Below are 57,671 nucleotides of genomic sequence, written 5' to 3' on the forward strand. Positions count from 1 at the left end.
AACAGAATCCAGCATATCTTTGATGCCGCTAAGGAAAGCCATCGAAAAGTTGCCGTAGTAGGCAAAAGCCTGGAGCGAATTTATCATATTGCTTTAGATTTGGGCTATTTGGATGTTGCGGATGATTTAATTATTTCCATTGATGAATTAAAGAATTATCAGGATCGCCAAATCGTTGTTCTAATGACTGGTAGTCAAGGTGAACCAATTGAAGCGTTGCAAAAAATGGCTAAGCAGTCACATAAGTTGGTGAATATCCAGCAAGGTGATACAGTTCTGATCGCGGCCTCGCCGCTCCGGGGAAGTGAAGTATTTTTATTTAAAACCGTTGACATGCTTTTCCGCGCAGGAGCCAATGTCGTGTCCGGAAAGCGTACGATCCATGTTTCCAGTCATGGAAGCCAAGAAGAATTAAAGTTTATGATTAATTTGATGCAGCCAAAATTCTTTATTCCTGTCCATGGTGAATACCGAATGCTGAAGGCACACCGGAAAATTGCCATTGAATGCGGCATACCAGATGAAAAGATCTGTATTCCTGACCGTGGTGATGTTGTGGAGTGGAAAGATAACAGATTTTCCATTACCGGAAAAGTTCCTTCTGGCAATACCCTGATTGATGGGATTGGAGTTGGCGATGTTGGCAATATCGTCTTGCGTGACCGTAAACTATTGTCCCAGGATGGAATCCTCATCGTTGTTGTTACCCTTACAAAACAAGAGAAGAAGATTGCTGCAGGTCCAGAAATTATCTCGAGGGGCTTTGTCTATGTCCGGGAATCGGAAAAATTAATGGATGACTCAACAAAGCTGGTTCGGGAGATTGTTGAACGAAATATCGCCAAAGAAACATTTGATTGGGCCAGTTTAAAACAGGAAATCAGGGATGGTTTAAATCGTTTCTTATTCGAAAAAACAAAGCGCAGACCAATGGTCCTGCCTATTATCATGGAAGTGTAATATAAAGGCACCGGCACGCCCGGTGTCTTTTTGTATGAAAATATCAAGCATGATTTCCCGTTGCATGTAAATACTAGAGTATATCATGTTTGAAAGGGAGTATCAGAATGGATCGGGATTTATATAGAAATCAATCCAATGACCAAGGAGGCGGTGAACCCCAAAAAGAAGAAAAGCCGGCCTCCACTTTAATAGAAAAGATCCAACAGCTTGGACAGACCAATGTACCGCAGCTTTCACCGGATTCCAAAATCCATTGTTTAACGATTATCGGCCAAATTGAGGGACATCTTGCCTTGCCGCCGCAAAATAAAACGACAAAATATGAACATCTTATTCCCCAGTTGGTAGCAATTGAGCAAAATCCTAACATAGAGGGCTTGCTGATTATTTTAAATACTGTCGGCGGTGATGTGGAGGCAGGTCTGGCGATATCCGAGATGCTTGCCACACTATCAAAACCAACAGTTTCGATTGTTTTAGGCGGAGGACATTCGATTGGCGTACCAATCGCTGTATCCTGTGATTATTCGTTCATTGCCGAAACAGCGACCATGACAATTCACCCAATCAGGCTTACAGGCTTGGTAATCGGAGTGCCGCAAACATTTGAATACATGGATAAAATGCAAGAACGAGTCGTTAATTTCGTGACTAAGCATTCCAAAATTCAGGAGGAAACGTTTAAAGATCTCATGTTTGCAAAAGGAAATTTAACCAGGGATATCGGCACAAATGTCATCGGGGCTGATGCAGTTAAAGTCGGGCTCATTGATGAAATAGGCGGTCTTGGCCAGGCCATGAAAAAGTTAAATGAACTGATAGAATTGAAACGGGACAATAAAGAGGGGTTGATCCAATGATCCTTTACACGATGATGCCGCAAGAATTAATCTTCCCCCACGAATCAGAAGCTGCTGCCAACCAACAGATGGTTTCCTATCAGGGTGTTCCCCTTATGGTGGAAGCTGTCGATGGGCAGTATGCCCAAGTGATCCGGATTTTAAGCAGTGACCCACAGCATTTTTTAAATGAGCAAATCTGCCCGGGTACGAAAATTTCTTTTGCAAATCTGAATGGATATCAGGAAATCTAGTAAAAGACTATGGTATAATGAGGGAAACGTGACAAGAGCAGCCAGTTAATAGGGCTGCTTTTCTGCCTTTTTGGATGGGCACTATTGAAAATGATAGCAATCAAAATGATGAATGACCAAGGTGATTAAATGGCTAAAAAAAAGAAACGACAACCTAAGCGAAGGGATACACAGCTAAAAAGAACCGTTAAATATGAGCTATCTGCTTTATTGATACTTGCAATTGCGATTATCTCAATAGCCAAGCTTGGGGCTGTTGGGAGGGCTACCGTTCTTTTCTTCCGTTTTTGGATGGGTGAATGGTACATGCTCAGTTTGCTGGGCCTTGTCCTGTTAAGTATTTATTTGATGTGGAAAAGGGAAATACCATTTTTCTTTCATATTAAATTAGTGGGCAGCTATTTTATTGTCTCAGCCATCCTATTATTAAGCCATGTAACTCTGTTTCACTTATTAACAAACGAAGGAAAATTTGAGAATCCCAGTGTAATCGGGAATACATGGGAATTGTTTATGATGGAATTGCGTGGTGAAACGAGTACGACCGACCTTGGTGGCGGGATTCTTGGCGCTGTTCTTTATGCGTTATTTCATTATTTGTTTGCGGAAACCGGGACGAAGATTATCGCATTCATTTTTATCCTGGTCGGGTTTATTTTGTTAACGGGAAAATCCTTCGGCGATTTTGTCGGAAAGATCATCCTTGCGATTTTTGGTTTTTCGAAAAATCAATGGGCCGCCTTTAAGAGCGATGTGACCCAATGGAAGCAAAAACAGCAGGATCGCAAGAATGAACGCAGTACCAGGAGCCAGCAAGGACAGGAAAATCAGCAGACTGAAGTTCCGCCCATTATTAATGCCGGGCAGATACCTCCTGTAGACGACCCGAACATTCCGGAGCCGATTATCTCTAGTTTTGCTGATCGAGCCTATTTGGAAGAAACGCCGAAGGATAAACCAAGTAAGGAACAAACGCGATCAAGGCGAAGCAAAAAAGTAGAGGAAGAAGAGGATCAGACACCGCCAATCACCTTTACAGAAGTAGAGGTGGAAAATGTCGATTATCAACTGCCATCGCTCAGGCTTTTGAAAATGCCTAAGAAAACAGACCAAAGCGGCGAATTTGAACTGATCAATAAGAATGCCGCTAAACTTGAACGAACATTCCAAAGCTTTGGTGTAAAGGCCAGGGTAACCCAAGTCCATTTGGGGCCTGCCGTTACAAAATATGAAGTTCATCCCGATGTGGGTGTAAAAGTAAGTAAAATCGTCAGTTTGAGTGATGATATTGCACTAGCGCTTGCCGCTAAAGGGATTCGAATTGAAGCTCCGATTCCCGGAAAGTCTGCTATCGGGATTGAAGTGCCAAATTCGGAAGTGGCAATGGTTTCCCTGCGCGAGGTGTTGGAAGCAACGCAGAATAATAAACCGGATGCCAAGCTTATGATTGGGCTTGGCAGAGATATTACCGGGGAGGCTGTAATGGCCGAATTAAACAAAATGCCACACTTGCTTGTAGCCGGGGCAACGGGAAGCGGAAAAAGTGTTTGTATAAACGGGATTATCACGAGTCTGCTAATGCGGGCAAAGCCGCATGAAGTGAAATTAATGATGATTGACCCTAAAATGGTAGAGTTGAATGTTTACAATGGCATTCCACATTTACTCGCTCCGGTTGTGACGGATGCCAAAAAAGCTTCACAGGCTTTGAAAAAGGTTGTCAGTGAGATGGAGCGGAGATATGAGCTGTTTTCCCACACAGGAACGCGTAATATTGAAGTCTACAATGACCATGTAAGGACCCATAACCTTGAGGGAAATGATAAACAGCCGCTCCTGCCATATATTGTGGTTATTGTAGACGAGCTGGCAGACTTAATGATGGTGGCATCATCAGATGTGGAAGATTCAATTACCCGGCTTGCGCAAATGGCGCGCGCTGCTGGTATCCATTTAATCATTGCCACGCAGCGTCCTTCTGTAGATGTCATTACCGGGGTCATAAAAGCAAATATCCCATCACGAATAGCTTTTGCTGTTTCAAGTGCGACTGACTCAAGAACAATCCTCGATATGGGTGGAGCAGAAAAGTTACTTGGCAGAGGGGACATGCTGTTTATGCCGGTGGGGGCTACGAAACCTGTCCGGGTCCAAGGTGCCTTCCTTTCAGATGAAGAGGTTGAAGATACTGTTTCCTATGTTATTTCTCAGCAGAAGGCACAGTATCAAGAGGAAATGATTCCGGATGACGTTCCTGAGGCGGTCGGTGAGGTCGATGATGAATTATATGATGAGGCAGTTCAGCTTGTCGTTGACATGCAAACTGCATCCGTTTCAATGCTGCAGCGCCGCTTTCGGATTGGATATACCAGAGCGGCCCGACTGATAGATGAAATGGAAGTTCGGGGTGTAGTTGGTCCATATGAGGGCAGTAAGCCGCGTGCAGTATTAATAACAAAACAAGATGAAGAAATAAGTTCATAAATGAGAAAAAAACAGGGAGAAATGGCCCTGTTTTTTTCCTGTTTTTGACTAGTAAAAAAATGACATATTTTATTATAACAGAAAATTTGATATGTTAAGGAATAAATTTGACCCATTCATAATCTTTACGCCTTTTTTCGACAAAATCATGAAATTCTATTTTATTTTAACAAGAAACATGATAATATAATTTCGATTAGTAGGAATGATATCAGAGGTCTGATGTCTTAGGAAAAAGGCTGGGGGAAAGCAGCATGTCCATAAAGTCAGATAACCGGCATTTGTATTTGCAGGTGATTGATCGCCTAAAGCAGGATATTGAAAATGGGGTATATAAAGAAAAAGAAAAGTTACCTTCAGAATTCGATCTTGCCAAACAGCTTGGAGTGAGCAGGGCAACGCTTCGAGAAGCTTTACGCATACTTGAAGAGGAAAACGTTATCATTAGGCGCCATGGTGTTGGCACCTTTGTAAACGCAAAGCCATTGTTTACTTCGGGTATTGAACAGCTTAATAGTGTTACTCACATGATTAAGCAGGCTGGAATGAAGCCAGGAACCATTTTCTTAAGATCATCGAAACAAGACCCTACCGAAGAGGATATCCGCCGTTTCTCATGTTCTGCTGATGAGGAGATTGTCGTGATTGAAAGGGTAAGGACCGCAAATGGCGAACCTGTTGTCTATTGTATAGATAAAGTGCCAGCACATATATTGCCGGAAACCTTCTCCCATGAAGAAGAATCAATCTTCAACATTTTGGACGGGGAGGCAAACCGAAGAATTACATACGCGGTTGCGCAAATCGAGCCAATTGGCTATCACGAAAAAATTTCTCCCATTTTGGAATGCGACCCCGAAACTGCACTGTTGGTACTAAAACAGATGCATTTCGATGAAATGGATGAACCGGTTCTATTCTCGGTAAACTATTTTAAAGCGGATAAGTTCAGCTTTCATGTGCTGCGAAAACGTGTTTAATTTAAAACAGTTATGAACGCATGAGCTGTCCCGATAAAATTCATACCTACTATGTCAAAAAACCAATATAGGGGGTCAATGACTTGAAAAAGCGTAAGTTTGGTTTAATCGCGTCGTTAGTTTTAGCAGCAGGCACAATGTTAGCTGCATGTGGCGGCGGTGATGATGAAGGTACTGGCGGTAAGGATAACGGCGACAAAAAATCTATTAAGGTTGGTATGGTTACCGACTCCGGTACAATTGATGATAAATCCTTTAACCAAGGTACATGGGAAGGGATTCTTAAGGCGAAAGATGACCTTGGCATTCAAACAAAGTATCTTAAACCAACTGGAACAACAGAAGCTGATTACCTCAAAGAAATTGGCAACTTATACGATGCCGGTTACAAGTTCATCGTGACACCTGGTTTCAAATTTGAAACTGCTGTTTACCAAGCACAAGATAAATATAAAGATGCCAAATTTGTCATCCTTGATGGTACTGCCCATAAAGGTGATGGCAAAGCCGCTCTTAAGGATAACACTGTCTCCATCTTTTTCGCTGAACAAGAAGCTGGATTCGCTGCTGGCGTAGCAGCTGCTCTTGAGTTGAAAGAAGGAGAAGCAGGATTTATCGGCGGTATGGAAATCCCTCCTGTTCAAAAGTTCAACTGGGGCTGGCAACAAGGTATTAAATACGCAAACGAAAATTTAGGTACGAAAATTACCCTTAAAGCGGAAAACGTAATTTATCAAGGATCTTTTGATAACGTTGCTGCTGGCCAGCAAATTGCTGCTCAAATGTTCGACCGTGGTGTAGACGTAATCCACGCTGCAGCTGGCGGTGTTGGTGTTGGAGCAATCAATGAAGCAAAAACTCGTGCGAAATCCGGGGAAAAGGTTTGGATCGTCGGTGTTGACGTTGACCAGTTTGATGATGGTAAATACGATGGCGATAAATCAATTATTTTAACTTCTGCAATGAAGAAAATTGATCATGCATCTTATGACATGATTCAGCGTGAGTTAGATGGAAAATTCCCAGGCGGAGAAACATTAACCTTTGATGCGAAGGTTGACGGGGTTGGAATTCCTGAGAAAAACCCTAACTTGAGCGATGATACAGTTGCAAAAGTAAAAGAAGTATTTGACAAGATTAAATCCGGTGATATCAAAGTCTCTGCTGAACAAGGGGATTTATTCAAGTAATAAGAGTCATAAAAGAGACGGCTTGTTCCGTCTCTTTTATGTATTACCGTTCAGCTTAATAACCATATTAAAACAGAACACATTGGCTCAAGATCTTGAAGTTTTTTAAAAGAATCTTTTAGTTCTGGTGCAGCAATAGGGTGAACCCCTATTTTTGTAAGAAACCTGAGTCTAATATAAAGGTGAGTGCTATTATGAGTTATGTTGTTGAAATGCTGAATATCAGGAAGGAATTCCCAGGTATTGTAGCAAATGATAATATCACACTGACATTGAAAAAAGGAGAAATTCATGCATTATTAGGTGAAAATGGTGCCGGGAAATCAACTTTAATGGGTGTCTTATTTGGAATGTATCAGCCAGAACGAGGAGAGATTAAGGTTCGGGGGAAAGAAGTTCGTATCACAAATCCCAATGTTGCAAATGATCTTGGCATTGGAATGGTCCATCAGCATTTTAAACTGGTTGAAAATTTTACGGTTACAGAAAATATTATTCTTGGCAATGAACCCTTAAAAGGGGGCGTCCTCGATATTGCCAAAGCTTCGAAAAGAATTGAAGAATTATCAAAGCATTATGGTTTAAATGTTGACCCGCATGCAAAGATTGAAGATATTTCTGTAGGTATGCAGCAAAGGGTAGAAATCATGAAAATGCTTTATCGTGAAGCAGAGGTTCTTATATTTGATGAACCAACAGCCGTTTTAACACCGGCTGAAATAGACGAATTGATGAAGATCATGCGTAACCTGATCAACGAAGGTAAATCTATTATTATCATTACTCATAAATTAAGAGAGATAAAAGCGGTAGCCGATCGTTGCACCGTTATTAGACGTGGTAAGGGAATTGGAACCGTTAATGTGGCAGAAGCAAGTGAAGAAAGTCTTGCTGAGATGATGGTCGGCCGCCATGTTAACTTCGAAGTGAATAAGAAAGAAAGTACGCCTGGAGATGTTGTACTTAAAATAGATGATATTTCTGTAAAAAACAACCGAAAAGTCTTGGGATTAAAAAATTTCTCGCTTGAAGTAAGAAAAGGGGAAATTGTCGGGATTGCCGGAGTTGAAGGAAATGGACAGTCAGAACTAGTGGAAGCGATTACCGGGCTCCGCAAGGCTGAATCCGGAACAATATTTTTAAATGGCGAAGAAATTACGAATATTCCGATCCGCAAAAGAATCGAAAAAGGCATTAGCCATATTCCTGAAGACAGACATAGACGTGGTCTCGTACTCGATTATACAATGGAATCCAACATGGTTTTGGAAGTTTATAATAAACCTCCATTTGCCAAGCGTGGGTTGCTAAATAGGTCTGCCATCCGGGAATATGCAAAAAAAATCATTGAAAATTTTGATGTCCGCTCCGGAGAAGGTGCAGCATCGGTTGCTAGAACTTTATCAGGGGGAAATCAGCAAAAAGCGATTATTGGGCGCGAATTGGAGTTAAACCCTGACCTCTTGATTGCCGTTCAACCAACTCGTGGATTGGATGTCGGATCTATTGAATATATTCATAAACGGTTGATAGAACATCGTGATAAAGGAAAGGCTGTCCTTCTAGTATCTTTGGAGTTGGACGAAGTCTTGCAGCTTTCGGACAGGATTGCCATCGTTAACAATGGAGAATTAATTGGCATTGTTAATGCTTCGGAAACGAATGAGAACGAAGTAGGCTTGATGATGGCTGGAGTAAATAAGGAGAGAAGCGTATGAGACAAACCATCGTATCTATTATAGCAATTATTTTGGGTCTGGTTGCTGGTGGACTCTTGATGCTCTTTATTGGGGCCAATCCAATCGAAGGGTATACCTACTTATTCCAAGGTGCGTTAAGAAATATTGAACGGATTGGTAACACTTTGGCGACCGCCACTCCCTTAATTTTTGCAGGTCTGTCTGTTGCCTTTGCTTTCCGAACAGGCCTATTTAATATCGGCGGGTCCGGGCAGATGCTAGTCGGTGGATTATGTGCCACTGCAGTAGCCTTAACTTTTGATCTATCAAGACCGGTTTTGATTCTTGCGATGGTTCTGGCTGGTATTCTGGGTGGAGCCTTATGGGCATTGATTCCTGGGGTATTAAAAGCAAAGTTCAATGTGCATGAAGTTGTTTCAACTATCATGATGAACTGGATTGCCTATTGGACAATTTATTATGTGGTACCGGGTTATTTTAAGGGTGAATTCCTTGAAACTGAATCCCGGAAATTGGAAGAGGCACAAACCTTGAGGGTTCCTTTTCTAACAGACATGTTTCAGGGGTCCTATATCAATTTGGGGATTTTCTTTGCAATCATTGCCGTTCTAATCATTGCTTTTATTATTGATAAAACAACATTGGGCTTTGAATTAAAGGCTGTTGGCTTCAACCGCCATGCTGCGGAATATGCAGGTATGCAAGTTAATCGAAATATTATTTTATCCATGCTCATTTCAGGTGCACTTGCCGGCCTTGGTGGTGTGGCACTATATACGGGAAATGCTTCAAGTATCCAAATCGGTATTCTGCCATCTCAGGGATATGATGGAATTGCCGTCGCATTATTGGGCGCAAACAATCCAATCGGTGCCTTTTTTGCCGCAATTCTTTTTGGTATTTTATATTCCGGGACAGGTTTTATGAATGCAATGATCGAAATCCCGCCAGAACTTGCCAATACAATTATTGCTATTATTATCTATTTTGCTGCCACGAGTGTACTAATTGAACGCTTATTAAATAAATTCAGCAAGCGCCGTTCCAATAGGCAGGAAACGAATGGATCCGTTGGTAAGAAGGGAGTATCATAAAATGTGGACGATAATTGAACAAATATTTCCTTATGCTATAGTTTTCACGATTCCACTTCTTATAACGGCTCTTGGTGGTCTGTTTAGTGAACGAAGCGGGGTTGTAAATATCGGGCTGGAAGGTTTAATGGTCATGGGGGCATTTGCTAGTGCCCTTACAGTAAACTACTTGCAGGATATCTGGACGAATACCACCCTTGTTCTTTGGGTGGGAGTATTGGCGGCAGCAGTAATTGGAATGTTATTTTCCTTATTGCATGCCTTTGCGAGTATCAATTTAAGTGCGGACCAGGTAATTAGTGGTACCGCCATTAACATGATTGCAACGGCTTTGACTGTGTTCTTGGCAAGAAATATTACCGGGAGTGGAAACATTAGAATCACCAACGGATTTTCGCCATCCAATGTTCCACTACTTTCTGATATTCCCGTCATTGGCGATTTGTTTTTTACTAAGACATATCCAACAACATGGTTTATTTTATTGATTCTTTTCGTTAGTACGTTTATTCTTAATAAAACGAAATTTGGTCTGCGCTTAAAATCATGTGGAGAATTTCCACAGGCTTCTGAAGCTGCCGGAATAAACGTATACAGAATCCGTTATGCCGGGGTAATGATTTCCGGTGCTTTCTCTGGACTTGGCGGTGCAGCAATTATCCTTACGTATGCAGGGGAATTTACCGGTTCTGTTGCCGGACTAGGCTTTTTGGCGTTAGCTTCCTTAATCTTTGGACAGTGGCGCCCAATGGGTGTGTTAGCAGCTACCTTGTTTTTCGGTTTTGCAAGTACGATTGCAAACGTTTCGCAAGTTATACCCGAACTTCAAGTTTTTCCGCCTATCGTTTTAAAAATCTTTCCATATGTGGTGACGTTGATTGCTTTGGTTGCTTTCTCAAAATCATCTCGAGCACCAAAAGCAGCTGGGGAACCGTTTGATTCATCTAAACGATAATAAAAGTAATGAAAGGAGCTCTTGGTTTTAAACCAAGAGTTCCTTTTTTGTCGCACGGGAAATTATGGTCTGGTTATAGGAATAAGTTTTGGCGCAGGTAAAAAATATAAACAAAAGGTGTTTACTTATGCAAGTAACTAGGTTACTATTAGTAAGTGTTTGATTGGAAACTGCCAGAGGAAACATAATAGAAATGCGGGCAATAAGCTTTTTTGATTGAGATAGAGAATCTATCTTTTTCTCTTGTAGGAAGAATCTATATTCAACATTTTGGATATGGGGACCAATCAATTTCACAAATTCAAATCTATTTTTTGGAGGCACAACACCATGAAATTACGTAAGTTTGGCTTTATGATGTCGTTGGTTTTAGCTGCGGGTACATTGTTAGCAGCATGCGGCGGCACTGAAAAAGGCGGCGAGGACGGCGGTAAAAAGGCACTAAAAGTAGGTATGTCTACTGATGCAGGAACAATTGATGATAAATCCTTTAACCAAGGTGCTTGGGAAGGTATTCTGCAAGCTAAAAAAGAATTAGGTATCCAGGAAAAGTATCTAAAGCCGTCTGGGGAGACAGAAGCGGAATATATGAAAGAAATCGGCAATTTATACGATGCTGGTTATAAATTCATCGTAACTCCCGGATTTAAATTTGAAACTGCTATATACAAAGCACAAGATAAATATAAAGATGCGAAGTTTGTCATCCTTGATGGTAACCCGCACAAAGGTGACTTTAAACCAGTTGTTAAGGATAACACAGTTGCCATCTTTTTTGCTGAACAGGAGTCTGGCTTCTTGGCCGGTGTAGCAACTGCGGCTCAATTAAAAGAAGGTGAAGCCGGATTTATTGGTGGTATGGAAATCCCGGCAGTACAAAAGTTTAACTGGGGCTTCCAGCAGGGTGTAAAATACGCCAATGAAAATTTTGGCACAAAACTTAGCATTAAGAAAGAAAACGTAATTTATCAAGGGTCATTTACTGATGTGGCTGCCGGCGGACAAATTGCAGCTCAAATGTTTGATCGTGGTGTAAATGTCATCTTTACTGCTGCTGGCGGTGTAGGTGTAGGTGTAATAAAAGAGGCAAAAAACCGCGCGAAAGCAGGCAAACAAGCTTGGGTTGTTGGAGTTGATAATGACCAATATGAAGATGGCGTTTATGAAGGAAATAAATCAGTTATCTTGACCTCGGCAATGAAGAAAATCAATCATGCTACTTTTGATGTCATTCAGAAACAACTAGAGGGTAAATTTCCTGGCGGCCAAACATTAATTTTTGATGCTAAAAACGATGGCGTTGGAATACCAGATAAAAACCCTAACTTGAGCGATGATGCTTTGGCAAAGGTTAAAGAGGTATCTGAAAAGATTAAATCTGGCGAGATTAAGGTTTCTGCGGAACAAGGGGATTTAATAAAGTAAACAGTCCTAAATGTATCAGATCATTTATCCTTACGGTTATTTTAAATGGCAGTATTCCATGCAACATAATAAAGCAAATGTAGAACTCTTAGTTTTGTGCTAAGAGTTCTTTTTATTTAGGCTTGAATTAAACAGTCATGTAAAATAATACTAGTAAGTATAGCTTTTATTAACAAGGAAAAAATATAAAGAAAAATGTTTACATATTATTAAGTTAGGAAGAAGACTGTTAAGGAGGAAGGCAAATGGGCGATATCACTGAAAAGATAACAGAAATGCAGGGGTATAAACTCCATGTAATCGAAACAGATAAATATAAAACAAATACCATTGTTTGGCGAATGAAAGCACCGTTAACCAAGGAGGATGTGACGAAAAGGGCACTGCTTCCGCAAGTACTTCAATCGAGTTCAGCCAATTATCCAACCACCACTAAATTACGCTCCTACCTCGATGACTTGTATGGGGCGACACTTTATGTGGATTTGGCCAAAAAAGGTGAATACCATATCGTAAGCTTCTTAATTGAAATTTCAAATGAGAAATTCCTGACTGACCCGACACCGCTGCTGAAAAAAGGCTTTGAATTACTTGCGGAAATTTTACTGAATCCTAATGGCAGCGGGGACTCGTTTGACCCAGAAACGGTTGAAAAAGAAAAGCGCACGCAAAAGCAGCGAATTCAATCGGTCTATGATGATAAAATGCGCTACTCCAATGTTCGCCTGATTGAAGAAATGTGCAAAGGGGAGCCGTATGCGCTTCAGGTTCATGGTGACGCTCAGGAGGTGGATGCCATCTCTCCTGAAGACCTATACCAATATTACAAAATAGCCCTCGCTGAGGATGAAATGAACCTTTATGTGATTGGCGATGTAAAAGAGGCGGAAGTAAAAACGTTTGCCCAGGAGTTGCTCACATTTGAAATCCGGTCACCAAAGCAGGCTGATGTACAACAAGTTTCTCCGAAACCGGAAACCAATGAGGTAAAGGAGAAGGAAGATGTTAAACAAGGCAAGCTGAACATTGGCTATCGGACAAATATATCCTACGGTGATTCCGATTACTTTTCTTTGCAGGTGTTTAATGGAATCTTTGGCGGCTTTGCTCATTCCAAGCTGTTTATCAATGTCCGTGAGAAGGCGAGCCTGGCTTATTACGCAGCAAGCCGGATTGAAAGTCATAAGGGTTTGCTGATGGTCATGTCGGGGATTGATAATAAAAATTATGATCAAGCCGTAAAAATTATCCATGAGCAAATGGAAGCAATGCGTAAAGGTGATTTTACTGAAGAGGAACTTAAGCAGACGAAGGCAGTCATCCGAAATCAAATCCTTGAAACGATTGATACGTCTAGAGGATTGCTTGAGCTGTTATATCATAATGTGGTTGCCAAAACAAACATTGGAATCGATACCTGGCTGACAGAAATGGAAAAAGTGACAAAAGACGAAATTATCGCTGTTGGCAATAAAATAACACTGGATACAATTTATTTCTTAATGGGAATGGAGGCAGGGCAATAATGGAGAAAATTGCGTTTGATCAGCTTAAAGAAAAGCTTTTTCATGAAAAATTGGCAAATGGTCTAAATGTCTATATTTTACCAAAACCAGGCTTTAACAAGACCTATGCTACTTTCACAACGAAATATGGGTCGGTTGACAATACGTTTGTTCCATTGGGAAAAAACGATTTTGTTACGGTCCCTGACGGAATTGCCCACTTTTTAGAGCATAAGCTATTCGAAAAAGAGGATGGGGATGTGTTTCAACAGTTCTCGAAGCAAGGCGCGTCAGCCAATGCCTTTACATCCTTTACGCGAACAGCTTACTTGTTCTCCAGTACTTCGGATGTGGAGAAAAATTTAGAAACGCTGATTGACTTTGTTCAATCCCCCTATTTTTCCGAGAAAACTGTGGAAAAAGAAAAAGGAATCATTGGGCAAGAGATCACCATGTATGATGATAATCCGGACTGGCGGCTATACTTTGGAATCATCCAAAATCTTTACAAAAATCATCCTGTTCGTATTGACATTGCCGGAACCATCGAATCCATTTCCCATATCACAAAAGATTTGCTTTATGAATGCTATAACACCTTTTACCATCCAAGCAATATGCTGCTGTTTATTGTCGGTCCAGTCGATCCGGAAAAAATTATGAATCAAGTGAAGGAAAACCAAGCCAAAAAGGATTACAAGGCTATGCCAGAAATTGATCGGTATTTCGAAGAGGAACCAGTTCAGGCGGCAGAGAAAAAACAAGTGTTGCAAATGAATGTCCAAACCTCCAAATGCTTGGTAGGGATTAAAGCGCTCCATGTCGACCAAACTGGCGAAACCCTGCTAAAGAACGAATTAACAATGAATGTACTGCTTGATTTGCTATTTGGCAAAAGCTCAGAAAATTACGATCAGTTATACAATGACGGATTGGTGGACGAAACCTTTTCCTTTGACTATACTCAGGAACAGGGCTTTGGTTTTGCGATGATTGGCGGGGATACGAGCGACCCTGACCAACTTGCACAGCGCCTGCAGGAAATGCTGATGGGGGCAAAGAATGGGAGTGCCTTCACAGAAGTGCAATTGGAAAGAGCCAAGAAGAAAAAAATTGGCGCATTTTTACGGGCAATAAATTCCCCGGAATACATCGCCAATCAGTTTACCCGCTATTCTTTCAACGATATGAATTTGTTTGATGTTGTACCAACCTTGGAAAAAATTACGCTTCAGGATGTTCAATCACTGGCCTCGGAAGTGATTGCAGACGAAAGAATTTCCGTTTGTCAGGTAATTCCTAAAACGAAATAGGTTTAAGCGCCGTTGATTCGGCGCTTTTTCTAGGTAAATGAAATAGAGAGAGTGACATTCATGAAAAAGTATGTATTAATCACGGGAGCAAGTGGAGGAATCGGAAAAGCGATCTCTTTCCAGTTGGCGGCGAAAGGATACAATCTTTACCTGCACTACAATCAGCAGGAACAAAAAATCAGAGAATTATTGGAAGAACTATCAGCCTTCGGCGGTGAATATATACCCATCCATGCGGATTTAGCCGCGCCAGAGGGCTTTAAACAGATTACTTCGCAAGTGTTTTCGCTCGATGCCATTATCCACTGCGGTGGTATGAGCCATTATGGATTGTTGATGGATTTAAATTTGGAAGAGGCAATGAGGATGCTTAATGTCCATGTCCTAAGTCCATTAATGTTGACGAAGGAGCTATTGCCCAAATTATTGAGTAAAGGCTCTGGAAATATCATTGTCATCACATCCATATGGGGGCAGACAGGTGCTGCTTGCGAGGTGGCATATTCCACAGCCAAAGGGGCTCAAATTGCGTTTGTTAAAGCCTTAAGCAAGGAAGTAGCCTTAAATGGGATTCGTGTCAATGGTATTGCCCCTGGGGCCGTTGAAACAAAAATGATGGACGGGTTTACTCCAGAAGAACTGGAAACGATTACTTTCGATATACCGATGGGACGTCTTGGCCAACCGGAAGAAATCGCAAAAGCTGCAGCATTTTTACTTTCTGATGATGCCAGCTATATAACCGGGCAGGTCCTTGCCATTAATGGCGGATGGTACACCTGATTTTCATTTTTCATGCATAACTTTCGTGCTATGTTAGCAAAATAACCTTGTATCATTCTAAAGGAGGGTTATGCAATGTCTGTTTTAGATAACTGGAAACAGTGGCAGGAATTTCTGGGTGGCCGCCTTGACCAAGCTCAAGATCAAGGAATGAGCGAGGGTGCAATCAGCAGTTTGGCATATCAAATTGGCGACTATTTGGCAAAAAATGTGGACCCTAAAAACGAGCAGGAGCGTGTTCTTGCCGACCTGTGGTCAGTAGCAGATCCGCAAGAACAACAAGCAATTGCTAATCTAATGGTTAAACTTGTAAAACAACAGTAAAAAAAGAGAGAGGATGGGGCGGTGCTTCCAGCCTCTTTTTTTCTATATGAACATGGGGTCAATACCATTCTTCTATAAATTATTAGTTTATACATGTTTTTTCTTTCATCTTCCAGTAAAATCATATATGATAAAGCTTAGGTAACCTATATGAGAAATTTGTCGAAACTTCTTTAAGGGGTGTGAAGCTGAAAAATTATGAAGAAAGAATGGTATTTAGAATACGAAATTACGATAAATCGTCCCGGTTTATTAGGTGACATTTCATCCCTCTTAGGAATGCTTTCTATTAATATTGTAACCATTAACGGTGTTGATGAAGGCAGACGCGGCTTGCTAATATTGGCCAAGGACGATAATCAAATTAAGCGGCTTGAGTCAATTTTACATACAATGGACACAATAAAACTAATAAAACTGCGAGAACCGAAACTACGAGACCGCCTCGCTGTCAGGCATGGACGCTATATTCAACGAGATGCCGATGATAAAAAAACATTCCGGTTTGTCCGCGACGAACTTGGTCTTTTAGTTGATTTTATGGCAGAATTATTTAAGCAGGAAGGCCACAAATTAATTGGGATTCGCGGCATGCCTCGGGTCGGTAAAACCGAATCACTCGTCGCTGCAAGCGTATGTGCCAATAAACGCTGGCTGTTTGTGTCTTCCACCCTGTTAAAGCAAACAATTCGCAACCAATTGATCGAGGATGAATACAACAGCAACAACTTGTTTATTCTTGATGGAATTGTTTCGACCAAAAGGGCCAATGAGCGGCACTGGCAGCTTGTCCGGGAAATTATGCGGATGCCATCTGTAAAGGTAATTGAACATCCTGATATTTTCGTGCAAAATTCCGAGTATACACTCGATGATTTTGACTATATTATCGAACTAAGAAATCATGCTGATGAAGAAATTACTTATGAGATGGTTGACCAGCATAATATGTTCTCCGGGTCAGATTTCGGAGATTTTGATTTTTAAATTGGAAGGTGTTATTACGTGACTGAATTAGGGAATCGATTAAAAGAAGCCCGTTTAGCCAAAGATTTGAGCTTGGATGATTTACAAGCGATGACGAAAATCCAAAAGCGGTATTTAATCGGTATTGAAGAAGGCAATTATTCAAGCATGCCGGGGAATTTTTATGTGCGTGCGTTTATAAAGCAGTATGCAGAGGCACTCGGTCTTAATCCGGAAGAAATCTTTGAAACCTATAAAAATGAAATCCCGGCATCGATCAATGACGAGATGCCGCAATTATCAAGAGTGAAAACACATAAAAATATTTCTCAAGGCAGCTCGAAGGTGTTTGATTTCCTGCCGAAAATTTTAATTGGCGTCTTTGTGATTGGTGTCGCGGGTCTTTTCTATTACTTTATTTCTACGAATGCCGACAAAAACGATACGAATGAAACCGTCAACCAAGATAATGAGCCGGTTCAGCTTGTCAAAAACGATGATTTGGAAAAGGCTCAGGCAGACGAAAAAGAGAAAGCCGATAAAGAGAAGGCAAAGGATACGAAGAAAGAGGAGGAAACTCCAAAAGAGGAAACCCAAACACCAGTTGTTGAACCGCCAAAGCAAGAATTGACGGTAGTGGATACGAGTGGGCGAAATTCCACTTTTTCATTAGCCAATACTGACAAATTTGTAGTTAAGGTTGTTTCCCGGGGTGAATCATGGGTCAATGTTAAAAATGGCAAAGGAAAAACATTTTTCGGGGGAATGCTGACGGCAGGCACGGGGTCGGAAAGCAAGACCTTTGATTTAACACCTGAAACAGAGGCGATTATCACTGTTGGAAGAACACTTGACGCTGATATTTTTGTCAATGACCAAAAGCTAGAGTATGCTGTTCCACCGGCGGAAAAAGTTCGTCAGGACATTACGATTCAATTTGTTCCGAAGAACCAATAGTCATCGTTTGATGACTATTTTCGCATTCATTAAATAAGATAAGCTTGAACAAAAAAATGCCGATAGTCATCGGCACTGTTGTGTATTATTAGGAGGAAAGTTGGATGAATATACCTAACAAGATTACAGTTTCACGCATATTATTAATCCCGCTGTTCTTGATTATTATGTTGGTTCCATTTGAGTGGGGAGAGTTCCGTTTACTAGGTGCAGACCTTCCGGTAACCCATTTTGTCGGTGCGCTAATTTTTATACTGGCGTCTGCAACGGACTGGGTGGATGGTCATTATGCCCGTAAATACAATCTTGTTACCAACATGGGGAAATTTCTTGATCCGTTAGCGGATAAACTGTTAGTCTCTGCTGCGCTTATCGTGCTGGTTGAACTGGGCTATGCCCCTTCATGGATTGTCATCGTCATAATCAGCCGGGAATTTGCTGTTACCGGACTCCGTTTGCTGCTTGCTGGCGAAGGGGAAGTCGTTGCAGCCAATATGTTAGGGAAAATTAAAACGTGGACCCAAATTGTCGCTATTTCCGCGTTACTATTACATAATATTATTTTTGCGATGATTCCATTTCGATTTGACCTGCTGGCATTATGGGTTGCTTTGATTTTTACCATTTGGTCTGGCTGGGATTACTTTGCAAAAAACAGCCACGTGCTGAAAAATTCAAAATAACAGCTAAATAGGTAAGGTCTAAGGGGGGAACGAAGGATGAATGCTGAGATTATTGCAGTTGGTTCAGAATTGCTCTTGGGCCAAATCGTCAACACTAACGCCCGGTTCTTATCTCAACAACTGGCTGGGCTGGGGATTGACGTATATTTTCATACAGTCGTTGGCGACAATCCTGACAGGCTTAAGTCGGCCATCGACATTGCTGAGTCGCGGTCAGATATGATCATATTTACAGGCGGACTAGGTCCTACAAAGGATGATTTAACGAAGGAAACGATTGCCCGCCATCTCGGTACAGAATTGGTCATGGATGAACAAGCGCTGGAATCGATTGAACTTTTCTTCAAACGAACCAACCGGGTCATGACGGAAAATAATCGGAAACAGGCTTTGATTTTGAGGGGTTCACAAGTTCTGCCCAATGACCACGGGATGGCTCCTGGGATGATTTTTCAAGGCGGCGGTGGCGGACGACTTTATATGTTGCTGCCAGGTCCGCCAAAAGAGATGGAGCCGATGTTTTTGCAATATGGCGGCCCCGCTCTTGCAGCGCTTGGTGGTTCGGGTGAACAGATTGTCTCACGGGTGCTGCGGTTTTTTGGGATTGGCGAGGCGGCACTAGAGACAGAGGTACTTGATCTAATCGATGCCCAGAGCAATCCGACGATTGCACCGCTTGCGGGTGACGGGGAAGTTACCTTAAGGCTGACCGCAAAGCATAAGGATGTTGCAGCCGCTCAAGCTATGCTCGATGACGTGGAAGCGAAAATCAGTGCCCGCGTTGGAGAATTTTTATATGGCTATGATAATACGTCTCTATTGGAAGAATTAACGAACGTTCTGAAAGAAAGAGGCTTGACGATTACAGCCGCGGAAAGCCTGACCGGCGGGTTATTCCAGGAGGAGATTACCTCTATTTCGGGAGCCAGTTCGGTGTTCAAGGGGGGCGTCGTCTGTTATTCTAATGAAATTAAGGAAAAGGTTGTCAGGGTTCGACCGGAAACTCTCGCCGCCTATGGAGCCGTAAGTGAGGAATGTGCACGGGAACTTGCAGAAAACGCGGCACGGATTTTTGGGGCCGATATCGGAATCAGTTTCACTGGTGTGGCCGGGCCGGATGAGTCGGAAGGAAAGCCGGTTGGCACGGTTTATATCGGGATTTCGCTGCCCGGACGGCCTGCTGCGATTGTTGAAAAGCTAAGGCTCGGCGGTACACGCAAAGCAAACCGAAGTCGAACAGTTAAGTTTGGCTGCTACTATTTGTTGAAATATTTGAAGGAATCACAGGATGCTTGATCAGCGTTCTGTGTTTTTTTGTTTTATTGGGTTCATAGTACCCGGTGGGCCAAATTTCATTTGAGATGGTAACGTTGAAGGGTTTATAGTGCCCATCAAAGCAAAAAGCCAGAAGGGTTTATAGTACCCGTAAGAACTAAAAACTAGAAGTGTAGGTAACTATGAAGAGTTTATAATACCCGCTGAAGCAAAAAACTAGAAGAGCCGGTTACTATGAAGGTTGATAGCGCCCGTAAGAACTAAAAACCAGAAGAGCCGGTCACTCTGAAGGGTTCATAGCGCCCGCAATAACGAAAAATCAGAAGAGCCGGTCACTATGAAGAATTTATAGTACCCGAAAGAACGAAAAACTAGAAGAGCCGGTCACTATGAAGGATTCATAGCGCCCGTAAGAACAAAAAGCCAGAAGAGCCGGTCACTATGAAGGATTCATAGCGCCCGTAAGAACAAAAAGCCAGAAGAGCCGGTCACTATGAAGGGTTTATAGTACCCGTAAGAACGAAAAACCAGAAGTGTAAGTCACTATGAAGAGTTTATAGTACCCGCTGAAGCAAAAAACTAGAAGAGCCGGTTACTATGAAGGGTTCATAGCGCCCGTAAGAACAAAAAACTAGAAGAGCCGGTTACTATGAAGGGTTCATAGCGCCCGTAAGAACAAAAAGCCAGAAGAGCCGGTCACTATGAAGGGCTTATAGCGCCCGTAATAACGAAAAACCAGAAGTGCTGGTCACTATGAAAGGTTCATAACGCCCTATATAATGAAATAATAGATGTAATAGTCACTATGAATCGTCGTCGTTTCAAGATAAGTAATAGTGCACTATTAAATTGTCTGACAATAAGCGAAAAAGGCCTTTTCTCTCAAAAACCGATTAGAAAGACTTCTTTTCGTGGGTAAATTTGTTTGTTTTACCAAAATAAATGTCTAGAAAAAGGTCGAATAAATGTTCGTGTTTTTACTCGACAAATCGTTCAAAAGAGGTTATATTATTTATAGGTTTCATTTTCATAGATTCCAGATATGATTTTAATTTAAATATAAAAGGAGGAACTATTTGTGAGTGACCGAAAGGCCGCCTTAGAAATGGCGCTAAAACAAATAGAAAAACAATTCGGTAAAGGTTCCATCATGAGAATGGGAGAGCAAACGGAAACAAGGATTTCAACTGTTCCGAGCGGTTCCCTAGCACTTGATACAGCACTTGGAGTAGGTGGGTATCCACGAGGAAGAATAATTGAAATTTATGGTGAATGATTCATATGTCGTTAGCTATTTGGTAGATTTCTCCTAAAATCAATTAAGGAGAATTAAGATGTTAATACAGATCTTCCAAAAGTTAAACGAAGGATCGCCCGCTTATTGGGAAACCAATAAGACGAAAGGGGCAAAATCGGAAAACATCTCAGGATAATGAGAAAATTCCGAGGTAACTGGATGAACTAAAATGCATTCAGCACCGTAACGCGTACCGAGTGAACCTACACAATGTAGAATATAACCTCGGCAAGAGTGTCCCTTCCCTAACAGATTATGCTGAGGGAGAATATGTACGCTGAGCTGAGCTGGAATTGACCAGTTGTAGTTACACGTTTGACCAGAGCGTGTAATGATGAGGGTGACCTCCAGAAGCAAGGATAAAAAGCCTTGTGAATAACAATCCTGCCTGAATCATCTGGTAAAACCACTGTCGCCCTGCACGCAATTGCAGAAGTGCAAGCAAAAGGCGGACAAGCAGCGTTTATCGACGCTGAGCATGCCCTAGACCCAACTTATGCACAAAAACTGGGTGTTAACATTGATGAGTTACTATTATCCCAGCCTGATACAGGCGAACAAGCACTAGAAATCGCTGAGGCTCTTGTACGAAGCGGTGCAGTTGATATTATCGTAATCGACTCTGTAGCTGCTCTTGTTCCAAAAGCGGAGATCGAAGGTGAAATGGGAGACGCTCACGTAGGTTTACAGGCCCGTTTGATGTCCCAAGCCCTTCGTAAACTATCAGGTGCTATTAATAAATCAAAAACTATCGCGGTATTCATTAACCAAATCCGTGAAAAGGTGGGGGTCATGTTCGGAAACCCCGAGACAACACCTGGCGGACGCGCCCTGAAGTTCTACTCAACAATCCGTCTTGAGGTCCGTCGTGCCGAAACCCTTAAGCAAGGCACTGACATGGTTGGTAACAAGACAAAAATTAAAGTAGTTAAAAATAAAGTGGCGCCGCCATTCCGTACAGCAGAAGTGGATATTATGTATGGAGAAGGTATATCTAAAGAAGGCGAAATTGTCGATATTGGAGCGGAATTGGATATTATCCAAAAGAGCGGTTCTTGGTACTCCTATAATGACCAAAGAATTGGACAAGGCCGTGAAAATGCGAAACTGTTCCTGAAGGAAAATCCTGATCTTCGCTTGGAAATCCAAACGAAAATCCGCGAGCACTACGGTCTGGATGGAGAAAAAACCGTCACAGAAGAACCGGAAGATGACGATCAATTTGAGTTATTAGATTAATTCTCCAGAGCAAAGCCCAAAACCAGGGTTTTGCTCTTTTTTATAGGAATGTATATTTATGCAGTGGAAGAACCCAATATTCACACGAAAAATAGCCAAAAATCCGACAAGTTGGAAATATTTTAAAAAGGCAATTGGACAAAACCTTGACAATGACTAGTCCCGCCTTTACAATTAACATGTATATTTTACATTTTTGGAAATATTACATTGCGAAAAGCCTTGGTGCTTGCTGTATGTTGAGTCTAAACAATGTACATGCCGACACTTAAAAATGTAACAAAAGTTCATAGCAAGAGGAGGTGTAACGATGGACCTAATTACTATCATCTCCATTTTGCTTGGCCTTATCGTCGGTGCCGTTGTTGGCTATTTTATTCGTAAATCCATTGCTGAAGCAAAAATAGCAGGAGCTAAAAATGCAGCAGAGCAGATTCTTGAAGATGCGAAACGAGATGCTGATTCTCTTAAAAAAGAAGCCCTGTTAGAGGCAAAGGATGAAATTCACAAGCTTCGAACTGAAGCGGAGCGTGAGGTTCGTGAACGAAGAAATGAACTGCAAAAACAAGAAAACCGTTTACTGCAAAGAGAAGAGAATTTAGACCGGAAGGATGAATCGTTAAACAAGCGTGAAATTCTTTTAGAAAAGAAGGATGATTCTCTAAACCAAAGACAACAGCATATTGAAGAGATGGAAAGCAAAGTGGACGAGTTGGTACGTACACAACAAACAGAACTTGAACGAATTTCTGGCTTAACCCGTGAGGAAGCTAAATCCATCATCCTAGAACGTACAGAGCAAGAACTTGCTTTTGAAACCGCGATGATGATAAAGGAAACCGAAAATCGTGCCAAAGAAGAAGCTGATAAAAAAGCGAAGGAAATTCTTTCACTCGCCATTCAGCGTTGTGCTGCAGACCATGTAGCCGAGACAACTGTTTCGGTTGTAAACCTTCCAAACGACGAAATGAAGGGACGGATCATCGGACGCGAAGGACGTAATATTCGCACCCTTGAAACGTTAACGGGTATTGACTTGATTATTGACGATACTCCGGAAGCTGTTATTCTATCAGGCTTTGATCCTATTCGTCGGGAAACAGCACGCTTGGCCCTTGAAAAGCTTGTTCAAGATGGACGGATCCATCCTGCACGAATTGAGGAAATGGTTGAGAAATCTCGCCGTGAAGTGGATGAATACATTCGCGAAGTTGGGGAGCAGACGACATTTGAAGTTGGAGTACATGGACTTCATCCAGATTTGATTAAAATTCTGGGCCGCTTGAAGTTCCGTACAAGCTACGGACAAAATGTGCTGAAACACTCCATGGAAGTTGCACAGTTATCAGGTTTGCTTGCTGCCGAGCTTGGTCAGGACGAAACGTTAGCAAGACGTGCTGGACTGCTGCATGATATTGGAAAAGCGATTGACCATGAAGTGGAGGGAAGCCACGTTGAGATTGGGGTTGAACTTGCAACTAAGTACAAGGAACATCCTGTCGTCATCAACAGTATTGCTTCACACCATGGTGATACAGCACCAACATCAACCATTGCCGTTTTAGTTGCTGCTGCTGACGCTCTCTCTGCTGCAAGGCCGGGAGCACGGAGCGAAACACTTGAAAACTATATCCGCCGCCTAGAAAAGTTAGAAGAGATATCGGAATCCTATGAGGGTGTCGAGAAATCATTTGCGATTCAGGCTGGACGTGAAGTACGAATAATTGTAAGACCGGATGCCATTGATGATCTAGCCGCTCACCGACTAGCTCGCGATATCCGCAAGCGTATCGAGGAAGAGCTTGATTATCCTGGACATATTAAAGTAACAGTCATCCGTGAAACACGGGCTGTTGAATACGCGAAATAAAGCGGTGCGAATGCACCGCTTTATTTTTGTCATTATCATAAATATGATAAACTTTAAGGAATTAAACAGTGAAAGGGAAAAAACATGAACTTACTTTTTATTGGCGACGTTGTCGGTTCGCCTGGCAGAGATATGGTGAAAGAATATTTGCCAAAGTTAAAAGAAAAATATCGGCCGCATCTGACGATTATTAACGGTGAAAATGCTGCAGGTGGAAAAGGGATCACCGAAAATATTTATCGGCAATTTTTAGAGCAGGGTGCGCAAGCCGTCACTCTTGGGAATCATGCTTGGGATAACCGAGAAATCTTTGAATTTATTGATAAAGCAAAATATCTGGTTCGACCCGCCAATTTTCCAAGTGGTACTCCCGGTCAAGGGATTATTTTTCTGAAATTAAATAGCTTCGAAGTAGCAATTATCAATCTTCAGGGCAGGACTTTCATGAATCCAATTGATTGTCCATTTCAAAAGGCAGATGAATTAATAGTGCAAGCCCGAAAAAGAACTCCGTTTATCTTTGTAGATTTTCATGCTGAAGTGACCAGTGAAAAGCAGGCGCTGGGCTGGTATTTGGACGGCAAGGTGTCGGCGGTAGTCGGGACCCACACACATGTCCAAACCGCAGATCAGCGAATCCTCCCGGGCGGAACGGCTTATTTAACAGACGTCGGGATGACCGGGCCATATGATGGCATACTGGGTGTGGAAAGGGAGGCAGTGCTCAAAAGATTCCTGACAAGCCTGCCAGTTCGTTTTGAAGTGCCGAAGGATGGCAGGGCACAATTAAGCGCTGTATACATTGAATTAGATTCGAAAACAGGTCTGGCGAAAAAAATCACCCCTATCTTAATAAACGACGATCATCCGTTTTATTCCTAGAGCAAAGTCCCAAACTTTGCTCTTTTTATATGGATTTCGGCGGCTCCAATCCGTTATTTTTTGTCCAAGCCGGAATATGTCAATTTGAAACTGAATATAGTAGCAGTGGAATGTTATATACCTGATTTGTTCATGAAACTGCTCATGCGGAATCGGGATTTTACAAGGGGGAGCTAGGAATGGAAATATTAAAAGTTTCAGCAAAATCTAATCCTAATTCTGTAGCTGGTGCACTAGCCGGAGTTCTGCGTGAAAGAGGTGCAGCGGAAATACAGGCAATTGGCGCGGGTGCATTAAATCAAGCCGTAAAGGCAGTAGCAATCGCACGAGGATTTGTGGCGCCTAGCGGAGTTGATTTAATTTGTATCCCTGCGTTTACCGATATTTTGATTGACGGGGAGGAACGCACAGCTATCAAGTTAATTGTGGAACCACGGTAACGAGCATTCCATTTTTCAAGCCGTGGATAAATGAAAAATCTCCAACTCATTATGCCTGGTTGTTTTATACAAGCAGGTATTTTTGTGTGGATTTTGAGTGCTGCAATCATTTTCGGTATGTCAACTCAAAAAATATTATTCTAATATATATCAAAAAACATTTTAATATGAATCTTTAGGTTCTAAAAAGGAGGGTAATTAGGAAAAAACGGGTAAAATCTATGGATTTTTCCGCATTTTTAGTGATTTAAAGCAGAAAAATCGAACTAAACTAAAATAATAAAAAAATATTCATATTTTAGACAATTTTTCGTGTCAAAGGGTTGCATTTTTTGGTGCATAGGTCTAGAATTGAAAGCGTTTAGTACATATCCATGACTCTAGTTTATTAGCTTAAAAGCATGAAGATAGGGCGAATCTCTAGTGAATTACTTGGAAAAGTGCTACACTTATATATGGTTCAAGTTAATTATCTTTTACATATCCAAAGGGGTGTAAGACATGATCAAGCAACTTTCGTGGAAAGTTGGCGGACAACAAGGGGAAGGCATTGAAAGTACTGGGGAAATCTTTGCGATCGCACTGAATCGCTTAGGATATTACTTGTATGGTTATCGTCACTTTTCATCACGTATCAAAGGCGGTCATACAAACAACAAAATCAGAGTCAGCACGACGGAAGTACGTTCGATTTCTGATGATCTCGATATTTTAGTTGCCTTTGACCAAGAAACAATTGACGTAAACTACAAAGAGCTTCATAGCAAAGGAATTATCCTAGCTGATGCTAAATTTAATCCAACGAAACCAGAAGATACAGAAGCATCGATGTATGCGGTGCCATTCACAGAAATTGCCACTGAACTGGGTACTTCTTTAATGAAAAACATGGTGGCAATTGGTGCTACTGCTGCAGTATTAGATTTGGATATCCACGTTTTTGAAGAAGTGGTAAGAGAAATTTTCGGTAAAAAAGGTGACCAAGTAGTTGCCAAGAATATGGACGCAATCAAAACAGGCTTCGACAACATGAAGGCGAACTTGGAATCAGACGTTCCTACCATGCAGCTTGAAAAAGCGGATGGCAAAAAGCGGATGTTTATGATTGGTAACGATGCCATCGCATTAGGTGCGATTGCCGGCGGCTGCCGCTTTATGGCTGCTTACCCTATCACCCCAGCTTCTGAAATAATGGAATATTTAATTAAGAAGCTTCCAGCACTTGGCGGCACTGTTATTCAAACAGAGGATGAAATCGCTGCTGCGACAATGGCAATCGGTGCGAACTATGCTGGTGTACGTACCATTACTGCATCCGCAGGTCCTGGTCTTTCTTTAAAAATGGAAGCAATCGGCCTTTCCGGCATGACAGAAGTTCCACTTGTGATTGTTGATACCCAGCGTGGAGGCCCTTCGACTGGTTTGCCAACAAAGCAAGAGCAATCCGACTTAATGGCCATGATTTACGGTACACACGGTGAAATTCCAAAAATCGTTTTGGCGCCAAGTACTGTAGAAGAAGCATTCTATGATACTGCTGAAGCATTTAACCTTGCAGAAGAATACCAAGTTCCAGTTATTGTATTATCTGACCTGCAATTATCTCTAGGAAAACAAACGGTTGAACCGTTAAACTTTGAAAATGTAGAAATCAGACGCGGTAAACTGTTATCAGGAGATCTTCCTGAGCTTGACGGCAAGAGCTATTTCAAACGTTATGAAGTAACGGAAGACGGCGTTTCACCACGCGTTATTCCTGGCATGAAGAATGGTATTCACCATGTAACTGGTGTTGAGCACGCTGAGACTGGTAAGCCATCTGAATCTGCTGAAAACCGTAAAGCACAAATGGATAAGCGTTTTAGAAAAATGGAAAATATCCGATTCAACACACCGGTATACAAGAATGCGAAGCACGAAGAGGCGGATGTCTTATTTGTTGGCTTTAACTCGACTCGCGGTGTAATCGAAGAAGCAATGGGAAGACTTGAAAAGGACGGGCTGAAAGTAAACCATGCTCATATCCGTTTAATTCACCCATTCCCAACGGATGAAGTCCTTCCACTTGTTCAAGCAGCTAAGAAGGTAGTTGTTGTGGAAAACAACGCAACTGGACAATTGGCTAATATCTTGAAAATGAACGTTGGACATGCCAATAAGATTGTTAATCATATAAAATATGACGGTAATCCGTTTTTACCTCATGAAGTATATTCAAAAGCTAAGGAGTTGTTCTAAATGGCCACTTTTAAAGACTTTCGAAATGATGTGAAACCGAACTGGTGCCCTGGCTGTGGTGACTTCTCTGTACAAGCGGCAATTCAACGTGCTGCTGCTAATGTAGGCTTAGAGCCTGAAAATCTTGCTGTTATTTCTGGTATTGGTTGTTCAGGCCGTATCTCTGGATATATTAATTCATATGGTTTCCATGGAATTCATGGTCGTTCACTTCCAATCGCTCAAGGTGTTAAAATGGCAAACCGCGATTTAACGGTTATTGCTTCCGGTGGTGATGGCGACGGCTTTGCAATCGGTATGGGTCATACAGTTCACGCGATTCGTCGTAACATTAACATTACTTATATCGTTATGGATAACCAAATTTACGGTTTAACAAAAGGCCAAACTTCTCCACGTTCTGCTGCTGGTTTTAAAACAAAATCAACACCTGCCGGATCAATTGAGCAGGCCATTTCTCCAATGGAGTTGGCTTTAACTGCAGGAGCAACATTTGTTGCCCAGAGTTTCTCTACTGATCTAAAGGACCTTACTGCTTTAATTGAAGCAGGTATTAAACATGAGGGCTTCTCGTTAATCAACGTTTTCAGCCCATGTGTAACTTATAATAAGGTCAACACATATGACTGGTTCAAAGAAAACCTTACTAAGTTAAGCGATGTTGAGGGCTATGACCCACATAACCGTGAGCAAGCTATGCAGACATTAATGCAGCATAAAGGCTTAGTTACAGGTCTCATTTATCAAAACACTGAGCAAAAGTCCTATCAAGAGTTGGTTCACGGCTATTCTGAAGCTCCATTAACACAAGCGGATCTTAACCTTGACCAAAATTACTTTGATAAATTAGTAGCTGAATTCATGTAATGCGAAAAGCGGAAGCGCCTAGGCGCTGCTGCTAGACATATATGAAAAACCCGAGGCCTTCCCGCCTCGGGTTTTTTGTGGCTTCCGCTGTAGGTAGCCGCCTAGATTTTCTATTGTTTTCAGTAACGCAAACCTTTATACTATAATAATGTGCGGCTTATGAACAAAAACTGCACAGGAAAAAAGTGGCAAAACGTAATCTAATAGAAGTCAGATCCAAAGAAAGGGGTTACCGAACACATGAATGAAAAGCAACGATTAGAAGGTCAGCAAGTAGCGACTGTTAATTCTTCGGACAAAAAATCCGCCAAGGATTACAGCAAATACTTTGAACGAGTTATAACAGCACCTTCACTGAAAGATGCTAAAAAGCGCGGTAAAGAAGAAGTAAAGTATCATAGCGATTTTGCCATCCCGGAAGAATTTCGCGGAATGGGTCAAGGCCGCAAGTTTTATATCCGTACTTACGGCTGTCAAATGAACGAACATGATACGGAAGTAATGTCAGGGATCTTTTTAGCATTAGGCTATGAACCAACCGACAGCACGGAAGATGCCAATGTGATTCTCCTCAATACATGTGCGATTCGTGAAAATGCCGAGAATAAAGTATTCGGGGAACTTGGCCATCTCAAAGCATTAAAGATGGAAAAGCCTGATTTGCTGCTTGGTGTATGCGGATGTATGTCTCAGGAAGAGTCTGTTGTGAACAAAATTCTAAAAACCTATCAGCATGTCGATATGATTTTTGGAACTCATAATATCCACCGTTTACCAAACATCCTTCAAGAAGCCTATATGTCCAAGGAAATGGTTGTCGAGGTATGGTCTAAGGAAGGTGACGTTATCGAGAATCTTCCAAAAGAACGCCGCGGCAATATCAAAGCTTGGGTAAATATCATGTACGGCTGTGACAAATTCTGTACGTACTGCATCGTGCCATTCACCCGCGGAAAAGAACGCAGCCGCCGTCCTGAAGAAATCATCCAGGAGGTCCGCCATCTGGCGTCACAAGGATATCAGGAAATTACCTTGCTTGGTCAAAACGTCAATGCCTACGGTAAAGACTTTGAAGATATCAAATATGGTTTGGGCGATTTAATGGAGGAAATCCGTAAAATCGATATTCCGCGGGTTCGTTTTACCACAAGCCACCCTCGTGACTTTGATGATCGTTTAATAGAAGTATTGGCCAAGGGCGGCAATTTGATGAATCATATTCATCTGCCTGTTCAATCTGGTTCAACTGATGTATTAAAGATTATGGCTCGTAAGTATTCAAGAGAACAATATTTGGAGCTTGTGAGAAAAATTAAAGCCGCGATTCCTGATGTAGCATTATCGACGGATATTATCGTTGGTTACCCAAATGAGACAGACGAACAATTTGAAGAAACGATGTCGCTCTACCGAGAAGTAGGGTTTGAAATAGCGTATACGTTTATTTATTCTCCGCGCGAAGGTACTCCAGCAGCCAAAATGGAGGATAATGTTCCGATGGAAGTGAAGAAGGAGCGCCTGCAGCGTTTAAACAGCCTTGTTAATGAACTCTCGGCTGAAGCGATGAAAAAATACGTGGGTCAAACTGTTGAAGTTCTTGTAGATGGGGAAAGCAAAAACAACTCAGATGTTTTGGCTGGGTATACAACCAAGAACAAACTCGTAAACTTTGTCGGTCCAAAATCGGCGATTGGAAAGATTGTAAAAGTAAAAATTAAAGAAGCAAGAACATGGTCATTAAACGGAGAAATGGTGGAAGAACTTGAACCAGCAGAGGTGAATTAAAGTGGCGAAATATACAAAAGACGATATCGTCGCTCGAGCAAAAGATTTGGCAAGTATGATTGCAGAGACAGAGGAAGTAGATTTTTTCAAGCGAGCAGAGGCAGCGATCCATGGCAACCAAAAGGTGAGCATGCTGATTTCTGATATTAAGGGACTGCAGAAGCAAGCAGTCAATTTGCAGCATTATGGCAAGCCAGAAGCTTTAAAAAAGGTTGAAGAAAAGATTGCTGCAATTGAACAAGAACTGGATGATATTCCGGTAGTGAAAGAATTTAAGCAATCACAAGTTGATGTAAATGAATTGCTTCAATTAATTGCTTCAACAATTTCCAATACCGTTACTGATGAAATTATTGTTTCAACGGGTGGAGATGTATTGCGCGGGGAAACTGGTGCCGGCATGGAAAATGGCGGCGGAGAATGCGCGGGACATGACGATTGTGATCACGATCATTAATGATTAAGTCAGGCCTAATCGGGCCTGGCTTTTTTCTTTATAACCTTGATTTATGCCCTTTAAATGAACATTCCTCCTCGACTGTTCTTCTTTTGAAAAATATCCTTCCAAGGCACACACCTATTAATCCCGCATAAGATAAAGCATGAGTTAAAGATTTTCCAGTAATCACAGATTATATATCACACTAGTCTAGACATTCGCATAGGATGAAATGAAACTGAATGAGGAGGGTTCGCGCGAAATGGGAGAATACAGAGAGATATTTGCGAAGGCCGTAGTAGCGAAAGGACGTAAATTTACCCAGTCCAATCATACGATTAGCCCGGCACATAGTCCATCAAGCGTTCTCGGCTGTTGGGTTATCAACCATAAATATAATGCGAAAAAAGTTGGTAAAACAGTTGAGATACACGGCTCTTATGACATCAATACTTGGTACTCCTTTAACGATAACACCAGAACTGAAGTAGTTACAGAACGGGTTCAATATACTGATGTCATTAAGTTAAAATACCGTGACCATGATTGCATGGATGACCACGAAATTGTGGCCAAAGTTCTGCAGCAGCCAAATACCTGTGAAGCCGTAATTTCCCCGAATGGCAATAGAATCATTGTTCATGTGGAAAGGGAATTCCTGGTCGAGGTAATCGGTGAAACGAAAATTTGCGTCCGGGTAAATCCTGAAGGATGCAAAGAGGATGATGATGAATGGTGCATGGACGTCGATGATGAGGAATTCGAGGAACTGAATCCGGATTTCTTGGTCGGCGGAGAAGAAGAATAATTCAAACTAGGAGGTTTTTGCTTCCTAGTTTTTTCTTTTTTTCATAAAATGGATGGGGGTAACATCAGACTAAAGACTGACAAAACAACAGAAATTCATAGCTATAATAAAAGCGGTAGTGTCAAAAGTTCTATGAAAACTCCTTAAGGGGTTAGGCTCCTTTCCACATATTGGGTGCGTCGGCCCCGCAACCGCTCTTGACAAACACGCCAATGGTTTGAGATTCCTTTATCAAGGGCGACGGGGACAAAAAGAAGGCATGCCAAATAGCCCTTGGTATTTCCATTTTAAACCATTGGCAAGTTCGGTTTGTCAAGAGTTCGCTTCGCCGGTTGCTAGTGGGTTCAAGGGCTCTGCTAAACAAAAAGTTAGACTGTTTGTTCAATGATCCAATCTTGAGCTAAACCTATTAATTTAGTCCAGCGTGCAGGCATATTCGGTCGCAGTAAGAGCTCTGGATTAACCACTGGCACATTACCTTCTAACGCTGAGTGAGACCGTAAAAAGTTAAAGTAAGCCACAAAAAGCGTCACAAACGAAACAGACCCATGTTCGGACCCAAACCCGTGTGTTGAGCGATAATTGCCCTTAAATGTGCGATTGAGTCTTTCAATCACTTGTTTGAGAGGCCTATACTCCTTTGATACAGGATCTTCATTGGTAAGCCCAATGACCTGAGTAATGTCAAAGTGAATATCATGCTGGGCGTAAAAGTGTTGGGCTAAGAGATATATCGGATTGCCGTCCACCACAAATGTAAGATCTTCCGGAATCTCTTTAAATTTCATTAGGACATCATCAATGGCACGGATTGCTGTCGCTGTATCTCGATTTGCTGACACTGGATAAGACAGAATGATCTTTTTTACCGCATCAAAGAAGAAGAACAAGTAATGCCAACGACCTTGAACCCTAATATAGGTTTCGTCCCCACAGAACTGATCAGAAAGCTCGTAGGGATAGTGGTCTACGTAAGGTTTAAGGATTAATGCAACTGCGTTCTCGTAATTTAAAATGCTTTGATGCGATATAGAAACACCATGGATATCTTTCATGAGTGCAGCTGTCTTCCGGGCCGAAAGGCCATAGTTAACGTGATAGGTTAAAATAAGCCCCAATGTATGTGGCGACACATAAAGCCTGGCCAAGTCAACCTTTGGTTTCTTAGGAGAAGCCTTTGACAATGGCTGAAAATCAATGTGGAACTGCCGGAAGATATATCTTAATTTAAAGGCTTGTGGATCCTTTTTAAACTGTTTCTTCTCTTTCGCAGACATGCCATTCAGTTTCTGCTGGTAGTAGGAACAGTCATTATTTTTACACTTGTACACGTCAAAGTCTTTTCGCTCTTTGACTTTCTCAAGGGTCCTAGAACAATGAGGACACTTCAAAATAGCCTCCTTCGAATATCGATTTTTATCATTGAAAAGACAGGCACACACCTTACATTGAAACTGTCCTTTGCCTCCATTATTGGCATAAAGATAATCCGCTGGAGCACCACACTGCGGACATTTCATTGACTTGGGCACACATGCCTTTGTATTCGAACGCCTTTGAACAGGTTTTAGTTGTTTACCGTTCTTCTCCAGGTATTCGGTTAGGAGGCTTCGGTAATCAAGTTTCTGAATGGTTTCGATGATCGGAAGATCATCCACCTGGAGTTTACGATAAGGTTTATTTACAGGTTTTTCCTCAGGCTTTTCAAACATCCCCTTCCCAATAAGAAGGGTAAGTAATGTTCGAATTATTTGTTCTTGGTACTTAATAAAAGTTAATAAATAGGTTATAATTTGAGGGTACAAATTGTCACTTCCTATCTAGGTTGTTGAGAGTGTGGTAACCTCAATTATCCTTAGATTTAAGGGGGTGGCAATTTTTTTGCTTATAAAGCCCTCTATAATAGGATTCTATAGCCTATTTCTTATAAAAGTTTTTACAATACGATAAAAGCAAAGGGGGAGTGAACATGAAAATTTACCAGATAAATGTGAGATGTTTTGATATTTTACAAATGAAAAGGTTTTATACAGAAACGTTAGAGATGCCCATCATTAGTGAGTCAGAATCCTACTTTAGTGTCATGGCAGGCACATCGAAATTAGTGTTTGAACAAGATACGAAAACACCATATTATCATCTTTGCTTTCGGACCTGTTCCCATTTCTTTGACCATATGTATCAAAAGCTTATGAAAAAAAATCTCTTATTGCCGGATGAGCAAGGGGAATTCAGCCTGTTTTGGCAGGGAAAACAGGCGTATTTCACAGATCCTGATGGAAATATCCTTGAACTTTTGGAACGTCCTTTTTATTGGGAGGGCGACGCACCGGATTTTGGTTGGTACGATATCGGCGAAATCGGTATGCCGGTAAAAGAAATTAGTGATATGCAAAATAAATTGGGGCCATATATTCAGGACCAACAAAAAAGCACAAATGAAACATTTGCTTTTTATGGGGATCAAGAAGGAGTTTTTGTCCTTGTAAAGGAGGGACGAAACTGGTATCCGACTGAACGCAGAGCCACGATTCACCCAATCAAGGCAATCGTATCGGGTGTGGAGGAGGGCCATTTTGTTCATCAGGATTTACCCTATGAAATAATAATGCGAAAGGAGTGGAATGCTGGTGTCCCGGCAGTGCAATTAAGGATTGCAAGGCCGACCAATCAACTGGAGAAGATTGTTGACTTTTATCAAAATGGTCTTGGGCTTAAGAAAATAGGCGGATTTTGCGGCCATGACGGATATGATGGGGTGATGTTTGGTGCCCCCGGTAACAGCTATCATTTGGAGTTCACTCAATCCCAAGATAGGATGGAACTGCCAAAGCCGACGAAGGAACACTTGCTTGTTTTTTATATCCCCAATACATTTGAGCTTCGTCAGATCGTAGATAAACTGGCAGTAATGGGATACTATGAGGTCGCGCCGGAAAATCCGTATTGGGGCCGAGGCGGGGTTACGATTGAGGACCCTGATGGCTGGAGAATTGTCTTAATGAATACGGCAGGTATCTAAAGTGCATGTTTACAAGGTAAAATCAGCATCCTATTTTTAGGAGGTGTAATCATATGGAGCCAAAAAAGCCTGGTAATAAGGAGATGCCAGATTTTGATAAATTAAATGATCGAATGATTGCTGAAAGTCCTTCAGGGGCAATGCTGGTCATCAAAACGAATCTTGATCCAAAAGATGTTACAGAGAATAACCCATACTATGATAACTCAGAGATAAACGACCCGAAGGAATTCAAGGATTATTTCGAAGAGTAAAGAAAGCCAGGCTAATACACCTGGCTTTTTTCCCATTCCGTTTTTAATAAGGACAATAAATAGGTATCGTGAATCTCACCATTTTGCTGGATATAGCCCCTGAGCAGTCCCTCTTTGGTAAAGCCAAATTTCTCAAGAAGCTTTAATGATGGCTCGTTTCCCGGAAAAACAACTGCTCCAATCCGAAATAAATCCAACTTCTCATAGCTAAAGCGCAAAACTTCTTCCAATGCCTCGGAGACATACCCATTCCTCCAAAAGCCGGGATGAAGTTCATAACCGATCTCCGCCCGTTTATTTTTAAGCTGCAATCCATTTAAACCAAGCGTTCCAATGATCTTTTGATTTTCCTTCAGCTTAATTCCCCAACGAATTCCTCGTCTTTCCAGATAGTTTTTCTGAAACATATCAATTAATTTTACTGCCTCCGCCGGCAGGGTAAAGCGTTCGGAACCGTAAAACCTGGTTACTTCTTCTGATGAAAAAACCTCAAACAGGCTGTCCACGTGATGCTGGGTAATTTCTATTAATTTTAGTCTTTTTGTTTCTAATACAGGAAATGTCACGGTTTCACCTCTTCCAAAAGACATTCTTTATTTAGTTTATAAGGAGTTTCACAAAAAATAAAGATAAAATTCGACTTAAGCTTTTTGAACTTTTATTTGTTATGCTAGACTAGAAAGAAACATAGTCATTAATGAATGATTTATACAGGAGGGGTACGAAATTGGATGATCGATTATTTCGAAATGCGATGGGGAAGTTTGCCACAGGTGTAACTGTGGTGGCAACAGAGGTTGACGGGAACGTACATGGAATGACGGCAAATGCCTTCATGTCAGTATCGCTCGATCCGAAACTTGTTGTTGTTTCAATTGCTGAAAAAGCACAAATGCTTGAAAAGATAAAGGAGAGCCAATCGTTCTCCATCAATATTCTTTCTGCAGATCAACAGGAAGAGTCGATGATTTTCGCTAAACAGATAAAAGAACACCGAGAAATAGTGTTCGATCGTCTCAGTGGGATACCTGTTTTGCCAGGAGCATTGGTACAGGTTGCCTGTGAGGTATCAGCGGAGCATGTTGAGGGAGACCATACTTTGTTTATTGGCAAGGTTAAAGAAATTAACATAGACGAATCGAATTCCGAACCACTCATTTATTTTAGCGGGAAATATCGTGCATTAGCAGAATAGAGAGAGGAATACAAACACCAGCTTTTCACCAGTGAAGGCTGGTTTTTTTATCGCTATTCGAATTTGTCGAAAGAAAATGGAACGTATTTTTTGTATAGTATGTAAACTTACCGGGTTTATTAAGTTAAAATGTTTTTATTTTCTAAAAACTTTGATACTATTTTATTTATTAGAATAGTTGGTAGAGGAGAATAAAAATGATCTTACAACTAGGGGATGTTTCATTCGTAAGAGATGGAAAGTGGATATTAAAAGAGGTGAATTGGCAAATAAACAAAGGGGAGCACTGGGTGCTATTTGGATTAAACGGTTCGGGAAAAACAGCCATTTTAAATCTATTAAATGCATACTATTTCCCAACAAAAGGAAGGATCAACGTCCTGGGAATGGAGTTCGGTAAAACCTATCTTGGGGAAAAGCTGCGGAAGCAGATTGGCTTTGTTTCATCATCTCTCCAGGAAAAATTTCATCGAGGTGATAATGCCTTTGAAGTGGTGTTAAGCGGGGCTTTTGCTTCGATTGGACTCTATGAGACACCTACTGATCAAATCAGAGAAAAAGCGGTTACTCTCTTGGAGGATTTTGGTTGTCTTGAGTACGCCAACCGAAACTATGAAACGTTATCCCAAGGGGAAAAACAGCGGGTGTTAATTGCCCGTGCGTTAATGTCCGCGCCTTCTCTACTCATTTTAGATGAACCGACAAACGGACTTGATTTTATCGCACGTGAAAATTTGCTCGAATCAATTACGACGATTGGAAAGAAATCTGAGGCCCCAACCATCATTTACGTTACCCATCACGTGGAAGAGATATTGCCTATATTCAATAAAACCTTGTTATTAAAAAATGGTCAGGTCTTTGCAGCAGGTGAAACAAATCAAATGTTATCCGGAGAACAGCTTTCACAATTCTTTGGTCTTCCCGTTAGTGTTATTTGGGAGAATGGGAGACCTTTTCTATCAAAATTACAAATGCAGTAACAAAGGGCACGCCGGAAATTGCGTGCTTTCTTTTTTGGGGACGAATCAATAGGTAAGCGCCTTAACCTATTAATATCTTTAGAAAAAGCGATCAATTTTGATCGCTTTTTTTGGATAGAGATAAAAAGTCAGTAATACGGTCTCGATACTCATCCGTTGGGTAGCTATTGTATAAAAGGCTGGCCAGTCTGACAGGGTCTCCAAAGAAATAGCGCTCGTATTGAGTCTGCCTGGTACCGAACGGGCTCATCGTTAAATCCCAGGCCAATCGAAATAGCTTAACACGGTCTTCAGCATTTGTATGGGTCCCTTGCAAATATTGATTTAGGTCCTGTTTAATCGGGGAATCAAAATCACATTCCTTCGGCAATGTTACCATCCCGCTCGCACCGATTAACTGAATGATCTCGACGAAGCGCGGATAAATTTTTGGAAACAGGTTGCTGGCTGTCTTTAGTGGGACAATACTTGGCCGCATATATCCCCACTCATCCAATTCTCCATCTATCTCTGATTTTGCTAACAGAGCTTTCATCGATTCAAGTCCAATAATGATTTCCGCTAGTTTTTCTTGAATGTGCTGGTAACCACAAACATTAATGGTTTTTGCAAGCATGTCTGTAAGGCCGAGCAAAAATTCTGTTTTGACAATTTGTCTCGTAATCACTTGATGTGTGGCATGATGATGGAACGAACTAAGCTGAAGGAAATCTCTTGCAGCATCAAGATTATCATAGAAAAAGACCCGCTCCCATGGTACAAGCACATGATCAAAGACGATAATAGTATCCATTTCCTCAAAGCGTGAACTTAGTGGATAATCAAAGGACGACTCCCCACCTACAAAAGACTCGCGGCAAATAAATTTCAGACCTTTTGTATCAGAAGGAATGGAAAACGCAAATGCTTCATCCTCATCCATTATTCCACCCGCGGAATATACCAGGACCTCGTCCGTCACTCCGCCTTGTGTGGCCAGCAAACGCGCCCCTTTAATAATCAGGCCATCTTCCGTTCTTTCTACCACCTTTGCCGCTATCGGTTCCTGTGAACTAGTTAGATTAATTAAGGACCGATTGACTTGCGGGGTAATAAAAGTGTGGGTGAAACAAAGGTCGTTGTTTTTTGCCCGTTCATATAAAGCTTGAATGTTTTCCGGAAAACAATTTTCTCTGCCTTCCAATACGGACGAGGAAGAAGCCAAAGCCATAATAACACTGTTCATATAATCAGGACTTCTGCACAACATCCCATTCGTATGCCTTGCCCAAATTTCACTTCCTGTTCTCCGTCTTTTTAAATCATTCACCGTTTTTGGCTGCAGATATGAAACACCAATTGGTTCCCCAGTTAGTTCTGAAGAATAGGTCATATGATCTTTTAACTCAGGTCTGAACTGTAAATCGTAAAGGGAAGCCTTTGTGGCAATAAGCCCTTTGAATGCAGGATGCTTGGATAATTCACCTTCAATCCTTTTCCCATTAAACCATATTTCCGTATTCAATTGATGGATCCGCTCCACAAATTCCCTTCCATTGCTTGCACCCAAAAAAACCACTCCAAATTGAATGTCTCTTAGTAATCTCATTTTATTGGAAAAGTCAGTAACCTGTTCGTGGTTCGATAGATTTTGGGTACCATAGCCAAACACAATTTGAACATTATCGCGAAGAGGTGATTGATCTTATTACCCCTCCGGTTTCTGTTATTATTCTTGGAAAGTATTACCGCTATGATTTTATCGTTAAAAATAATTCCCCGTCAAAAATGCAAAAGAAAAGCACCCTTTTTTACAAAATGTCGAACCTTTTATGAACATTTAGTGACATATCTTTGAAAAGGGTGTTATTTAAAGTAGTTTGATATTAATATAGCAATGAAGATGTGATTTAAATCACAAACAAAAAAATTTCTAACAAAAGGAACTTTTTTAAATAAAGAAAGGGGTACTAGCATGAAGGTAAAACCGGCAATATTAATGCTAATTTTCTCTATTGTCACCGTGCTTACAGGTTGCGAACCGCTAATGGTTCTGGATCCAAAAGGGCCGCAGGCTGAAAGGCAAGCCCGTGACATTATGTTATCAATTGGCATAATGTCATTTATTGTAGTCGTTGTTTTTGCGATTTTAATTTATGTATTGATTAAATACCGCGCTTCAAAACAAAGTCCGGATTATGAACCGCCACACATTGAAGGAAATAAATGGGTTGAACTTATTTGTGTCGGAATTCCGGTTATCATTGTCACTTACTTTTCGTTTGTCTCTGTGCAAAGTAACTACATTGTCGAAGCCAAACCACAGAAGTATCAGGATAAAGAAGCATTAGTGATCTACGCCTCCTCATCCAACTGGAAATGGCATTTTAGTTATCCGGAGCAAGATATTGAAACGGTCAATTATTTATACATTCCAACCGATCGTCCAGTAGAATTTAAGCTATATTCTTATGGACCAATAACTAGCTTTTGGATTCCTCAGCTGGGCGGACAAAAGTATGCCATGTCCAATATGGTAACCACACTGCACTTAGCTGCGGATCAACCAGGCGAAATGATGGGTCGTAACGCAAACTTCAGTGGGAAAGGGACTGCAGAAAATACGTTTAACGTAACCGCTATGTCTCAAGATGATTTTGACGAATGGGTAAAAGATGTTAGAAAAACGGCAAAGCCATTAACGGAAGCCCAATTTAATGATTTACTGAAACCTGGACATCTTGGACAGATGACCTTTACCGGTACCCATTTAGGCTTTAATCCTCCTCCGGAACACAATCACTCCGAATCTCCGGAACAGGAAGAAGGCCATGATGATTCACACATGGATATGGACATGGATATGTCTGGCCATTAATCGCTTTGTAATAAAACGATAAACACATGAACGGAAAAATAGTAATCTCTGAAAGGAGTTTATCAAGGATGGAATTCTTCGAACGATTTGCCATACCGAATCCAAGTCTTGCAATCTATGCTTCGATGGTTGCAATTGGTCTGACGGTAGTGGCAATTATTGCAGGCTTGACCTATTTTAAAAAATGGGGCTACCTATGGCGTGAATGGTTAACAACTGTTGACCATAAACGAATTGGGATTATGTATTTAATCTCTGCCTTAATTATGTTATTCCGGGGCGGTGTGGACGCCATCATGCTGCGTGCCCAGCTGTCTGTACCAGATAATAAATTGCTTGATGCCCAGCATTACAATGAAGTGTTCTCCACACACGGGGTTATCATGGTCATGTTCATGGCAATGCCTTTTATCTTTGCCTTTATGAACTATCTTATCCCACTGCAAATTGGTGCTCGAGATGTAGCATTCCCAAGATTAAATGCATTAAGCTTCTGGCTATTCTTCTTTGGGGCAATGCTGTTTAATATCTCATTTGTTATCGGCGGATCACCTGATGCAGGCTGGACTTCTTATTTCCCGCTTGCAGGGAATGATTTCAGTGAACATGTCGGAACGAACTATTATATGATTGCGATTCAAATTTCCGGTATCGGCTCGCTTATGACCGGTATTAACATGATTACAACGATTATGAAAATGAGAGCACCAGGTATGACTTTAATGAAAATGCCGATGTTTACCTGGTCTGTACTAGTAACGAACCTAATTGTTGTTACAGTTTTCCCTGTCATTACTGTAGCACTTGCGATGGGTACGATGGACAGATTATTTGGAACCCACTTCTTTGCCACTACAAACGGCGGTATGGATATGCTGTGGGCCAACCTGTTCTGGGTTTGGGGACACCCTGAGGTATATATCCTCATCTTGCCTGCATTTGGTATTTACAGTGAAATTATTTCAACATTTTCTGGACGCAACTTATATGGATATAAATCAATGGTTGCATCCATGGTTATTATTTCAGGGCTTTCCTGTATGGTTTGGGCGCACCATTTCTTTACTATGGGGCAGGGAGCACTGTCAAACAGCTTCTTCTCCATTACAACGATGATGATTGCTGTTCCAACAGGGGTCAAGATTTTTAACTGGTTATTCACGTTATGGAAAGGGAAGATCCGGTTTACGGTACCAATGCTTTACTCACTTGGTTTCATTCCGCTATTTGTTATTGGCGGGGTAACCGGGGTTATGCTTGCGATGTCAGCCGCTGATTACCAGTACCATAATACAATGTTCTTAGTAGCTCACTTCCATAATACGATTATTCCTGGTGTTGTTTTTGCGATGCTGGCCGGTCTTACGTATTATTGGCCAAAAATGTTTGGCTTTATGCTAAATGAAAAAATCGGTAAATGGTCATTCTGGACCCTTTCCATCGGCTTTTGCTTAGCGTTCTTCCCAATGTACATTACAGGTTTGGATGGGCAGGCGCGCCGTATGTACACTTATTCCGAAGCAACTGGTTATGGACCATTAAATATGGTTTCGTTTGTAGGCGCAGGCGTTATGGCGCTCAGCTTTGCCCTAATTGTCTACAACGTGTATTACAGTGTCCGTTATTCACCAAGAAATATTGGTGCCGATCCATGGGATGCCCGCTCACTTGAATGGGCAACACATACACCTGTACCAGAATACAACTTTGCTGTTGAGCCGCAAGTGGCTTCTAGTCAAGCATTCTGGGATGCTAAGAAAAAAGGTCACGAGTTGTTCCCGGGTAAAGTGGAAAAAATCCACATGCCAAATAACAGCGGAGCACCATTCATTATGGGCGCGATATTCTTTGTCTTTGGATTCTCAATGGTATTCTCTCTTTGGATTCCGGCTATTCTGTCTTTACTTGGAATATTTGCATTTATGGCTTACCGCTCATTTGAAAACGACCATGGACGTTATATTTCTGTCGAAGAAATTAAAGAAACTGAAACAAAATTGCGAGGTGTTAACTAATGAAAGTGGATCACTCGCTGCCATTAGAATATGGTACAAAACAGAACGGACTAAATATTTTTGGCTTTTGGGTGTTCATTGCAGCTGAAATTATGCTGTTTGCGACACTGTTTACATCTTACTTTACATTAGAGAATAGAACCGGCAGCGGTCCTAGCGGAGCAGAAATTTTTGAAATTACTCCCGTGCTGATTGAAACGCTTGTTTTATTGACTAGTAGCTTCACAATTGGTCTTGGCGTTCATGCCATGCGTATAGGACGCAAAAAAGCAATGATGACCTTCTTTGTGATTACACTTCTTCTTGGTCTAGTGTTCTTAGGCTTTGAAATTGATGAATTTCTCACCTATATCCATGATGGCGCAACATTGCAGACAAGTGCGTTTACTGCCATGCTAATGACGACATTAGGAACACACGGATTGCACGTTACCTTCGGATTATTCTGGGGAACAGCCATCCTCTTGCAGGTGAAAAAACGTGGCTTAACACCGGAAACAGCGAATAAATCCTTTATCTTCTCACTTTATTGGCACTTCCTGGATGTCGTCTGGATCTTTATCTTCAGCTTCATCTATTTGAAAGGAATGATGTAAGATGAGCGAATTATTTCCGCGAAAACAAATAATGGGCTTTGTCTTCTCCTTAGTCCTGACGGCGGCTGCTCTGACGGTTTATTATCTTAACTTGTCATTTGCACAAGGTTTGACAGTCCTAATTATTACAGCATTTGTTCAAGCACTGTTGCAGCTGGTGGTGTTCATGCACGCTGGTGAAACGAATGATAAATGGATCATTTATAGTAAAGTTTATTTTATGATTGCCATGGCCTTAATCACCGTGTTCGGCACATTGCTTATATTCCTTTGGGATATGTAAGTTTAATAATGAAAAAAGGGAGCGTCTCAAGTGAGATGCTCTCTTTATCTTTTTACCAAATATAGACCATTCCTCGGTTTAATAGAGACAATTTCATTTCCCTTTTCCGTGTTTTCCACCATTTCCTCGGTAGCGATAAAAAACATGCCCATCAGAAAGAACATGACAGCCCCGATTATGGTGCCAAGCCCAATTCCGATGACAGGAATTAAACCGCTTACAACACCTGCAAAAAAGATCATTATTCCCACTAGTAAAGTAATGCTGCCTGCCCATCTTGTTGCGTGTAAAATCTTCATCCGTGAATTCATGATAATGACCCCCCATATTCCCCTTGTTTATATTATTAACCCTGTTCACAAAGTTGTCAAAACTTTTTCACAAAGTTGTCATAAATTATTTCGATTTAGTCTTGAAGATATGTTATATGAGGCTGTGACCTTTCTCTACTTGGAGAAAAAATAGAATATAGATAAATATTAAAGAGGGTAAAGAGGCCATTATTTATTCAGGGGGGTTGAAAGCATTAAAAATGCATTGCAATTAATTTGGTTATCTGGGAATTCTGGTGTTCTGAAATAGGTTAATCAAAAGAGTAACAGCACCTTCTAATTATTGTAGAGAGGTGCTGTTTTATTATGTTATGTGAATGCCTAACACCAGCTTCTTGGGAAGTAACAGCTCCTGAAAGCTAGGAGACCCTTGATTAACAGTGCGGTCCCAATAAATTCAGCAGCACTGCGCCATAAGGTAGGGGGAGGGTCCAAAGTATGACCCCCTTTCAAAAATGAAAGATCATACTATTTTACTAGTCCATGCGGGTCGATCACAAATTTACGGGCAACACCGCGGTCAAAGTCTTCATAGGCACGCGAAGCTTCCTCTAATGAAATCACAGTGGCGTTAACGGCTTTGGCAATTTGGGCTTTGCCGCTGAGAATCGCATTCATCAGGTCACGATGGTACTTCATAACCGGAGTCTGACCTGTTACAAATGTATGCGCTTTCGCCCATCCGAGTCCAATTCGGATCTTTAATGAACCAATTTTGGCATCGTCATCAATGGCACCTGGGTCACCTGTGACATAGAGACCAGGAATTCCTAAACGACCGCCGGCACGGGTTACCTGCATAATGGAATTAAGAACAGTAGCCGGTGCTTCTCCGCGGTCACGACCATGACCATGAGCCTCGAAGCCCACACAGTCAATGGCGCAGTCAACCTCAGGCACTCCAACAATCTGTTCAATTAATTCACCAAGATTATCATGCTTGCTTAAATTAACCGTTTCACAGCCGAAGCTTTTAGCCTGCTGTAGTCTCTCCTCATTAAGATCCCCGACAATAACCGTAGCAGCACCAAGTAACTGGGCAGAGTGGGCAGCAGCAAGTCCAACCGGGCCTGCACCAGCAACGTAAACAGTTGAGCCAGTTCTGACGCCTGCACTTACCGCACCATGATAGCCAGTTGGGAAAATATCAGAAAGCATGGTCAAATCACGAATTTTTTCCATCGCTTGGTCTTTATCTGGAAACTTAAGCAATTGGAAATCTGCATAAGGAACCATTACATATTCGGATTGGCCACCGACCCAGCCACCCATGTCAACATACCCATAAGCGGAACCAGGACGGTCGGGATTCACGTTTTCACATATATGCGTATGTTGCTCCTTACAGCTGCGGCAGCGTCCACAGGCGATATTGAATGGAACAGAGACAAGGTCGCCCTTTTTAATAAATTCTACATCGCGGCCGACTTCGATGACTTCACCGGTAATTTCATGACCTAAAACTAGTCCTGATGGAGCAGTGGTCCGGCCGCGAACCATGTGCTGGTCGCTTCCGCAAATATTGGTCGTCACAACTTTCAGAATGACACCATGTTCACATTTCCGGCCGACGTTCAATTTATTAACTCCAGGGCCATCCCTAAGAATGAGATCCGGATAATCAATATCTCGAACCGCCACCTTTCCCGGTTCAACATATACAACCCCACGATTTCCTGCCATTGAAACATTCCCCCTTAAATAATTAGTGGTTCATCCACTTATAATGCAAAAATCGTGCCAAAATTGAACCGTACATAATTAGGGATTCTCCCATAAATCTACTTTTTTCGATGTATCACAATAAAACATTAGTTGTATCATTTTGAGACAAACTTATATAATTGAAATTTAAAAATTCTGATTTATGGTATAATTTTGATAAGTTAAAATCTGTAAAGGAGAGGTGAAATTCGTTGGGGTTTCTTAATCAGACTAACGATGCGGCAATGATTATGGAATCTTGGAAGCGCTGTCAATCCATCGGTTTAAATCCTTTTGACCAGGTAGAGGATCCGGTTATTGAGGCTAAACGATTAGACTATTGTCTCAAGAATAACAGCGATTTCCTTCAGCAGGCTGTCCCTATTCTAGAGGATCTTTTTCAAAAAATGAAACAGATGCGTCAAGTTACTGTCTTAGTTGACAGAAGTGGAATTGTCATTCATGCCATTGGTGATCCGGAACTTCTACATATAACAAAAAATATTCACCTTAGGCTTGGCGCAAATTGGAATGAAAGATCAATGGGGACGAATGCCATTAGTGTTTCCCTTATTGAAAAGAAGCCGGTACAGGTGCAGGGAAATCAGCACTTTTTTGCGGCAACTCATTTTTTGGCATGTTCCGCTAGTCCCATCTACAGTCCTACAGGAGAATTGGCAGGAGTCATTAATATTAGCACTCGATTAGAGGACCATCATCCTGTGAACCTGTCTATTGCTTGTATGGTCGCCGAGTCAATTCAAAATAAACTGGTGTTGGAACAAAATCAAACGGAAAAACATATTCTCCTGAAAGAAATGGATTTCCTGACAAACAGTATCCCGTTTCCTTTATTGTCATTGGATCGGGATGACCGGATTATCCGTGCTAATGAAGCCGCCCGAAAGCTCCTTGGAAATAAGTGTATCGGGCAACCGCTATCAAAAAGAGGTTATTTCAAGGTCGAGGAATTGTATGATAATCATAATCGCTTTTGGGGCTCTGTTGCAGTAAATAAGGCTCAAACTCAAAATACAGATAAGGTGAGGGGCTATACATTCAACGATGTTGCGGGCAGCTGCCGAAAAATTATTGAAACAAAGGCATTAGCAAAAAAAGCATCTTATTCCAATTTGCCAATTCTGTTGATAGGCGAGAGTGGGACAGGGAAGGAGTTAATTGCCCAATCCATTCATACTTATGGTCCTTTGAGGGATGGGCCATTCATAGCAGTGAATTGCAGTGCCATTCCGGAAAATCTGATTGAAAGTGAATGGTTTGGCTATGTACCCGGATCCTTTACAGGTGCGAATCGAAATGGAAGTATCGGAAAATTTGAGGCTGCCAATAAAGGCACTATTTTTTTAGATGAAATTGGTGATATGTCTTTACGGGCCCAGGCGGCACTATTAAGGGTACTTCAGGAAAAGGTCATTACACCGGTCGGAAGCACAAAGAGCAAACCGATTGACGTAAGAGTCATTTCGGCAACTCATCGAAATTTATATGAAGATATCCAAGCGGGAAGGTTCCGTGCCGATTTATATTACAGATTGAGGGGAATTCAAATCAATCTTCCTGCCCTCAGGGAGCGTCGCGATCTAGCTTATTTGGTGGAGGTATTACTAAACAAGCTGGAATATCCCGTGAAGAAAATCTCCAAATGTGCACAAGAAAAGCTGGCAGGCCACACCTGGCCAGGTAATATTCGCGAGCTAAGCAATGTTTTAATGCAGGCAACATTTTTGGCAGATGGTGACCAAATTGACGCAAAGCATATTATTTTTGAAAAGGGTCTAACAACACACTTTGTGGAGCCAAATCATCAAAGTATCTCCTTGGAAGATACCGAAATCGTAACTATTAAAAGATGTTTACAAGAGACAGACTGGAACATTAGCAAGGCAGCGAAACTATTAAAAATTGGAAGAAGTACCTTATATCGAAAAATAAATGAATATAGTATTCAGCCATTTTAGGTGCCAAGGAACACGAAAAGGTGCCGGGCTCTGTGAAAAGACGGCACCTTGGCAAATATGTAAAAAATCCCTTGTGAGACAAGGGATTTTTTATTACGTCCCAGAGAGGATTCGAACCTCCGACCTACAGTTTAGGAAACTGTTGCTCTATCCTGCTGAGCTACTAGGACAAATATAAAAAATAATACTTTGTTTCCAACTTTCAGACGGAAACTGTCGTCCTGACCTCAGAAAGCTTATGCAAGAAGCGGCTCGGTCAGTACGCTGAGGCTGATTCTGCGAAGCGTATTCGATCGTGCTCTATCCTACTGAGCTACTAGGACATTATTAATTGGAACGTTTATTATTATAAGCAGATATTCGAAAAAGGTCAATAATAACTTCTTGTTATTGATTTAGGAAACCTTTTTATCTCGTTTTTCTCCCGAAAAATTAACCAGACAAGCAAACTTAGTGATATGACCAAACCCTCCATCGATAGAATGTAAAAAGGATAAGGCCCCAAAACATCCAATAAACTTGGCGATTTTGGTTTATGGCTTAAGAACATATAGTTACCATCCACCAATTTATTAATGAACATAATGATTGGCATCATGACATTTAAGAAAACAAAAAGCTTTACCACGGACCAAATTGTCGGGCGGTATCCTTTTACCCATGTAAAATACAAGACGGTCCAGATCATCATCAAATGAGTATAAAAGAAATGAAAATACCGGAAGTGGGGGAAGTCAAAGTTCAACAACGGTGTAAAGATGGCCTGTGATGCTCCCAATAACGCGGTAAATAATAATATTTCATAAATGATCTTTTTCCCTGTCAGCAACAAGAAAACAGTCAGGAACAAGCTGATACTGCACAATTCCAACGGGATGGCATGACTTACCTTCCAATTACCGTTTACCATCATCCAAATATGATAGGTTAATTCAAAAATGATGAGTGAAATGGCTGCCGCAATTTCGATTTTTCTACAGTTACCCTGTTTCAATTGTTCCTTTTTCAAAAATACCCCAACAGAAATGACAAATAGAAGAGCAATAATCACAAAATGGCTGACTGAAAACATTTCAAAATCGTATTCCTTATAGCTGCCGCCGAACCATGCCACCCGTCATCACCCCTCACTGCCTGTTCAATTTCAAACTTACTATTATTATGCTGCTTTTGTCACCACTGTAAAAGAACCTATCGTTTTGCAAATTTTTACAAAATAATACATAGAAAACCCTACTAAGGTTACGGGACAAAGGAATCTTCCGACTTTCGTAGGATTCTGATATTTTAAAATAGTATAAAAATAAAAGGGGTGAGGTTATTGTTAAAGGTTTTATCACAGACGGGTTTAGCATTGGCGTTAGCCGGCAGTATCGGCTTGGCTGGAATCCAGCCGGATGAAGCTGGCAAAAAGGCTGAAAGTACATATGATCTAAGTTTGGCTGATTATGTGGGGGCAGCGCCGGAACTGACTGAAAAAGCCAAAAAATTAGGAATAGACATTTCAAAGATTGATCCTGCCGAAAAGATTGCAAACCAAGGAGCAAAATTCCAACAGGCTGGCGATAATCATGTAGCATACAAAAAGGCTACTGGGGATGTTCCGGTACTTGTCATTCTTGCCAAGTACAAAGAGGGGGATGAGCCGGTAGGGGATCTGAAGGGGCAGGTTCCAGCGCATTACTATGAAGATTTAATCTTTGGTACAGAATATAATCCATACCAATTGGATTACTTCAAACAATATGCTGAGTTTAATGGTGTAAAAGCGCCAACAGACCGCACGATGCAAAATGCTTATAAAGAATCTAGTAATAATAGAGTTAATCTCGTTCGGAAAGAAAATACAGAGTTTGTTTGGGTGGAACTGCCTAAAGGAGCTTCCTACTATTTAGATCAAGAGGGCAAGTACGCAGAAGGCGGCAAGTATGCTTTAGGGAACGTAAATGGTGACGCCCATACAGGCGAATTCGTTCGTGACTTGCTAAAGGCTGCTGATGATCAAATTGATTTTTCAAAGTATGCTGAAAATGGCGAGGTTCCAAACGTTTTCATCATTCATGAAGGTACGGGTGCAGAATGGAGCCAAGACCCTGCCCAATTCTGGTCGCACAAATGGAGTCTACTAAGCGCTTTATACTATGGGAAATACTATGAAACTGGCAAACCAGCAGATGTATATGAAGGTATGAGCCAAGGGGCTTGGATTAACAAAACGGTAGAAGAAGACATGACTTATGATGGAGTTATTGTCGATAACTACAACATCCAACCTGCTATCGGTGGAAACGTTGCCGGGTTTAATGTAGCCACTGGCGGATATGATGAGGCATCCAAAACTGGCCCATTTCCTGCCACAGCGGGAGTTTATGCGCATGAGTTCGGCCATGCGCTAGGATTGCCTGATTTCTATGATACTGTCTATTCTTCTGAAGGTGTAGGGAACTACTCCATGATGGCAGGCGGTTCCTGGATGCGTTACCCTGACAATGGCGCGTATTCTGGAAATTCGCCAACACACTTTGATCCATTCTCGAAAGTATTCCTGGGCTGGGCTGAGCCAATTGAGGTTAAACCAGAAGATGGCGTCCGAACGATTACGTTACCTGCAATTAATAATGCAGCTGCAGATAATGGGATAGTAAAAATGGAAGTACCCGGTTCAAATGGAACAGAGTATTTCTTATTTGAAAATGTCCAGCAGGATGGCTTTAACAAAGGTTTAATCCGTCAAGGTACTGATTCTCATGGATTAGTAGCATGGCATGTGGATGAAAATATTATCAACCTGTACCAAACTGCCGGATTCCGCCCGAATAACGTGGAAAACTGGATGAACAAGCGATTCCAATATAATCAAACTCAGACTGCTAGCGACGGTACCGTTGTTACCCACTATGGTTTATCTGTGCTGCAGGCTGATGGTAAGTATGATATGGAGAAAAATAAGAACCGTGGTGATGCTGGAGACTTCTTTAAGACAGGTTCTCAGTTAACGCCAACTACTTCTAATGTTCATAGTGGTTCTTACTACTTCTGGAAGGGCAATAGTGCCACGCCGGCAGATTCTGGAATTCATGTAACCGATATTAAAGAGAATAAAGACGGTACTCTAACAGCCAAGTTCTTTTACAGTACAAACGAAGGTACTAAATAATACACTTAAAAAACCTGGGCTATTCTTGGCTCAGGTTTTTTTGGTGTAATAGTAAAAACACTATTTAATAAGAATAGGATTTTTCTGCCTGATAGGTAGTGTCAAAAGTTCTATGAAAACTCCTTAAGGGGTTAGGCTCCTTTCCACATATTGGGTGCGTCGGCCCCGCAACCGCTCTTGACAAACACGCCAATGGTTTGAGATTCCTTTATCAAGGGCGACGGGGACAAAAAGAAGGCATGCCAAATAGCCCTTGGTATTTCCATTTTAAACCATTGGCAAGTTCGGTTTGTCAAGAGTTCGCTTCGCCGGTTGCTAGTGGGTTCAAGGGCTCTGCTAAACAAAAAGTTAGACTGTTTGTTCAATGATCCAATCTTGAGCTAAACCTATTAATTTAGTCCAGCGTGCAGGCATATTCGGTCGCAGTAAGAGCTCTGGATTAACCACTGGCACATTACCTTCTAACGCTGAGTGAGGCCGTAAAAAGTTAAAGTAAGCCACAAAAAGCGTCACAAACGAAACAGACCCATGTTCGGACCCAAACCCGTGTGTTGAGCGATAATTGCCCTTAAATGTGCGATTGAGTCTTTCAATCACTTGTTTGAGAGGCCTATACTCCTTTGATACAGGATCTTCATTGGTAAGCCCAATGACCTGAGTAATGTCAAAGTGAATATCATGCTGGGCGTAAAAGTGTTGGGCTAAGAGATATATCGGATTGCCGTCCACCACAAATGTAAGATCTTCCGGAATCTCTTTAAATTTCATTAGGACATCATCAATGGCACGGATTGCTGTCGCTGTATCTCGATTTGCTGACACTGGATAAGACAGAATGATCTTTTTTACCGCATCAAAGAAGAAGAACAAGTAATGCCAACGACCTTGAACCCTAATATAGGTTTCGTCCCCACAGAACTGATCAGAAAGCTCGTAGGGATAGTGGTCTACGTAAGGTTTAAGGATTAATGCAACTGCGTTCTCGTAATTTAAAATGCTTTGATGCGATATAGAAACACCATGGATATCTTTCATGAGTGCAGCTGTCTTCCGGGCCGAAAGGCCATAGTTAACGTGATAGGTTAAAATAAGCCCCAATGTATGTGGCGACACATAAAGCCTGGCCAAGTCAACCTTTGGTTTCTTAGGAGAAGCCTTTGACAATGGCTGAAAATCAATGTGGAACTGCCGGAAGATATATCTTAATTTAAAGGCTTGTGGATCCTTTTTAAACTGTTTCTTCTCTTTCGCAGACATGCCATTCAGTTTCTGCTGGTAGTAGGAACAGTCATTATTTTTACACTTGTACACGTCAAAGTCTTTTCGCTCTTTGACTTTCTCAAGGGTCCTAGAACAATGAGGACACTTCAAAATAGCCTCCTTCGAATAGCGATTTTTATCATTGAAAAGACAGGCACACACCTTACATTGAAACTGTCCTTTGCCTCCATTATTGGCATAAAGATAATCCGCTGGAGCACCACACTGCGGACATTTCATTGACTTGGGCACACATGCCTTTGTATTCGAACGCCTTTGAACAGGTTTTAGTTGTTTACCGTTCTTCTCCAGGTATTCGGTTAGGAGGCTTCGGTAATCAAGTTTCTGAATGGTTTCGATAATCGGAAGATCATCCACCTGGAGTTTACGATAAGGTTTATTTACAGGTTTTTCCTCAGGCTTTTCAAACATCCCCTTCCCAATAAGAAGGGTAAGTAATGTTCGAATTATTTGTTCTTGGTACTTAATAAAAGTTAATAAATAGGTTATAATTTGAGGGTACAACTTGTCACTTCCTTAATCTAGGTTGTTGGGTGTGTGGTAACCTCAATTATCCTTAGATTTCAGGGGGTGGCAATTTTTTTGCTTATAAAGCCCTCTATCTAGGTATTTTATAGCCTATTTCTTATAAAAGTTTTTACAATACGGCCTGATAAAGCGGGGGGATTTTATGATATAATGGATTGTCGAAGATACTCGAAAGAAACAAGAATGTTGGAGGAAATTATGGCTAGTTACACGCCGATGATACAGCAATATTTAGCAGTCAAGGCAGATTATCAGGATGCCTTTTTATTTTTTCGCTTAGGCGATTTTTACGAAATGTTTTTCGAGGATGCCATCAAAGCATCTCAGGAATTGGAAATTACCTTAACAGGCCGCGACGGCGGAACATCGGAAAAAATTCCTATGTGCGGTGTACCCTACCATTCCGCGGCAAACTATATTGAACAATTAATTTCAAAGGGCTACAAGGTCGCCATTTGCGAACAAACGGAAGACCCGAAACAGGCAAAAGGGGTTGTCCGCCGGGAAGTCATCCAATTAATTACCCCAGGGACGGTAATGGACGGCAAAGGGTTAACAGATAAAGAAAACAATTATATTGCCTCAGTTACTGCTTTTGAAGACCAAAGCTTTGGTCTTTCATATAACGACATTTCAACGGGTGAAAGCAAGGTAACCTTGCTGGCGAATTTTGAAGAGGTATTAAATGAACTAGCCGTTTTAGGTGCAAAAGAAGTAGTTATTGCTAGCGATTTTGATGCTGAATTGCAGAAGAAAATGCGTGAACGTGATGTGCTTGCTATTTCTTTTGAGGATAATAGTTCAGTAGAAATCAATTTTTCCCACCTGCTCCAAGATTTGAATCAGGATAAGTTGAAGATAACAGTGGCACGGTTATTCCATTATTTATACCGGTCGCAAAAGAGAAGTCTTGATCATCTTCAACATGTTACCACCTATAGAATTCATCAATTTATGAAAATTGATTACTATTCGAAGCGCAATCTTGAATTAACCGAAACAATCCGCTCAAAAGGAAAGAAAGGTTCCCTGCTATGGCTGTTGGATGAAACGATGACGGCGATGGGCGGCAGGATGTTAAAGCATTGGATTGACCGACCGCTGATTAATCGCGATGAGATTGAAAACCGCCACTATCTGGTCGGGGTATTAATGAATCATTATTTTGAGCGGCAGGACCTTCGTGAAAAACTCAAAGAGGTCTATGACTTGGAACGCTTGGCGGGACGGGTAGCTTTTGGGAATGTGAATGCCCGTGACTTAGTGCAGTTGAAACGCTCGCTCATGCAGGTGCCATTTTTAAAAGAAATTCTGCTTTCAATCGATATGGCTGATTTGGCTGCAAAAATGGATCCATGTGAAGAAGTCACTGATTTATTGGAGCAGGCAATTGTCGAAAACCCGCCGCTGTCATTAAAAGAAGGGAATATCATCCGTGATGGTTATCATGATCAGTTGGATCAATACCGTGATGCCAGCCGGAACGGAAAGACGTGGATTGCCCAGCTGGAGCGGGCCGAGCGGGAGAAGACCGGAATCAAATCGCTGAAGGTTGGCTACAACCGGGTGTTTGGTTACTATATTGAAGTCACTCGGGCAAACCTTCATTTATTGGAAGAAGGCCGGTATGAGCGCAAGCAAACATTAACGAATGCTGAACGCTTTATTACGCCGGAATTGAAGGAAAAAGAAGCGTTGATACTACAGGCTGAAGAGAAAATCGGCGAGCTTGAGTATGAATTATTTACGGGTATTCGCGAGACGATTAAAGAATATATCCCGCGCTTGCAGGCGCTGGCGAAAACTGTCAGTGAGCTCGATGTGCTGCAGTGCTTTGCCAAGGTAAGTGAAGAACGCCGCTATGTGAGACCGCAATTTTCCGAGGAACGCCGGGTTGTCGTGAAGGACGGACGCCATCCGGTGGTTGAAAAAGTGCTGAATACCCAAGAATACGTACCGAACGATTGCCTAATGGATGGCGAGCGCGATGTGCTGCTGATTACGGGACCGAATATGTCCGGTAAAAGTACGTACATGCGGCAAATTGCCTTGACGGCCATATTAGCGCAAATCGGTTGTTATGTTCCGGCGTCAGAAGCGGTGCTGCCAATTTTTGACCAGGTGTTCACCCGAATTGGGGCCGCAGATGACCTGATTTCCGGCCAGAGTACCTTTATGGTTGAAATGCTGGAAGCCAAAAATGCGATTGCCAATGCGACACAAAACAGCTTAATCTTATTTGATGAAATTGGCCGCGGTACGTCCACCTATGATGGAATGGCGCTCGCTCAGGCAATCATTGAATACATTCACGACCGGATTGGCGCGAAAACATTGTTTTCTACCCACTATCACGAATTAACCGTATTGGATGAAGAACTATCGAAATTGAAGAACATCCATGTCAGCGCAATTGAGCATCAAGGCAAGGTTGTTTTTCTTCATAAAATTAAGGAAGGCCCGGCCGACAAGAGTTATGGTATTCATGTTGCCCAGTTGGCGGAACTTCCTGCTGAATTAATCTCTCGTGCCAATGAAATACTGCAGGCACTGGAGCAGCCTGAAACACAGACTGTCATTGTTAAAAAAGAACAGTCGGAAGGGCAAACGGACCTTGTAAAAAAAGAGAAGGCGGCATCGCAATCCGTCACTGTAAAAAAAGAGGAACCGGTTGTGGAACAGCCTGCTCAGCTCTCGTTCTTTGATGCACCGGCAGAACCGAAAAAACCAGAGCTTTCTTCTAAGGAAAGAAAGGTTCTCGATAAGATGCGTGATATTGATTTATTAGATATTACACCGCTTCAAGCGATAAATATGCTGTATGAACTGCAGAAAAAGTTGAAGTAATTTTTAGAAGGAGGCGAAGAGTATGGGGAAGATTATTCAGTTAGATGATGCCCTTTCGAATAAAATAGCGGCGGGAGAAGTAGTCGAACGCCCCGCCTCTGTCGTCAAAGAACTGGTTGAGAATGCGATTGACGCAGGCAGTACCGTAATCGAAATTGAGGTGGAGGAAGCAGGACTGGCGAAAATCCGCATCACTGATAACGGGAACGGGATTGAAGAGGATGACGTGCTGCTTGCGTTTCAGCGCCACGCCACTTCGAAAATTAAAAATGAAAATGACTTATTCCGGATCCGGACGTTAGGTTTCCGCGGCGAGGCGTTGCCAAGTATCGCCTCCGTGTCAAGGTTGGAGCTGAAAACGTCAACGGGTGAAGGTGCCGGCAATCGGGTTGTCATCGAAGGCAGCAAGGTAGAGATTTTTGAAAAGGCCTCGTCGCGCCGCGGGACCGATATTACCATTACAGATTTGTTTTTCAACACACCGGCACGTTTGAAGTATATGAAAACCATCCACACCGAGCTTGGGAATATTACCGATGTCGTTAATAGGCTTGCGTTATCACACCCAGAGGTTGCCTTCCGTTTGATTCACAATGAGCGGAAGCTGCTGCAAACTACTGGAAATGGTGATGTGCGGCAGGTGCTTGCAGCGATTTACGGAATGAGTATCGCGAAACAATTGGTGCCGATTTCAGGTAGTTCGCTTGACTATAAGGTTAGCGGATTTGCTTCCATGCCCGAGGTGACCAGAGCATCACGGAATTATATTTCCACCATGATTAACGGCCGCTTTATAAAAAATTATCCGTTGGCGAAGGCGATTCAGGAAGGCTACCATACGCTGCTGCCAATCGGACGGTACCCAATTGTTCTCTTGAATATTGAAATGGACCCGCTGCTGGTAGATGTCAATGTGCATCCATCAAAAATGGAGGTTCGTTTTAGTAAAGAAGCGGAACTGAATGAATTAGTAACCTCAATTATTAAAGATGCGTTTAAGGCAAGGGTGCTGATTCCAACTGCTTATACCCAAGTGAAAAAGGAGCAGCCGAAATCGGAGCAAACTGCCTTGGTACTTGATGAGGGGACGGTTCCTGCTGTTCAGAAACCTGTTTTTGTTGATGACCAGCCCAAATCGCCATCAGTGCCATCAGTGCCATCAGTGCCATCAGTGCCAGAATATATACCAACACCTGAACCCAGGGCTGTAGAAGAGGTTCACGAACCTCAGAACTGGATGGCGGAAAATCCATTTCAAGGTGCTGCTGCTATTGAAGATTTTGTGGAGCAGGTTGAGCCTGCCGAGGAGAGCGTATCCATTGACACGGCTAACATACAAACTGAAAGCCGGGTGCCTCGGATGTATCCGATTGGGCAAATGCACGGAACTTATATTTTCGCCCAGAACGAAAACGGCTTATACATTATTGACCAGCACGCCGCACAGGAACGGTTGAAGTATGAGTATTTTCGTGAAAAGGTTGGCCAAGTTGCTTCAGAGCTGCAAGAGATGCTAATGCCGCTGACATTCGAATATTCGACTGATGATTATATAAAAATCTCAGAAAACATTCATGAACTTGAAAATGTCGGGGTATTTTTGGAGGAGTTCGGCCTTAACAGCTTTATCGTGAAGTCACACCCCGCATGGTTTCCGAAGGGTGAGGAAAAGCAAATCATCGAAGAAATGATTGAGCAGCTGCTGTTGATGAAGAAAGTGGATATTAAGAAATTGCGCGAGGAAGCGGCGATTATGATGAGCTGTAAAGCTTCAATTAAGGCAAACCGCCATTTACGCAATGACGAGATACAAGCCTTGCTGGACGACTTACGAAAAGCATCCGACCCATTCACCTGTCCGCACGGAAGACCAATCATTGTCCATTACTCCATCTATGAAATGGAGAAAATGTTTAAAAGAGTTATGTAAATACAAAAAGAGCATTCTCATTTTTTGTGAGATGCTCTTTTTTAATGGGGCAGGTGGGACCAGGGGGACGGTTCTAGTGGTGCAAATTATCATAAAAGGAGCCAGGAGAACCGTCCCTCTGGCTCCAAACCCCATCCTATTTTGCTACTGACGGGATTTTTCCTATATATTGAAGGGCCTTGCCGGTCCCGATGACGACTGATTCAAGCGGGTTTGATGCTAATTGCACGGGAACTACCATTTCGTCACTTAACCATGCTTCCATCCCTTTTAACAGGGAGCCGCCGCCGGTTAAAATGACCCCGCGGTCAACGATATCACCGCTCAACTCTGCAGGGCAATCCTCGAGTGTGGCACGAATCGCTTCTAAGATATGCAATAATGGCTCCTTTAAAGCGTTGCGAATTTCATAGGATGATAATTTAACCGTCTTTGGCAGGCCGGACACAAGGTCACGTCCACGGACATCCATAAACAGTTCCTCATGATCAATCAGCGCATAGCCAATTTCCATTTTAATATTTTCGGCAGTACGTTCGCCTATCAACACATTGTATTCCTTACGAACGTACTGGATAATATCATCATCCAACCGATCGCCGCCCACCTTAATCGAATGATAGGCAACAACGCCGCCGAAAGAAATAATCGCGACTTCTGTGTTACCGCCGCCGATGTCAACGACAACATTGGCTACCGGCTCATCGACAGGAAGACCGGCACCAATCGCTGCTGCAACAGGCTCTTCAATTAAGCTGATTTTTTTGGCTCCGGCATTTCTGACCGCATCTTGGATTGCTCTTCGCTCCACACTAGTTGACCCAGCAGGAATACAGACGGCGACATTAGGCTTGCGCATTGCAAATCCAATTTTCTTCGACGCTTTGCGCATGATTTCCTTCAGCATTTCAGTAGTAAGATCAAAATCAGCAATGACCCCATCCCGAAGCGGACGAATCGCAATGATTTTTTCAGGCGTCTTTCCGAGCATTTCCTTTGCTTCGGTTCCAACTGCCACGATCTTTTTTGTTTCTGTATCAATTGCGACTACGGAAGGCTCATTTAGAGCAATTCCTTTATTTTTGCTGTAAACCAATGTATTTGCTGTCCCTAAATCTATACCCAAATCATAAGTTTGTAACATTCTTCATCA

47 protein-coding genes, 1 tRNA gene and 1 pseudogene (1 of these 49 only partly in view) are annotated in these 57,671 nt (G+C 41.9%); 40 read left to right on the forward strand and 9 right to left on the reverse strand.

The window, feature by feature from the left end; translation table 11 throughout:
* The 28 genes and pseudogenes from ACZ43M_RS10235 to ACZ43M_RS10370 all read left to right on the forward strand — a co-directional run.
* Positions 1–960, forward strand: the 3' portion of a protein-coding gene (locus tag ACZ43M_RS10235; protein WP_464507299.1) for a ribonuclease J. Its footprint begins 708 nt before the window's first position; only the last 960 of its 1,668 coding nucleotides appear in the window; its start codon lies beyond the left edge, outside the window; its stop codon occupies positions 958–960.
* A 107-nt stretch (positions 961–1,067) separates the two neighbouring features.
* Complete coding sequence (locus ACZ43M_RS10240; protein ID WP_464507300.1) at positions 1,068–1,823, forward strand: ClpP family protease; 756 nt, start codon at positions 1,068–1,070, stop codon at positions 1,821–1,823.
* Positions 1,820–2,056, forward strand: coding sequence for a YlzJ-like family protein (locus tag ACZ43M_RS10245; protein WP_464507301.1), 237 nt, complete (start codon positions 1,820–1,822; stop codon positions 2,054–2,056). Before ACZ43M_RS10240 ends, ACZ43M_RS10245 begins: the two co-directional genes overlap by 4 nt.
* Before the next feature lie 129 nt (positions 2,057–2,185).
* Positions 2,186–4,540, forward strand: a complete 2,355-nt coding sequence (locus ACZ43M_RS10250) for a DNA translocase FtsK (RefSeq protein WP_464507302.1) — start codon at positions 2,186–2,188, stop codon at positions 4,538–4,540.
* Between the two features lie 254 nt (positions 4,541–4,794).
* Complete coding sequence (locus tag ACZ43M_RS10255; RefSeq protein WP_464507303.1) at positions 4,795–5,520, forward strand: GntR family transcriptional regulator; 726 nt, start codon at positions 4,795–4,797, stop codon at positions 5,518–5,520.
* Positions 5,521–5,603: 83 nt separating this feature from the next.
* Positions 5,604–6,710 carry a BMP family lipoprotein gene (locus ACZ43M_RS10260; protein WP_464507304.1) on the forward strand — a complete coding sequence of 369 codons (1,107 nt, stop codon included), beginning with the start codon at positions 5,604–5,606 and terminating at the stop codon, positions 6,708–6,710.
* A 194-nt stretch (positions 6,711–6,904) separates the two neighbouring features.
* Positions 6,905–8,428 carry an ABC transporter ATP-binding protein gene (locus ACZ43M_RS10265; RefSeq protein WP_464507305.1) on the forward strand — a complete coding sequence of 508 codons (1,524 nt, stop codon included), beginning with the start codon at positions 6,905–6,907 and terminating at the stop codon, positions 8,426–8,428.
* Complete coding sequence (locus ACZ43M_RS10270; protein ID WP_464507306.1) at positions 8,425–9,504, forward strand: ABC transporter permease; 1,080 nt, start codon at positions 8,425–8,427, stop codon at positions 9,502–9,504. Before ACZ43M_RS10265 ends, ACZ43M_RS10270 begins: the two co-directional genes overlap by 4 nt.
* Position 9,505: 1 nt before the next feature.
* Positions 9,506–10,459 carry an ABC transporter permease gene (locus tag ACZ43M_RS10275; protein WP_464507307.1) on the forward strand — a complete coding sequence of 318 codons (954 nt, stop codon included), beginning with the start codon at positions 9,506–9,508 and terminating at the stop codon, positions 10,457–10,459.
* A 330-nt stretch (positions 10,460–10,789) separates the two neighbouring features.
* Positions 10,790–11,884: a BMP family lipoprotein gene (locus ACZ43M_RS10280; RefSeq protein ID WP_464507308.1), complete on the forward strand. Its 1,095-nt coding sequence runs from the start codon at positions 10,790–10,792 to the stop codon at positions 11,882–11,884.
* A gap of 245 nt (positions 11,885–12,129) precedes the next feature.
* The gene (yfmF, locus tag ACZ43M_RS10285; RefSeq protein ID WP_464507309.1) at positions 12,130–13,410 is read left to right on the forward strand and encodes an EF-P 5-aminopentanol modification-associated protein YfmF; all 1,281 of its coding nucleotides are present in this window, start codon (positions 12,130–12,132) and stop codon (positions 13,408–13,410) included.
* A complete protein-coding gene (gene yfmH / locus ACZ43M_RS10290) occupies positions 13,410–14,702 on the forward strand; it encodes an EF-P 5-aminopentanol modification-associated protein YfmH (protein WP_464507310.1) in 1,293 nt (430 codons plus the stop codon). Before yfmF ends, yfmH begins: the two co-directional genes overlap by 1 nt.
* 60 nt (positions 14,703–14,762) lie before the next feature.
* Entirely contained in the window at positions 14,763–15,485 is a 723-nt protein-coding gene (gene ymfI, locus ACZ43M_RS10295; protein ID WP_464507311.1) for an elongation factor P 5-aminopentanone reductase, read from the forward strand.
* 75 nt (positions 15,486–15,560) lie between these two features.
* Positions 15,561–15,809 (forward strand): DUF3243 family protein, encoded by a 249-nt coding sequence (locus ACZ43M_RS10300; protein WP_464507312.1) that lies wholly within the window; start codon positions 15,561–15,563, stop codon positions 15,807–15,809.
* A gap of 195 nt (positions 15,810–16,004) precedes the next feature.
* A complete protein-coding gene (locus tag ACZ43M_RS10305; RefSeq protein ID WP_464508002.1) occupies positions 16,005–16,796 on the forward strand; it encodes a DUF3388 domain-containing protein in 792 nt (263 codons plus the stop codon).
* 18 nt (positions 16,797–16,814) lie between these two features.
* Entirely contained in the window at positions 16,815–17,732 is a 918-nt protein-coding gene (locus ACZ43M_RS10310) for a RodZ domain-containing protein (RefSeq protein ID WP_464507313.1), read from the forward strand.
* Between the two features lie 104 nt (positions 17,733–17,836).
* The gene (pgsA, locus tag ACZ43M_RS10315; protein ID WP_464507314.1) at positions 17,837–18,415 is read left to right on the forward strand and encodes a CDP-diacylglycerol--glycerol-3-phosphate 3-phosphatidyltransferase; all 579 of its coding nucleotides are present in this window, start codon (positions 17,837–17,839) and stop codon (positions 18,413–18,415) included.
* Positions 18,416–18,451: 36 nt separating this feature from the next.
* Positions 18,452–19,711 carry a competence/damage-inducible protein A gene (locus tag ACZ43M_RS10320; protein WP_464507315.1) on the forward strand — a complete coding sequence of 420 codons (1,260 nt, stop codon included), beginning with the start codon at positions 18,452–18,454 and terminating at the stop codon, positions 19,709–19,711.
* Positions 19,712–20,768: 1,057 nt separating this feature from the next.
* On the forward strand, positions 20,769–20,966 hold the full coding sequence (locus tag ACZ43M_RS10325; RefSeq protein WP_464507316.1) for a hypothetical protein: 198 nt from the start codon (positions 20,769–20,771) through the stop codon (positions 20,964–20,966).
* Between the two features lie 408 nt (positions 20,967–21,374).
* Positions 21,375–22,226: pseudogene (recA, locus tag ACZ43M_RS10330) on the forward strand (recombinase RecA); the annotation flags it as partial.
* A 310-nt stretch (positions 22,227–22,536) separates the two neighbouring features.
* Positions 22,537–24,096: a ribonuclease Y gene (rny, locus tag ACZ43M_RS10335; protein WP_464507317.1), complete on the forward strand. Its 1,560-nt coding sequence runs from the start codon at positions 22,537–22,539 to the stop codon at positions 24,094–24,096.
* An 84-nt stretch (positions 24,097–24,180) separates the two neighbouring features.
* The gene (locus ACZ43M_RS10340; RefSeq protein ID WP_464507318.1) at positions 24,181–24,978 is read left to right on the forward strand and encodes a TIGR00282 family metallophosphoesterase; all 798 of its coding nucleotides are present in this window, start codon (positions 24,181–24,183) and stop codon (positions 24,976–24,978) included.
* Positions 24,979–25,157: 179 nt separating this feature from the next.
* Positions 25,158–25,418: a stage V sporulation protein SpoVS gene (gene spoVS, locus ACZ43M_RS10345; RefSeq protein WP_003211281.1), complete on the forward strand. Its 261-nt coding sequence runs from the start codon at positions 25,158–25,160 to the stop codon at positions 25,416–25,418.
* Positions 25,419–25,919: 501 nt separating this feature from the next.
* Positions 25,920–27,656 carry a 2-oxoacid:acceptor oxidoreductase subunit alpha gene (locus tag ACZ43M_RS10350; RefSeq protein ID WP_464507319.1) on the forward strand — a complete coding sequence of 579 codons (1,737 nt, stop codon included), beginning with the start codon at positions 25,920–25,922 and terminating at the stop codon, positions 27,654–27,656.
* The gene (locus ACZ43M_RS10355) at positions 27,657–28,523 is read left to right on the forward strand and encodes a 2-oxoacid:ferredoxin oxidoreductase subunit beta (protein WP_464507320.1); all 867 of its coding nucleotides are present in this window, start codon (positions 27,657–27,659) and stop codon (positions 28,521–28,523) included.
* A 240-nt stretch (positions 28,524–28,763) separates the two neighbouring features.
* Complete coding sequence (gene miaB, locus ACZ43M_RS10360; RefSeq protein ID WP_464507321.1) at positions 28,764–30,308, forward strand: tRNA (N6-isopentenyl adenosine(37)-C2)-methylthiotransferase MiaB; 1,545 nt, start codon at positions 28,764–28,766, stop codon at positions 30,306–30,308.
* Position 30,309: 1 nt separating this feature from the next.
* Positions 30,310–30,765: a YlbF/YmcA family competence regulator gene (locus ACZ43M_RS10365; protein ID WP_464507322.1), complete on the forward strand. Its 456-nt coding sequence runs from the start codon at positions 30,310–30,312 to the stop codon at positions 30,763–30,765.
* A 244-nt stretch (positions 30,766–31,009) separates the two neighbouring features.
* Positions 31,010–31,555 carry an outer spore coat protein CotE gene (locus tag ACZ43M_RS10370; protein ID WP_464507324.1) on the forward strand — a complete coding sequence of 182 codons (546 nt, stop codon included), beginning with the start codon at positions 31,010–31,012 and terminating at the stop codon, positions 31,553–31,555.
* 368 nt (positions 31,556–31,923) lie between these two features.
* Here the strand turns inward: ACZ43M_RS10370 and ACZ43M_RS10375 are convergent, their stop codons facing one another.
* On the reverse strand, positions 31,924–33,360 hold the full coding sequence (locus tag ACZ43M_RS10375; protein ID WP_464504863.1) for an IS6 family transposase: 1,437 nt from the start codon (positions 33,358–33,360) through the stop codon (positions 31,924–31,926).
* 164 nt (positions 33,361–33,524) lie between these two features.
* On the opposite strand from ACZ43M_RS10375, the gene ACZ43M_RS10380 reads away from it, so the two are divergent.
* Both ACZ43M_RS10380 and ACZ43M_RS10385 read left to right on the forward strand, forming a co-directional pair.
* Positions 33,525–34,577 carry a VOC family protein gene (locus ACZ43M_RS10380; RefSeq protein ID WP_464507325.1) on the forward strand — a complete coding sequence of 351 codons (1,053 nt, stop codon included), beginning with the start codon at positions 33,525–33,527 and terminating at the stop codon, positions 34,575–34,577.
* A gap of 53 nt (positions 34,578–34,630) precedes the next feature.
* Positions 34,631–34,831, forward strand: coding sequence for a hypothetical protein (locus ACZ43M_RS10385; protein ID WP_464507327.1), 201 nt, complete (start codon positions 34,631–34,633; stop codon positions 34,829–34,831).
* Between the two features lie 11 nt (positions 34,832–34,842).
* Here ACZ43M_RS10385 and ACZ43M_RS10390 read toward each other — a convergent pair whose 3' ends face one another.
* Positions 34,843–35,397: a GNAT family N-acetyltransferase gene (locus ACZ43M_RS10390; RefSeq protein WP_464507328.1), complete on the reverse strand. Its 555-nt coding sequence runs from the start codon at positions 35,395–35,397 to the stop codon at positions 34,843–34,845.
* 161 nt (positions 35,398–35,558) lie between these two features.
* On the opposite strand from ACZ43M_RS10390, the gene ACZ43M_RS10395 reads away from it, so the two are divergent.
* Positions 35,559–36,026, forward strand: a complete 468-nt coding sequence (locus ACZ43M_RS10395) for a flavin reductase family protein (RefSeq protein WP_464507329.1) — start codon at positions 35,559–35,561, stop codon at positions 36,024–36,026.
* Positions 36,027–36,223: 197 nt separating this feature from the next.
* A complete protein-coding gene (locus tag ACZ43M_RS10400) occupies positions 36,224–37,009 on the forward strand; it encodes an ABC transporter ATP-binding protein (protein WP_464507330.1) in 786 nt (261 codons plus the stop codon).
* A 91-nt stretch (positions 37,010–37,100) separates the two neighbouring features.
* Here the strand turns inward: ACZ43M_RS10400 and hpaB are convergent, their stop codons facing one another.
* A complete protein-coding gene (gene hpaB / locus ACZ43M_RS10405; RefSeq protein WP_464507331.1) occupies positions 37,101–38,558 on the reverse strand; it encodes a 4-hydroxyphenylacetate 3-monooxygenase, oxygenase component in 1,458 nt (485 codons plus the stop codon).
* A gap of 405 nt (positions 38,559–38,963) precedes the next feature.
* Between hpaB and qoxA the strand changes: the two genes are divergently transcribed.
* The 4 genes from qoxA (at position 38,964) to qoxD (ending at position 42,760) form a co-directional block, all read left to right on the forward strand.
* Entirely contained in the window at positions 38,964–39,866 is a 903-nt protein-coding gene (qoxA, locus tag ACZ43M_RS10410) for a cytochrome aa3 quinol oxidase subunit II (RefSeq protein WP_464507332.1), read from the forward strand.
* Between the two features lie 68 nt (positions 39,867–39,934).
* Positions 39,935–41,881, forward strand: coding sequence for a cytochrome aa3 quinol oxidase subunit I (qoxB, locus tag ACZ43M_RS10415; protein ID WP_464507333.1), 1,947 nt, complete (start codon positions 39,935–39,937; stop codon positions 41,879–41,881).
* Positions 41,881–42,477: a cytochrome aa3 quinol oxidase subunit III gene (gene qoxC / locus ACZ43M_RS10420; protein WP_464507334.1), complete on the forward strand. Its 597-nt coding sequence runs from the start codon at positions 41,881–41,883 to the stop codon at positions 42,475–42,477. Before qoxB ends, qoxC begins: the two co-directional genes overlap by 1 nt.
* A gap of 1 nt (position 42,478) precedes the next feature.
* Complete coding sequence (gene qoxD / locus ACZ43M_RS10425; protein WP_464507335.1) at positions 42,479–42,760, forward strand: cytochrome aa3 quinol oxidase subunit IV; 282 nt, start codon at positions 42,479–42,481, stop codon at positions 42,758–42,760.
* A 44-nt stretch (positions 42,761–42,804) separates the two neighbouring features.
* On the opposite strand, the gene ACZ43M_RS10430 is transcribed toward qoxD, so the two are convergent.
* Positions 42,805–43,071, reverse strand: coding sequence for a hypothetical protein (locus ACZ43M_RS10430; RefSeq protein WP_464507336.1), 267 nt, complete (start codon positions 43,069–43,071; stop codon positions 42,805–42,807).
* A gap of 489 nt (positions 43,072–43,560) precedes the next feature.
* Entirely contained in the window at positions 43,561–44,775 is a 1,215-nt protein-coding gene (gene fdhA, locus ACZ43M_RS10435; RefSeq protein WP_464507337.1) for a formaldehyde dehydrogenase, glutathione-independent, read from the reverse strand.
* Positions 44,776–45,008: 233 nt separating this feature from the next.
* Between fdhA and ACZ43M_RS10440 the strand changes: the two genes are divergently transcribed.
* Complete coding sequence (locus ACZ43M_RS10440) at positions 45,009–46,775, forward strand: sigma-54-dependent Fis family transcriptional regulator (RefSeq protein WP_464507338.1); 1,767 nt, start codon at positions 45,009–45,011, stop codon at positions 46,773–46,775.
* Positions 46,776–46,871: 96 nt separating this feature from the next.
* Here the strand turns inward: ACZ43M_RS10440 and ACZ43M_RS10445 are convergent.
* Both ACZ43M_RS10445 and ACZ43M_RS10450 read right to left on the reverse strand, forming a co-directional pair.
* Positions 46,872–46,945, reverse strand: a tRNA-Arg gene (locus tag ACZ43M_RS10445).
* 200 nt (positions 46,946–47,145) lie between these two features.
* Entirely contained in the window at positions 47,146–47,889 is a 744-nt protein-coding gene (locus ACZ43M_RS10450; RefSeq protein WP_464507339.1) for a YwaF family protein, read from the reverse strand.
* Between the two features lie 198 nt (positions 47,890–48,087).
* Between ACZ43M_RS10450 and ACZ43M_RS10455 the strand changes: the two genes are divergently transcribed.
* A complete protein-coding gene (locus ACZ43M_RS10455) occupies positions 48,088–49,932 on the forward strand; it encodes a M6 family metalloprotease domain-containing protein (RefSeq protein ID WP_464507340.1) in 1,845 nt (614 codons plus the stop codon).
* 348 nt (positions 49,933–50,280) lie between these two features.
* On the opposite strand, the gene ACZ43M_RS10460 is transcribed toward ACZ43M_RS10455, so the two are convergent.
* The gene (locus ACZ43M_RS10460; RefSeq protein WP_464503290.1) at positions 50,281–51,717 is read right to left on the reverse strand and encodes an IS6 family transposase; all 1,437 of its coding nucleotides are present in this window, start codon (positions 51,715–51,717) and stop codon (positions 50,281–50,283) included.
* Between the two features lie 222 nt (positions 51,718–51,939).
* On the opposite strand from ACZ43M_RS10460, the gene mutS reads away from it, so the two are divergent.
* Complete coding sequence (gene mutS / locus ACZ43M_RS10465) at positions 51,940–54,588, forward strand: DNA mismatch repair protein MutS (RefSeq protein WP_464508003.1); 2,649 nt, start codon at positions 51,940–51,942, stop codon at positions 54,586–54,588.
* 22 nt (positions 54,589–54,610) lie between these two features.
* The gene (gene mutL, locus ACZ43M_RS10470; RefSeq protein WP_464507341.1) at positions 54,611–56,518 is read left to right on the forward strand and encodes a DNA mismatch repair endonuclease MutL; all 1,908 of its coding nucleotides are present in this window, start codon (positions 54,611–54,613) and stop codon (positions 56,516–56,518) included.
* A gap of 136 nt (positions 56,519–56,654) precedes the next feature.
* Here the strand turns inward: mutL and mreBH are convergent, their stop codons facing one another.
* Positions 56,655–57,662, reverse strand: a complete 1,008-nt coding sequence (gene mreBH / locus ACZ43M_RS10475) for a rod-share determining protein MreBH (RefSeq protein WP_464507342.1) — start codon at positions 57,660–57,662, stop codon at positions 56,655–56,657.
* Positions 57,663–57,671: the final 9 nt, after the last annotated feature.

The organism is Neobacillus sp. B24, assembly GCF_055381825.1.

What these genes read in the sequence shown, in the direction of transcription:
- ACZ43M_RS10240 (WP_464507300.1), top strand. Translation starts at nt 1,068, where the DNA reads ATGGATCGGGATTTATATAGAAATCAATCCAATGACCAAGGAGGCGGT.
- ACZ43M_RS10245 (WP_464507301.1), top strand. Translation starts at nt 1,820, where the DNA reads ATGATCCTTTACACGATGATGCCGCAAGAATTAATCTTCCCCCACGAA.
- ACZ43M_RS10250 (WP_464507302.1), top strand. Translation starts at nt 2,186, where the DNA reads ATGGCTAAAAAAAAGAAACGACAACCTAAGCGAAGGGATACACAGCTA.
- ACZ43M_RS10255 (WP_464507303.1), top strand. Translation starts at nt 4,795, where the DNA reads ATGTCCATAAAGTCAGATAACCGGCATTTGTATTTGCAGGTGATTGAT.
- ACZ43M_RS10265 (WP_464507305.1), top strand. Translation starts at nt 6,905, where the DNA reads ATGAGTTATGTTGTTGAAATGCTGAATATCAGGAAGGAATTCCCAGGT.
- ACZ43M_RS10270 (WP_464507306.1), top strand. Translation starts at nt 8,425, where the DNA reads ATGAGACAAACCATCGTATCTATTATAGCAATTATTTTGGGTCTGGTT.
- ACZ43M_RS10275 (WP_464507307.1), top strand. Translation starts at nt 9,506, where the DNA reads ATGTGGACGATAATTGAACAAATATTTCCTTATGCTATAGTTTTCACG.
- ACZ43M_RS10280 (WP_464507308.1), top strand. Translation starts at nt 10,790, where the DNA reads ATGAAATTACGTAAGTTTGGCTTTATGATGTCGTTGGTTTTAGCTGCG.
- yfmF (WP_464507309.1), top strand. Translation starts at nt 12,130, where the DNA reads ATGGGCGATATCACTGAAAAGATAACAGAAATGCAGGGGTATAAACTC.
- yfmH (WP_464507310.1), top strand. Translation starts at nt 13,410, where the DNA reads ATGGAGAAAATTGCGTTTGATCAGCTTAAAGAAAAGCTTTTTCATGAA.
- ymfI (WP_464507311.1), top strand. Translation starts at nt 14,763, where the DNA reads ATGAAAAAGTATGTATTAATCACGGGAGCAAGTGGAGGAATCGGAAAA.
- ACZ43M_RS10300 (WP_464507312.1), top strand. Translation starts at nt 15,561, where the DNA reads ATGTCTGTTTTAGATAACTGGAAACAGTGGCAGGAATTTCTGGGTGGC.
- pgsA (WP_464507314.1), top strand. Translation starts at nt 17,837, where the DNA reads ATGAATATACCTAACAAGATTACAGTTTCACGCATATTATTAATCCCG.
- ACZ43M_RS10320 (WP_464507315.1), top strand. Translation starts at nt 18,452, where the DNA reads ATGAATGCTGAGATTATTGCAGTTGGTTCAGAATTGCTCTTGGGCCAA.
- rny (WP_464507317.1), top strand. Translation starts at nt 22,537, where the DNA reads ATGGACCTAATTACTATCATCTCCATTTTGCTTGGCCTTATCGTCGGT.
- ACZ43M_RS10340 (WP_464507318.1), top strand. Translation starts at nt 24,181, where the DNA reads ATGAACTTACTTTTTATTGGCGACGTTGTCGGTTCGCCTGGCAGAGAT.
- spoVS (WP_003211281.1), top strand. Translation starts at nt 25,158, where the DNA reads ATGGAAATATTAAAAGTTTCAGCAAAATCTAATCCTAATTCTGTAGCT.
- ACZ43M_RS10350 (WP_464507319.1), top strand. Translation starts at nt 25,920, where the DNA reads ATGATCAAGCAACTTTCGTGGAAAGTTGGCGGACAACAAGGGGAAGGC.
- ACZ43M_RS10355 (WP_464507320.1), top strand. Translation starts at nt 27,657, where the DNA reads ATGGCCACTTTTAAAGACTTTCGAAATGATGTGAAACCGAACTGGTGC.
- miaB (WP_464507321.1), top strand. Translation starts at nt 28,764, where the DNA reads ATGAATGAAAAGCAACGATTAGAAGGTCAGCAAGTAGCGACTGTTAAT.
- ACZ43M_RS10370 (WP_464507324.1), top strand. Translation starts at nt 31,010, where the DNA reads ATGGGAGAATACAGAGAGATATTTGCGAAGGCCGTAGTAGCGAAAGGA.
- ACZ43M_RS10380 (WP_464507325.1), top strand. Translation starts at nt 33,525, where the DNA reads ATGAAAATTTACCAGATAAATGTGAGATGTTTTGATATTTTACAAATG.
- ACZ43M_RS10385 (WP_464507327.1), top strand. Translation starts at nt 34,631, where the DNA reads ATGGAGCCAAAAAAGCCTGGTAATAAGGAGATGCCAGATTTTGATAAA.
- ACZ43M_RS10400 (WP_464507330.1), top strand. Translation starts at nt 36,224, where the DNA reads ATGATCTTACAACTAGGGGATGTTTCATTCGTAAGAGATGGAAAGTGG.
- qoxA (WP_464507332.1), top strand. Translation starts at nt 38,964, where the DNA reads ATGAAGGTAAAACCGGCAATATTAATGCTAATTTTCTCTATTGTCACC.
- qoxB (WP_464507333.1), top strand. Translation starts at nt 39,935, where the DNA reads ATGGAATTCTTCGAACGATTTGCCATACCGAATCCAAGTCTTGCAATC.
- qoxC (WP_464507334.1), top strand. Translation starts at nt 41,881, where the DNA reads ATGAAAGTGGATCACTCGCTGCCATTAGAATATGGTACAAAACAGAAC.
- qoxD (WP_464507335.1), top strand. Translation starts at nt 42,479, where the DNA reads ATGAGCGAATTATTTCCGCGAAAACAAATAATGGGCTTTGTCTTCTCC.
- ACZ43M_RS10430 (WP_464507336.1), bottom strand. Translation starts at nt 43,071, where the DNA reads ATGAATTCACGGATGAAGATTTTACACGCAACAAGATGGGCAGGCAGC.
- fdhA (WP_464507337.1), bottom strand. Translation starts at nt 44,775, where the DNA reads ATGGCAGGAAATCGTGGGGTTGTATATGTTGAACCGGGAAAGGTGGCG.
- mutS (WP_464508003.1), top strand. Translation starts at nt 51,940, where the DNA reads ATGGCTAGTTACACGCCGATGATACAGCAATATTTAGCAGTCAAGGCA.
- mutL (WP_464507341.1), top strand. Translation starts at nt 54,611, where the DNA reads ATGGGGAAGATTATTCAGTTAGATGATGCCCTTTCGAATAAAATAGCG.
- mreBH (WP_464507342.1), bottom strand. Translation starts at nt 57,662, where the DNA reads ATGTTACAAACTTATGATTTGGGTATAGATTTAGGGACAGCAAATACA.